General features: G+C 37.8%; 69 protein-coding genes, 1 tRNA gene and 1 other annotated feature (1 of these 71 running past the window's edge). Of the genes, 60 read left to right on the top strand and 10 right to left on the bottom strand.

Going from position 1 to position 57,671, the window contains the following annotated elements:
• The 4 genes from metK to H5R88_RS07415 form a co-directional block, all read left to right on the top strand.
• Positions 1-651: the 3' portion of a methionine adenosyltransferase gene (metK, locus tag H5R88_RS07430; protein WP_182577738.1), read on the top strand. 537 nt of this gene lie to the left of the window's left edge; the window shows 651 of its 1,188 coding nt (coding positions 538-1,188); its start codon lies off the left edge, out of view; the stop codon is at positions 649-651.
• A gap of 52 nt (positions 652-703) precedes the next feature.
• Positions 704-913: a binding site (T-box leader), on the top strand.
• 61 nt (positions 914-974) lie between these two features.
• Complete coding sequence (gene leuS, locus H5R88_RS07425) at positions 975-3,395, top strand: leucine--tRNA ligase (protein WP_182600667.1); 2,421 nt, start codon at positions 975-977, stop codon at positions 3,393-3,395.
• A 59-nt stretch (positions 3,396-3,454) separates the two neighbouring features.
• Positions 3,455-3,718: a type II toxin-antitoxin system HicB family antitoxin gene (locus H5R88_RS07420; RefSeq protein ID WP_182600666.1), complete on the top strand. Its 264-nt coding sequence runs from the start codon at positions 3,455-3,457 to the stop codon at positions 3,716-3,718.
• Positions 3,719-3,831: 113 nt separating this feature from the next.
• Positions 3,832-5,481 carry a putative polysaccharide biosynthesis protein gene (locus H5R88_RS07415; RefSeq protein WP_182577741.1) on the top strand — a complete coding sequence of 550 codons (1,650 nt, stop codon included), beginning with the start codon at positions 3,832-3,834 and terminating at the stop codon, positions 5,479-5,481.
• Positions 5,482-5,544: 63 nt separating this feature from the next.
• Here H5R88_RS07415 and H5R88_RS07410 read toward each other — a convergent pair whose 3' ends face one another.
• Entirely contained in the window at positions 5,545-6,405 is an 861-nt protein-coding gene (locus tag H5R88_RS07410) for an NAD(P)H-hydrate dehydratase (protein ID WP_182600665.1), read from the bottom strand.
• Between the two features lie 88 nt (positions 6,406-6,493).
• On the opposite strand from H5R88_RS07410, the gene pepV reads away from it, so the two are divergent.
• The 3 genes from pepV (at position 6,494) to H5R88_RS07395 (ending at position 9,601) form a co-directional block, all read left to right on the top strand.
• Positions 6,494-7,897, top strand: a complete 1,404-nt coding sequence (gene pepV, locus H5R88_RS07405; RefSeq protein ID WP_182600664.1) for a dipeptidase PepV — start codon at positions 6,494-6,496, stop codon at positions 7,895-7,897.
• 25 nt (positions 7,898-7,922) lie between these two features.
• Positions 7,923-8,435: a universal stress protein gene (locus tag H5R88_RS07400; protein WP_182600663.1), complete on the top strand. Its 513-nt coding sequence runs from the start codon at positions 7,923-7,925 to the stop codon at positions 8,433-8,435.
• 89 nt (positions 8,436-8,524) lie between these two features.
• On the top strand, positions 8,525-9,601 hold the full coding sequence (locus H5R88_RS07395; protein ID WP_182600662.1) for a glycoside hydrolase family 73 protein: 1,077 nt from the start codon (positions 8,525-8,527) through the stop codon (positions 9,599-9,601).
• A gap of 160 nt (positions 9,602-9,761) precedes the next feature.
• On the opposite strand, the gene H5R88_RS07390 is transcribed toward H5R88_RS07395, so the two are convergent.
• Positions 9,762-10,394, bottom strand: a complete 633-nt coding sequence (locus H5R88_RS07390; protein ID WP_182577746.1) for a deoxynucleoside kinase — start codon at positions 10,392-10,394, stop codon at positions 9,762-9,764.
• A 215-nt stretch (positions 10,395-10,609) separates the two neighbouring features.
• Here H5R88_RS07390 and H5R88_RS07385 point away from each other — a divergent pair, with 215 nt between their 5' ends.
• The 7 genes from H5R88_RS07385 (at position 10,610) to H5R88_RS07355 (ending at position 15,107) form a co-directional block, all read left to right on the top strand.
• Complete coding sequence (locus tag H5R88_RS07385; RefSeq protein ID WP_182577747.1) at positions 10,610-11,218, top strand: hypothetical protein; 609 nt, start codon at positions 10,610-10,612, stop codon at positions 11,216-11,218.
• Positions 11,219-11,299: 81 nt separating this feature from the next.
• Positions 11,300-12,316: a ribose utilization transcriptional repressor RbsR gene (gene rbsR, locus H5R88_RS07380; protein WP_182577748.1), complete on the top strand. Its 1,017-nt coding sequence runs from the start codon at positions 11,300-11,302 to the stop codon at positions 12,314-12,316.
• A 57-nt stretch (positions 12,317-12,373) separates the two neighbouring features.
• A complete protein-coding gene (gene rbsK, locus H5R88_RS07375; RefSeq protein ID WP_182577749.1) occupies positions 12,374-13,297 on the top strand; it encodes a ribokinase in 924 nt (307 codons plus the stop codon).
• 123 nt (positions 13,298-13,420) lie between these two features.
• The gene (locus H5R88_RS07370; RefSeq protein ID WP_182577750.1) at positions 13,421-13,666 is read left to right on the top strand and encodes a hypothetical protein; all 246 of its coding nucleotides are present in this window, start codon (positions 13,421-13,423) and stop codon (positions 13,664-13,666) included.
• Positions 13,650-14,327, top strand: a complete 678-nt coding sequence (locus H5R88_RS07365; protein ID WP_182600661.1) for a CPBP family intramembrane glutamic endopeptidase — start codon at positions 13,650-13,652, stop codon at positions 14,325-14,327. Before H5R88_RS07370 ends, H5R88_RS07365 begins: the two co-directional genes overlap by 17 nt.
• A 335-nt stretch (positions 14,328-14,662) precedes the next feature.
• Positions 14,663-14,941, top strand: coding sequence for a heavy metal-binding domain-containing protein (locus H5R88_RS07360; RefSeq protein WP_182577752.1), 279 nt, complete (start codon positions 14,663-14,665; stop codon positions 14,939-14,941).
• 82 nt (positions 14,942-15,023) lie between these two features.
• Positions 15,024-15,107 (top strand) — tRNA-Leu (locus H5R88_RS07355).
• Positions 15,108-15,244: 137 nt separating this feature from the next.
• Here the strand turns inward: H5R88_RS07355 and H5R88_RS07350 are convergent.
• The 5 genes from H5R88_RS07350 to H5R88_RS07330 form a co-directional block, all read right to left on the bottom strand.
• Entirely contained in the window at positions 15,245-16,333 is a 1,089-nt protein-coding gene (locus H5R88_RS07350; protein WP_182600660.1) for a tyrosine-type recombinase/integrase, read from the bottom strand.
• Between the two features lie 107 nt (positions 16,334-16,440).
• Entirely contained in the window at positions 16,441-17,436 is a 996-nt protein-coding gene (locus H5R88_RS07345) for an Abi family protein (protein WP_182600659.1), read from the bottom strand.
• Positions 17,437-17,643: 207 nt separating this feature from the next.
• A complete protein-coding gene (locus H5R88_RS07340; RefSeq protein ID WP_182600658.1) occupies positions 17,644-18,804 on the bottom strand; it encodes an Abi family protein in 1,161 nt (386 codons plus the stop codon).
• A 188-nt stretch (positions 18,805-18,992) separates the two neighbouring features.
• On the bottom strand, positions 18,993-19,865 hold the full coding sequence (locus tag H5R88_RS07335) for an ImmA/IrrE family metallo-endopeptidase (RefSeq protein WP_182600657.1): 873 nt from the start codon (positions 19,863-19,865) through the stop codon (positions 18,993-18,995).
• Between the two features lie 11 nt (positions 19,866-19,876).
• Positions 19,877-20,224 carry a helix-turn-helix transcriptional regulator gene (locus tag H5R88_RS07330; protein WP_182600656.1) on the bottom strand — a complete coding sequence of 116 codons (348 nt, stop codon included), beginning with the start codon at positions 20,222-20,224 and terminating at the stop codon, positions 19,877-19,879.
• 215 nt (positions 20,225-20,439) lie between these two features.
• Here H5R88_RS07330 and H5R88_RS07325 point away from each other — a divergent pair, with 215 nt between their 5' ends.
• The 14 genes from H5R88_RS07325 to H5R88_RS07260 all read left to right on the top strand — a co-directional run bounded on the left by H5R88_RS07325 (position 20,440) and on the right by H5R88_RS07260 (position 28,628).
• Positions 20,440-20,643: a helix-turn-helix transcriptional regulator gene (locus H5R88_RS07325; protein ID WP_182600655.1), complete on the top strand. Its 204-nt coding sequence runs from the start codon at positions 20,440-20,442 to the stop codon at positions 20,641-20,643.
• The gene (locus H5R88_RS07320; RefSeq protein WP_182600654.1) at positions 20,644-21,423 is read left to right on the top strand and encodes a phage antirepressor; all 780 of its coding nucleotides are present in this window, start codon (positions 20,644-20,646) and stop codon (positions 21,421-21,423) included. It abuts the gene before it with no gap.
• A gap of 16 nt (positions 21,424-21,439) precedes the next feature.
• Positions 21,440-21,766 (top strand): hypothetical protein, encoded by a 327-nt coding sequence (locus H5R88_RS07315; protein WP_182600653.1) that lies wholly within the window; start codon positions 21,440-21,442, stop codon positions 21,764-21,766.
• Positions 21,767-21,920: 154 nt separating this feature from the next.
• Positions 21,921-22,088 (top strand): hypothetical protein, encoded by a 168-nt coding sequence (locus tag H5R88_RS07310; protein ID WP_182600652.1) that lies wholly within the window; start codon positions 21,921-21,923, stop codon positions 22,086-22,088.
• 22 nt (positions 22,089-22,110) lie between these two features.
• The gene (locus tag H5R88_RS07305) at positions 22,111-22,326 is read left to right on the top strand and encodes a hypothetical protein (protein ID WP_182600651.1); all 216 of its coding nucleotides are present in this window, start codon (positions 22,111-22,113) and stop codon (positions 22,324-22,326) included.
• On the top strand, positions 22,319-22,591 hold the full coding sequence (locus H5R88_RS07300) for a hypothetical protein (RefSeq protein WP_182600650.1): 273 nt from the start codon (positions 22,319-22,321) through the stop codon (positions 22,589-22,591). Before H5R88_RS07305 ends, H5R88_RS07300 begins: the two co-directional genes overlap by 8 nt.
• Complete coding sequence (locus tag H5R88_RS07295) at positions 22,591-23,070, top strand: siphovirus Gp157 family protein (protein ID WP_182600649.1); 480 nt, start codon at positions 22,591-22,593, stop codon at positions 23,068-23,070. The genes H5R88_RS07300 and H5R88_RS07295 overlap by 1 nt, the downstream gene beginning before the upstream one ends.
• Positions 23,070-24,440 (top strand): DEAD/DEAH box helicase, encoded by a 1,371-nt coding sequence (locus tag H5R88_RS07290; RefSeq protein ID WP_182600648.1) that lies wholly within the window; start codon positions 23,070-23,072, stop codon positions 24,438-24,440. The genes H5R88_RS07295 and H5R88_RS07290 overlap by 1 nt, the downstream gene beginning before the upstream one ends.
• 10 nt (positions 24,441-24,450) lie before the next feature.
• Entirely contained in the window at positions 24,451-25,215 is a 765-nt protein-coding gene (locus H5R88_RS07285) for an AAA family ATPase (protein WP_182600647.1), read from the top strand.
• Between the two features lie 6 nt (positions 25,216-25,221).
• On the top strand, positions 25,222-25,737 hold the full coding sequence (locus H5R88_RS07280; protein ID WP_003664305.1) for a DUF669 domain-containing protein: 516 nt from the start codon (positions 25,222-25,224) through the stop codon (positions 25,735-25,737).
• Positions 25,738-25,810: 73 nt separating this feature from the next.
• The gene (locus tag H5R88_RS07275) at positions 25,811-26,209 is read left to right on the top strand and encodes an NUMOD4 domain-containing protein (RefSeq protein WP_182600646.1); all 399 of its coding nucleotides are present in this window, start codon (positions 25,811-25,813) and stop codon (positions 26,207-26,209) included.
• Positions 26,193-26,984, top strand: coding sequence for a bifunctional DNA primase/polymerase (locus H5R88_RS07270; protein WP_182600645.1), 792 nt, complete (start codon positions 26,193-26,195; stop codon positions 26,982-26,984). Before H5R88_RS07275 ends, H5R88_RS07270 begins: the two co-directional genes overlap by 17 nt.
• Positions 26,974-28,200: a VapE domain-containing protein gene (locus H5R88_RS07265; RefSeq protein ID WP_231824827.1), complete on the top strand. Its 1,227-nt coding sequence runs from the start codon at positions 26,974-26,976 to the stop codon at positions 28,198-28,200. Before H5R88_RS07270 ends, H5R88_RS07265 begins: the two co-directional genes overlap by 11 nt.
• 245 nt (positions 28,201-28,445) lie before the next feature.
• The gene (locus tag H5R88_RS07260; RefSeq protein WP_152711930.1) at positions 28,446-28,628 is read left to right on the top strand and encodes a hypothetical protein; all 183 of its coding nucleotides are present in this window, start codon (positions 28,446-28,448) and stop codon (positions 28,626-28,628) included.
• Here the strand turns inward: H5R88_RS07260 and H5R88_RS07255 are convergent.
• Positions 28,584-29,351 carry a hypothetical protein gene (locus H5R88_RS07255; protein ID WP_182600644.1) on the bottom strand — a complete coding sequence of 256 codons (768 nt, stop codon included), beginning with the start codon at positions 29,349-29,351 and terminating at the stop codon, positions 28,584-28,586. The genes H5R88_RS07260 and H5R88_RS07255 overlap by 45 nt on opposite strands.
• 41 nt (positions 29,352-29,392) lie before the next feature.
• Here H5R88_RS07255 and H5R88_RS07250 point away from each other — a divergent pair, with 41 nt between their 5' ends.
• The 7 genes from H5R88_RS07250 to H5R88_RS09870 all read left to right on the top strand — a co-directional run bounded on the left by H5R88_RS07250 (position 29,393) and on the right by H5R88_RS09870 (position 32,017).
• A complete protein-coding gene (locus H5R88_RS07250) occupies positions 29,393-29,731 on the top strand; it encodes a VRR-NUC domain-containing protein (RefSeq protein ID WP_182600682.1) in 339 nt (112 codons plus the stop codon).
• Complete coding sequence (locus H5R88_RS07245) at positions 29,718-29,960, top strand: hypothetical protein (RefSeq protein ID WP_182600643.1); 243 nt, start codon at positions 29,718-29,720, stop codon at positions 29,958-29,960. The genes H5R88_RS07250 and H5R88_RS07245 overlap by 14 nt, the downstream gene beginning before the upstream one ends.
• On the top strand, positions 29,960-30,310 hold the full coding sequence (locus tag H5R88_RS07240; protein ID WP_182600642.1) for a DNA translocase FtsK: 351 nt from the start codon (positions 29,960-29,962) through the stop codon (positions 30,308-30,310). The genes H5R88_RS07245 and H5R88_RS07240 overlap by 1 nt, the downstream gene beginning before the upstream one ends.
• Complete coding sequence (locus H5R88_RS07235) at positions 30,310-30,486, top strand: hypothetical protein (protein WP_182600641.1); 177 nt, start codon at positions 30,310-30,312, stop codon at positions 30,484-30,486. The genes H5R88_RS07240 and H5R88_RS07235 overlap by 1 nt, the downstream gene beginning before the upstream one ends.
• A gap of 149 nt (positions 30,487-30,635) precedes the next feature.
• Positions 30,636-31,094: an ArpU family phage packaging/lysis transcriptional regulator gene (locus tag H5R88_RS07230; RefSeq protein ID WP_182600640.1), complete on the top strand. Its 459-nt coding sequence runs from the start codon at positions 30,636-30,638 to the stop codon at positions 31,092-31,094.
• Between the two features lie 156 nt (positions 31,095-31,250).
• On the top strand, positions 31,251-31,904 hold the full coding sequence (locus H5R88_RS07225) for a hypothetical protein (protein ID WP_182600639.1): 654 nt from the start codon (positions 31,251-31,253) through the stop codon (positions 31,902-31,904).
• An 11-nt stretch (positions 31,905-31,915) separates the two neighbouring features.
• On the top strand, positions 31,916-32,017 hold the full coding sequence (locus H5R88_RS09870; RefSeq protein WP_372457363.1) for a terminase small subunit: 102 nt from the start codon (positions 31,916-31,918) through the stop codon (positions 32,015-32,017).
• A 58-nt stretch (positions 32,018-32,075) separates the two neighbouring features.
• Here the strand turns inward: H5R88_RS09870 and H5R88_RS07215 are convergent, their stop codons facing one another.
• Together H5R88_RS07215 and H5R88_RS07210 are read right to left on the bottom strand one after the other, a co-directional pair.
• A complete protein-coding gene (locus tag H5R88_RS07215) occupies positions 32,076-32,462 on the bottom strand; it encodes a type II toxin-antitoxin system HicB family antitoxin (protein ID WP_182600638.1) in 387 nt (128 codons plus the stop codon).
• Positions 32,463-32,522: 60 nt separating this feature from the next.
• Positions 32,523-32,708, bottom strand: a complete 186-nt coding sequence (locus tag H5R88_RS07210) for a type II toxin-antitoxin system HicA family toxin (protein WP_231824826.1) — start codon at positions 32,706-32,708, stop codon at positions 32,523-32,525.
• 100 nt (positions 32,709-32,808) lie between these two features.
• Between H5R88_RS07210 and H5R88_RS07205 the strand changes: the two genes are divergently transcribed.
• The 25 genes from H5R88_RS07205 to H5R88_RS07085 form a co-directional block, all read left to right on the top strand.
• The gene (locus H5R88_RS07205; RefSeq protein WP_182600637.1) at positions 32,809-33,315 is read left to right on the top strand and encodes an HNH endonuclease; all 507 of its coding nucleotides are present in this window, start codon (positions 32,809-32,811) and stop codon (positions 33,313-33,315) included.
• A gap of 226 nt (positions 33,316-33,541) precedes the next feature.
• A complete protein-coding gene (locus H5R88_RS07200; protein WP_182600636.1) occupies positions 33,542-33,997 on the top strand; it encodes a phage terminase small subunit P27 family in 456 nt (151 codons plus the stop codon).
• A gap of 11 nt (positions 33,998-34,008) precedes the next feature.
• Positions 34,009-35,907, top strand: a complete 1,899-nt coding sequence (locus tag H5R88_RS07195) for a terminase large subunit (protein ID WP_182600635.1) — start codon at positions 34,009-34,011, stop codon at positions 35,905-35,907.
• Positions 35,897-36,079 carry a DUF1056 family protein gene (locus H5R88_RS07190; RefSeq protein ID WP_182600634.1) on the top strand — a complete coding sequence of 61 codons (183 nt, stop codon included), beginning with the start codon at positions 35,897-35,899 and terminating at the stop codon, positions 36,077-36,079. The genes H5R88_RS07195 and H5R88_RS07190 overlap by 11 nt, the downstream gene beginning before the upstream one ends.
• 17 nt (positions 36,080-36,096) lie before the next feature.
• A complete protein-coding gene (locus tag H5R88_RS07185; protein WP_182600633.1) occupies positions 36,097-37,269 on the top strand; it encodes a phage portal protein in 1,173 nt (390 codons plus the stop codon).
• Positions 37,250-37,981: a head maturation protease, ClpP-related gene (locus H5R88_RS07180; RefSeq protein WP_182600632.1), complete on the top strand. Its 732-nt coding sequence runs from the start codon at positions 37,250-37,252 to the stop codon at positions 37,979-37,981. The genes H5R88_RS07185 and H5R88_RS07180 overlap by 20 nt, the downstream gene beginning before the upstream one ends.
• On the top strand, positions 37,971-39,143 hold the full coding sequence (locus H5R88_RS07175) for a phage major capsid protein (RefSeq protein WP_182600631.1): 1,173 nt from the start codon (positions 37,971-37,973) through the stop codon (positions 39,141-39,143). The genes H5R88_RS07180 and H5R88_RS07175 overlap by 11 nt, the downstream gene beginning before the upstream one ends.
• A gap of 17 nt (positions 39,144-39,160) precedes the next feature.
• Positions 39,161-39,505 carry a head-tail connector protein gene (locus tag H5R88_RS07170; protein WP_182600630.1) on the top strand — a complete coding sequence of 115 codons (345 nt, stop codon included), beginning with the start codon at positions 39,161-39,163 and terminating at the stop codon, positions 39,503-39,505.
• A complete protein-coding gene (locus H5R88_RS07165) occupies positions 39,468-39,827 on the top strand; it encodes a phage head closure protein (protein ID WP_182600629.1) in 360 nt (119 codons plus the stop codon). The genes H5R88_RS07170 and H5R88_RS07165 overlap by 38 nt, the downstream gene beginning before the upstream one ends.
• Positions 39,827-40,276, top strand: coding sequence for an HK97 gp10 family phage protein (locus tag H5R88_RS07160; protein ID WP_231795294.1), 450 nt, complete (start codon positions 39,827-39,829; stop codon positions 40,274-40,276). Before H5R88_RS07165 ends, H5R88_RS07160 begins: the two co-directional genes overlap by 1 nt.
• Positions 40,251-40,640 carry a DUF806 family protein gene (locus H5R88_RS07155; protein WP_182600628.1) on the top strand — a complete coding sequence of 130 codons (390 nt, stop codon included), beginning with the start codon at positions 40,251-40,253 and terminating at the stop codon, positions 40,638-40,640. The genes H5R88_RS07160 and H5R88_RS07155 overlap by 26 nt, the downstream gene beginning before the upstream one ends.
• Positions 40,640-41,365, top strand: a complete 726-nt coding sequence (locus H5R88_RS07150) for a phage tail protein (protein ID WP_182600627.1) — start codon at positions 40,640-40,642, stop codon at positions 41,363-41,365. The genes H5R88_RS07155 and H5R88_RS07150 overlap by 1 nt, the downstream gene beginning before the upstream one ends.
• Before the next feature lie 64 nt (positions 41,366-41,429).
• A complete protein-coding gene (locus tag H5R88_RS07145; RefSeq protein ID WP_182600626.1) occupies positions 41,430-41,816 on the top strand; it encodes a phage tail tube assembly chaperone in 387 nt (128 codons plus the stop codon).
• A 515-nt stretch (positions 41,817-42,331) separates the two neighbouring features.
• On the top strand, positions 42,332-46,933 hold the full coding sequence (locus H5R88_RS07140; RefSeq protein ID WP_182600625.1) for a phage tail tape measure protein: 4,602 nt from the start codon (positions 42,332-42,334) through the stop codon (positions 46,931-46,933).
• 9 nt (positions 46,934-46,942) lie between these two features.
• The gene (locus tag H5R88_RS07135) at positions 46,943-47,818 is read left to right on the top strand and encodes a phage tail domain-containing protein (protein ID WP_231795292.1); all 876 of its coding nucleotides are present in this window, start codon (positions 46,943-46,945) and stop codon (positions 47,816-47,818) included.
• Between the two features lie 12 nt (positions 47,819-47,830).
• Positions 47,831-50,494 (top strand): phage tail protein, encoded by a 2,664-nt coding sequence (locus tag H5R88_RS07130; protein WP_182600624.1) that lies wholly within the window; start codon positions 47,831-47,833, stop codon positions 50,492-50,494.
• Between the two features lies 1 nt (position 50,495).
• Positions 50,496-53,906, top strand: a complete 3,411-nt coding sequence (locus tag H5R88_RS07125; protein ID WP_182600623.1) for a hypothetical protein — start codon at positions 50,496-50,498, stop codon at positions 53,904-53,906.
• A gap of 32 nt (positions 53,907-53,938) precedes the next feature.
• A complete protein-coding gene (locus H5R88_RS07120) occupies positions 53,939-54,109 on the top strand; it encodes a hypothetical protein (protein ID WP_182600622.1) in 171 nt (56 codons plus the stop codon).
• Between the two features lie 12 nt (positions 54,110-54,121).
• Entirely contained in the window at positions 54,122-54,373 is a 252-nt protein-coding gene (locus H5R88_RS07115; protein WP_182600621.1) for a hypothetical protein, read from the top strand.
• 12 nt (positions 54,374-54,385) lie between these two features.
• Positions 54,386-54,853, top strand: a complete 468-nt coding sequence (locus tag H5R88_RS07110; protein ID WP_182600620.1) for an alpha-amylase — start codon at positions 54,386-54,388, stop codon at positions 54,851-54,853.
• Between the two features lie 11 nt (positions 54,854-54,864).
• Positions 54,865-55,050: a hypothetical protein gene (locus H5R88_RS07105; RefSeq protein WP_182600619.1), complete on the top strand. Its 186-nt coding sequence runs from the start codon at positions 54,865-54,867 to the stop codon at positions 55,048-55,050.
• A 13-nt stretch (positions 55,051-55,063) separates the two neighbouring features.
• Positions 55,064-55,546 (top strand): hypothetical protein, encoded by a 483-nt coding sequence (locus tag H5R88_RS07100; protein ID WP_182600618.1) that lies wholly within the window; start codon positions 55,064-55,066, stop codon positions 55,544-55,546.
• Between the two features lie 273 nt (positions 55,547-55,819).
• On the top strand, positions 55,820-56,200 hold the full coding sequence (locus H5R88_RS07095) for a hypothetical protein (protein ID WP_182600617.1): 381 nt from the start codon (positions 55,820-55,822) through the stop codon (positions 56,198-56,200).
• A 160-nt stretch (positions 56,201-56,360) separates the two neighbouring features.
• Positions 56,361-56,792, top strand: coding sequence for a phage holin, LLH family (locus H5R88_RS07090; protein WP_182600616.1), 432 nt, complete (start codon positions 56,361-56,363; stop codon positions 56,790-56,792).
• Position 56,793: 1 nt separating this feature from the next.
• Positions 56,794-57,671 (top strand): GH25 family lysozyme (locus tag H5R88_RS07085; protein ID WP_182600615.1); only part of this gene is annotated, 878 nt, incomplete at its 3' end.

The following is a 57,671-nucleotide window of genomic DNA, read 5'->3' as shown; positions in this document are numbered from 1 at the left end:
ACTGTAGAATACGATGAGAATGACAAGCCATTACGTGTTGATACCGTTGTTTTAAGTACTCAGCATGATCCAGAAGTTTCCCTTGATCAAATTAAAAGGGATATTAAAGAACAAGTGATTGAAGCGGTAATTCCAGCTGAGTACCTTGATGACCAAACTAAGTACTTCATTAATCCAACAGGTCGGTTTGTAATCGGTGGGCCGCAAGGGGATGCCGGTTTAACTGGACGGAAGATTATTGTTGATACTTATGGTGGAGCTGCCCATCATGGTGGTGGAGCATTTTCTGGAAAGGATGCTACTAAGGTTGACCGTTCTGCTAGTTATGCCGCGCGCTACATTGCTAAAAATATTGTTGCAGCTGGCTATGCTAAGAAAGCAGAAATTCAGGTTGCTTATGCCATCGGTGTAGCAGAACCAGTATCGATCATGATTAATACTTATGGTACCGGTACTCGTTCAGAAGAAGAATTAATTGCAGCTGTTCGAAAAGTATTTGATTTACGTCCAGCTGGAATTATTGAAATGCTTGACTTAAAGCGGCCAATTTACAAACAAACCGCTGCTTATGGTCACTTTGGTCGAACTGATGTTGACTTACCATGGGAACACCTTGATAAAGTTGACGAATTAAAAGAAATTTTAGGCTAATAATTTAGTTGTACGCTTGCAATCATTAACGGTGGTTGTTAAAATAATCGTTAAATATTTGATCGTAATAGAAATAGTAGTTTTTGACGAGGTCAGCAGAGATCCTGTGGTGGTGGGAACAGGAGACTGGTCATTTACGAACTCATCTAAATTGTGATTATTACTGAATTTTAGTAGGTAATGACGTTTACCGCGTTAAGGTCCTAAGCGCCATGGATTCCATGGAAAACGGGTGGTACCGCGGAATTATTTCGTCTCGTAGAGTGATTTTCTACGGGGCTTTTTTATTACGATCACCAAAATTAGAATAAGGAGTAAAGAATATGGCTTACGATCATAAGGCAATTGAAAAAAAGTGGCAAAAGTTTTGGAAAAAGAATGAAACTTTCAAAGCTGACCTTAATAAGGACCAGAAGAAGTACTATGCATTAGACATGTTCCCATATCCATCTGGTCAAGGACTACACGTTGGTCACCCAGAAGGTTACACGGCTACGGATGTAATGTCACGGATGAAGCGGATGCAGGGATTTAATGTCTTACATCCAATGGGGTGGGATGCATTCGGTTTACCAGCTGAACAATATGCATTAAAGACTGGACATAACCCAAAGGACTTTACAAACAAAAATATTGACCATTTCCGTGACCAAATTCAATCACTTGGTTTCTCATATGACTGGGATCGAGAAGTAAATACGACTGATCCTAAATTTTACAAGTGGACTCAATGGATTTTTGAACAGCTCTACAAGAAGGGGCTTGCTTACGAAAGTGAAATTATGGTTAACTGGGCCCCTGATTTTATGGGTGGAACAGTGGTTGCTAACGAGGAAGTTGAAGATGGCAAGACTAAACGTGGTGGCTACCCCGTCTACCGTAAGCCAATGCGTCAATGGGTTTTAAAAATTACTGCTTATGCGGACCGATTGATTGATGACCTTGATCTCGTTGACTGGCCAGAAAGCGTTAAGGAAATGCAACGTAACTGGATCGGTCGTTCGGAAGGTGCTTCAGTATTTTTCCCAGTTGTGGGGGATGAAGATACTAAGATTGAAGTGTTTACGACGCGGGCAGATACGCTCTTTGGTGCTTCTTATGTTGTTCTTGCTCCTGAACAAGAATTAGTAGATCAATTGACGACACCGGAACACAAGGCAGAAGTTGAAAAGTACAAGGAAGAAGCATCACGGCGGTCTGACCTTGAACGGACTGATTTAAATAAGGATAAGACCGGTGTATTTACTGGTTCTTACGTCATTAATCCAGTTAACGGTGAAAAACTGCCAATCTGGATCAGTGATTACGTGCTTGCTTCATATGGCACTGGAGCAGTAATGGCTGTTCCTTCCGGGGATCAACGTGATTATGACTTTGCTACTAAGTTTGACTTGCCAATTAAGCCTGTTATTGAAGGAGCAGATGTGTCAGAAGGTGCTTTTGATGGTGACGGTAAGCACATTAATTCTGGCTTCCTTGATGGCTTGAACATTGCTGATGCAAAGCAGAAGATGATTGATTGGCTTGAAGAACACGATGCTGGTCATAAAAAGGTTAACTACCGTCTTCGTGACTGGATCTTCAGTCGGCAACGCTACTGGGGCGAACCAATTCCAGTTATCCACTGGGATGATGGGACAACCTCACTAGTTCCAGAAGACGAACTCCCACTTGAATTGCCAAAGACTGATAACATCGAACCATCAGGAACTGGTGAAAGTCCATTAGCAAATGTTGAAGATTGGGTTAATGTTTATGATGAAAACGGTCGCCACGGTCTTCGGGAGACTAACACCATGCCACAGTGGGCTGGTTCATCATGGTACTGGCTCCGGTACACTGATCCACATAATGATAAGGAATTTGCCTCAAAAGAAGCCCTTGATTACTGGTCACCAGTTGATCTCTATGTTGGTGGGGCTGAACACGCTGTTCTTCACTTGCTCTATGCTCGATTCTGGCATAAGGTTCTTTATGATCTCGGACTTGTCCCAACTAAAGAACCATTTATGAAGCTCGTTAACCAGGGAATGATTCTTGGTTCAAATCATGAAAAGATGTCGAAGTCCAAAGGTAATGTTGTTAACCCTGATGACATTGTTGACCAATATGGGGCTGATACTTTACGTCTTTACGAAATGTTCATGGGACCACTTGAAGAATCGGTACCTTGGGATGAAAAGGGACTTCATGGTGCTAATAAATGGGTTCAACGTGTATGGCGGTTGTTGATGGATGATAATAACCATCTTCGTGACCGAGTATCCACTTTCAATGATGGTAAGCTTACCAAGGTTTATAATCAAACCGTTAAGAAGGTTACTGAAGACTACGAACGGATGCACTTCAATACAGCTATTTCTCAATTGATGGTCTTTGTAAATGAAGCCTACAAGGTTGATGATTTACCAGTTGAATACATGAAAGGCTTTGTGAAGATGATTGCGCCAATCATGCCTCACGTGGCCGAAGAACTCTGGAGTCAATTCGGCGAGAGTGAGACAATCACTTATCAACCATGGCCAACTTACGATCCAAAGGCTTTAGTTGAAGATGAAGTTGAAATGATCGTCCAAGTTAATGGTAAGGTACGGGCTAAGATTAAGATGGCCAAGGATACTGACCGCAATGAAGCACAACAACTTGCTTTAGCAAACGAACATGTTAAGAAGTTTACTGATGGCAAGGATATTAAGAAAGTCATTGTTGTTCCTAACAAGATTGTTAACATTGTTGCAAAATAGTAAATTAATAAAGGGCAGGGAAGCTGTATTTTCCTGCTTTTTTGTTTAAGGAGAAAATTATGGAAATAGTAAGTTATCCGGCATTTTTCACTCCACAAAAAAATGAAATCCAAGTTGATTTTCCAGATTTGCCAGAAGCATTTACCCAGGGAAAAACAATGGATGAGGCAATGGATTTTGCTAAATTGGGCTTAGCAATTACCCTTAATGATAAACTTGGTCACTTTGAAAAAGCACCTGCCGCAAGTTCATTAGAGACCTTAAAGCAGCAACATCCGGATCAAATCATTAAAATGGTAACTGTTGATTTGGAACAATACTAAGTTAAAGAAATATTAAAAACGTTAAATCGAATTGCACCAGCTTTTTATTCACGATAAAATAATTAAGATTGTGTAAACTCGATTAAAATAAAAAGGTAGGATTGCAACAAATCATGGAAGAAAATAAAGTAAATGATTTGAGCAGCACCGCAGTTAAAAAAGATTCGCGAACAAAAATGATTACAGGATCAGCTTGGATGACAGCTGGTAGTATTACTTCGCGGATCTTAGGGGCGCTGTATATTATTCCGTGGGTTACATGGTTAGGAGCTTATAGTAATGAAGCGAATGCCTTATATGCTCAGGGTTACAATATTTATAATATGTTTTTAGTAATTGCAACGGCGGGTATTCCTTCTGCAATTTCTAAAATGGTCGCGCATTATAATGGAATAAACCAATATGGCGTTAGTCGTCGACTGTATCATTCTGGAATGTACGTTGCAATGGCAATGGGTGTAATTTGTACGACAGTGATGATGTTTGGGGCTCGTTTAATGGACAATGGAGATCCAAATATGATTCCCGTTATCCGCTCTTTAGCTTGGGCTATTTTGATTATTCCGGGGATGTCAATTACCCGTGGATTTTTACAAGGGTATAACTGGATGGCACCATCAGCAATTTCACAATTTGTTGAGCAGCTTTTCCGAGTTATTTATATGCTGGCGGCCACTTACTTCATTATGAAGATTCAAAATGGTAGTTGGGTTAGTGCTGTTTCCCAATCAACATTTGCGGCCTTTATCGGGGCAATTGGTGCAGTGATTGTCTTAGGAATTGCCTGGATACGTCACCAACGTGAAATGAATGACTTGGTGATACATGGGGAAGTGAACACTGAAGTTTCAACTCAAACATTAATTTTTAAGATTATTTATCAATCAATTCCGTTCATCATTATTGAATCGGGGGTAACGATTTTTCAATTAATTGACCAATATACTTTTAAGCGGATGATGCCATTAGTTGGTCACTTTACTAAATACCAGATGGATGTTACTTATGCCTTGTTTGCGTTCAATGCTAATAAGCTTTACATGATTGTTATTTCATTGGCTTCCGCATTAGCTGCAACGGTTATTCCGTTACTCGCGACAGCCCGAGCCCAGAACGATCAAGAGGATATGCGAAAACAGATTCAAAATGTTCTTTTGTTATTCTATTTCGTGATGATTCCAGCTGCTCTTGGATTGTCCGCGGTTGCTCAACAAATCTACACCGTCTTTTACCGTTATGATGCGGCAGGGGTTGTAGTACTGCAATTTGCGGCTTACATTTCGATTATGTTAGGCTTATATACTGTGGCCGCAGCAATGATGCAGGGAATTTCTGAGAATAAAAAAATGATGATGTTCTTAGCTATCGGAATTGTGATTAAATTTATCCTCCAGTTCCCATGTATTTGGATTTTTGAAGGATTAGGACCACTAGTTTCAACCGGGATTTCAATGTTTGTGATTAACTATTTAATCTTGCATTCCTTTAATATGGAATTCCACCTCCGTTTTGATAAGATGGCTCTCCCAACTAACCAGATTTTAGCTTACTCCTTAGTGATGTTTGCTGGGACGAAGATTGTAATGTTAATCATAAGTCATTTTGTTAGTCCATATGGGCGCTATACTGCTTTCTTCTCCTTGATTCCGGGAGTAATAGTCGGAGCAGGAATTTATCTCTATCTCTGCTTAAAGTCACGACTAGCTGATCAGCTATTGGGACCACGAGTAGCACGGTTACGAACAATTTTGCACATTAAATAATAATGCATACAAAAAGGTTCAGAGTGAGATTTTGCTCTGAACCTTTTTAATGTCCTTAAATCGTTAATTCAAAAATCCAATATGATGATCATCATCAAGCTTTTCCATCTTCTTCATGAAAGTTGGTAAAGCACGGCTAATCTGGTGGGGGAGGACGATATACTGGCTTTCGGCGATCTTTTCTGCAATCGCACTGTGCGCATAAACGGCAGCGAGGACAGCTTTATCTGCTTTATCATTAAATTCAGCGGTAAAGCCCCCAACCATTCCAGCAAGAGTGTCACCCATTCCACCAACTGCTTGGGCTGGAGTACCGATTGGCAATTGATATACTTGGTCATTAGTATAAATTTCCGTATGGTGCTTCTTTAAGACAACGGTAGCACCAAGTTTTTCTTGGGCTCTCTTGTTTTTATCTTCAGTTTGCTCCCCAATCTTGATTCCGGAAAGTCGTTGCCATTCCATTTCATGAGGAGTATAAATAATGTTCCCCTGTGGTTGTTCAAGCTTTTCCATTGCCATGAGGGTAATTGCAGATCCATCGATGATCACATTTTGTTTATCGGTTGTATGAGCAAAAATATTCTTCAAAATTCGTAAACTTGTTTCATCATTTCCAAGACCAGGCCCAACGACCACACTGGTAGCAGCTTGGGTAAGATCAGCGACTAATGCATCATCAGTAAAATCAGCGAACATTGCTTCTGGCAGTTGCGCATGGAGGGCACTAGCGTTGATTTCATCAGTGGCCGTTGTTACAAGCCCAGCACCAGCGCAGACGGCTGCGGTTGATGCCATGATGATTGCGCCACCAAAATTACGATTACCGCCAATAAGGGTAACTTTACCAAAAGTACCTTTGAAACTATTTTCAGGACGGGGAGTAATAACATCCTTTAAGATTTGGTCAGTAAGTTTTTTCACAGTTAAGACTCCTTATTATTTTATTTAATAGACAATTTAATGGTATCATTAAAATTAATCAAAGTAGAATATTTTGGAGGGATTAATATTGACTGATTGGATGAAAGCCGCAGAGGCACAAAAAGAAAACTATTTAAATGATCTTGTAGCATTAATGAAGATCCCCAGTGTCCGTGATGATTCGGCCGCAACCGATGAATACCCACTTGGCCCACGACCTGCTCAAGCGCTAAAGACATTTTTAGAGATGGCGGAACAAGATGGTTTTAAAGTAAAGAACATTGATAACGTTGTTGGGTATGCGGAATGGGGTGAAGGCGATGAAACACTTGCCATTTTAGCCCATCTTGACGTAATGCCTGCTGGTAAGGGTTGGGAAACAGATCCTTTTGATCCAGTTATCAAGGATGGTAACTTATATGGTCGTGGTGCTTCCGATGATAAGGGACCTGGTATGGCAGCTTACTATGCCTTGAAGTATTTGAAAGATCAAGGCGTAAAGTTTAACAAGAAAGTTCGCTTTATCGTTGGAACTGATGAAGAAAGTAACTGGACTGGAATGCATCGTTACTTTGAAGTTGAACCAGCCCCAACATTTGGCTTTTCACCAGATGCGGAATTTCCCGTAATTAACGGTGAAAAGGGTCAAGTATCACTCTTACTTGATGTACCTGCTGGTAACGGAGATGCTTCAACGCAACTAGTTAGTTTTGAATCTGGTTTACGTTTTAACATGGTACCGCGGGAAGCAGTTGCTCTCATTCGAACAGATAACCCTCAAGAAGTTACTAATGATTTTGGTCACTTTATCGAAGAAAACCCGGTTGAAGGTAATATTGAATCAACAGATAAAGGCCTTAAGATTACAGTTATCGGAAAGGCTGCTCATGGAATGGAACCTGAAAAGGGAATTAATGCAGCAACCTACCTTGCAAAGTTCTTAAATCAATATGATTTTGGCGGGGGAGCAAAGAGCTTCATTGAATTCTTAGCTGACTATCTTCATTTAGATACGCGGATGGATGGTTTTAATGGTGCTTACACTGATCCGGTAATGGGTGAATTAACCATGAATGCCGGAATCTTAAACTTTGATGCGGACAAGGGTGGTCACATTGACATGAACTTCCGCTTTCCTAAAGGCATGACCCCGGATAAGCTAGAGGATACTGTGAAGGCGATTGCCGATAAATTACAAATTAAAGTTACGCAAGGTCCATCGCAAGCTCCACATTATGTTGATCCAGATGATCCAATCGTTAAAACATTGATGCAGGCCTATATTGACCAGACTGGAGATACAGACGCAAAACCAGAGGTCGTTGGTGGAGGAACTTACGGTCGTTTGATGGAACGGGGCGTTGCATTTGGTGCTTTAATGCCACATACGCCAAATACAATGCATCAGGCTAATGAATATCAACCTATTAATGATTTAATCACATCGATGGCTATTTACATGGAAGCGATTAATAATCTCGTTACTGATTAAATTTGTGCTAAAATAAAGGCATAAGATGGAGGTGTCAAGAATGAGTTATCAAAATATTCTTGTTGGTGTTGATGGTTCAAAGCAAGCGGATATGGCTTTTGAGAAAGCGGTTGATACTGCTAAGACCAATGATGCTAAATTATACTTGTTAAGTATTATCAATGGTGAACGTTATCCAACTACTGGTCCTGGTGGATACGGCTTTGTTAGTCACAGCATTTATGATTCAGCAATTGAAACAATGCAAAAGAAATTAGCTGACTACAAGAAAAAAGCAGAAGCTGCTGGAATAAAAGATGTTGAAACGGATGTAAAAGTTGGTAATGCTAAGGTTGAACTTGCAGAACGTTATCCTAAAGAAAATGATATTGATTTAATCATTATTGGCGCAACCGGATTAAATGTTGTTGGACGGCTACTTGTTGGTTCAACGGCCGCTTATACTATTCGTGAAGCTCCATGTGACGTTACCGTTGTTAAGACAAACTTAAAGAATCAAAAGCTGGATATCAAGGAAACGACATATCCTGAAATGTAATGCCTAAAGACTAGGGGAAATTTCTTCTAGTCTTTTCTAGTTTAAAAATGCAAATTCATAATTTTCACGTATATATACTATAGGATATTATGAAGGAGTGTTTTATTGTGTTAAACCATCGTGCTATTACGAGTGCATTAATTGTTTTAACAAGCCTTAGTGGGCAGCCGATTAAAGCGGACGCTATTCAACAAGCACAATTTGATGCAAACGAAGACGTAAAGCGTGCAAAGCCGATTGATGAGGAGGCCTTAGTTAATCATGATGAAGAGTATGTTGATGCTTATTTAACAGAATATGAAAATGCCATTCAAGTAAGGGAAAATGACCAAAATAATGCTTTGACAGGTGTAAAAGAAAGACCTGAGCATGATAAAATTCAATCTTCAACTGAAATTTCTGCTGAACAAAGGCGACCGTTAGAAGAAAATAAGGAAGATGAGCAGACTTATCAACCTCAACAACCATCCGCAGTCCAAGCAAAGTTTATTAATCGAATAGCTCCAGCTGCTCAACAAATTGGTTGGGAACATGATTTGTATCCATCAATTATTATTGCACAAGCAGCTTTAGAGAGCGATTGGGGATGCAGTACATTAGGAAAAGCACCTAATAATAATCTTTTTGGTGTTAAGGGTTATTTTGCTTGTCAAACAGTTGCTCAACCCACGACTGAATATGACGAGCAAGGACATAAGTTTCAGGTTGTTAGTAATTTTCGACAGTATGCAAGTGAATATGAAGCATTAAGAGATTATGCTCAGACATTAGAAGCCCCACTTTATCAAGGAGTTCATCGTCAAAATACCAAAAATTATCGTGAAGCTACCCAAGCTCTTCGCGGACGATATGCAACGGATCCCGAGTATGATCGGAAGTTAAACCAGCTGATTGATACTTACCAACTTACTAAGTACGATGATCAAGTTAGCACCAGTAATGAAAAAGCTAATCTTCTTCCTATGACAGATAAGAAGGGTGAGAGTGAAACGATCCCAATTGTTGACAAACATTCCGTTCAAGCGAGAAAGAGCGATATTAATATTCCTCAATATGTTCCTTTGCTTGGGGGAGTGGGAACGGCCGGAATGATTGAAATTTTTCGTCGTTTGTTGAAGAAAAAGAAAAGAGTGGAAAATAACCCTCTCGACAAAGCGGTGGACTAAGCTAGAACGATGATTAGCATAGCACGGGCTGATCATCGTTCGTATTTAGGCCTGCGTCTTATGGCAACGCGAAGCTAGTTCCACGTTATCTTACAATTGTTCGTAAAAGCAGTTAAGGCTGAGAGAAAATAAAATTTTCTCCCAGCCTCTTATCAATTATTTATCTTAATGACTTTAACTGCTCGTCAATCATTGCTAAAACTGCATCAACATTTTTAGGATCTTCAAGGTCATAACGCTCCAAATCAATTTTCATTTTTGGACTAGCATCGTAATCCTTATACCATTGCTTGTAGGCACTCCACATCTTGTAATAGTAATCCTTTAACTCTGGATTAGTATCAATTTGCTCGTAGTCTCGCCCGCGCTTTTTAATTCGGTATAAGATGGTTTCAAAATCAGTTTCAGAATAAACCATTAGATCTGGTGCCCGCTTGGGTAACTGTTGTAGGTCACTCATCATATTGTCAAGAAGCTTTAAATATACTTCTAATTCAGTATCAGTGATGTTACCCTCGGCGTTATTTTCTCGTGTAAACAAGGCATCTTCGTAAATAGAACGGTCAAGCACGTTGTTATCATCGGTGAGTGCTTGCTTAATCATTGAGAAACGCTTGTTTAAAAAATAAATTTGGAGTAAAAAGCCGTACTGTTTTGGATTTTTATAATACAGTGGTAAAACTGGATTTTCTCCGACTGGTTCAAAAAATGCTTTTGTATGTAAGTGTTCGGCAATCTTCCCAGTTAAAGTTGTTTTACCGACACCAATCATCCCTGCTGTAATAATCACCATAATGGCCCCTCTTTACTTTTTTGTCACAAAAAATATCTTACTACAAAATATTGTGGAATGACACATCTAATTTTACAATATTTGGTGGTTTCCAGATTTAACTTATCATGGTAAAAGTTATCACATCTGCATTGTTAGCGATTATAATAAAAGTAGGGATGTGATTAAATTTTAAAAATCTAATCATGTGAAAAATTAATAGTAAGGAAGTAAAGATGAGAAGAGAAAGTGAAAGTGAGAATCGTGTTCAACTAACACTAGCCAAGCAACAAGGAACATTGATTGAAGTTCATAACTTACCAAATGATGATTATTTTAATGTCGGCTTTGTTGTTGCTCTTGACCCGGTATTTTGTTTGATGATCAGTATTGACTGGGATGGTAAAATTAACGGATTAATTGCTATTCGTATTAAGAGTATTCTTTATACGGAGCGTCATAGTGACTACTTAATGACGGTTTCTGAGAAGACTAAGGTTGCCCATGACCACAACTATTTTGATGTATGGGAAGTACAAAAATTTATCGATAACCATCCAGAAATTACCCAAGGGAACCTCTTATCGAATCTCCTCGATGATTCCTATGAAAACCGTCTCCCGGTTGTAATTGGTACTGAAAAGTATAAGGGAAGTGATGATTTTACAGGGATAATTACTGATCTCACGCCTATTAAGGTAACAATTCATTACTATAATGACCATGACCTATCTTCATTATGGGAATATGATATTTTGCGAGCTAAGATTGATTATCTCCGGGTTCGTGGTACCCAAATGGCAACCGGAAAGCAGATTTTTAATGATATTTTTAACGAAATGTAATTGCAATATGAGTTGAGATAGGTTAAATTAATTAAATATTATTAACTAGATAAAACTGTTTACTAAAGAGGTTGAACAGCCATGAAAAAGAAAATAACAATTCGTGATTTAGCAAAAGAAGCTGGTGTTTCTGTAACTACTGTTTCGCAAATTTTGAATAATAAAGGTGATCGGTTCAGTACGGCGACCCAGGAACGAGTTTTAGCGTTACGGGATAAATATAAATACGTCCCTGATTTCAATGCCCGGAACTTAATTTTAAAGAGTGCTAAGACAATTGGAGTACTAGTTCCTAATATTGCCAATCCGTTTTTTGGTACTTTTGTCGAGGGGGTGCAGAGTATTGCTCGTGAAGCAGAATTTATTCCGCTTGTCTTTAGTGCCAACCGTGACCCAAAGTTGGAAAAATATTATCTGTCACAGATGATTGAACGTTCTATTAGTGGATTAGTAATTGCTAGTGCAACGATGACTACTGAGACAATTAAAGAGGTCATTTCCTTTAATGAGATTCCTTATATCTTGTTTGATCAAAATCATACGCAAGAGGGTGATCGAGTACAAACGAACGATTACCTTGGTGGCCAAATTGCGGCTAAACACCTCGTTGAACTTGGTCACAAACATATTGCCGTTCTTACCTCTGATAATCCTACTGAAAACTTAAATCACCGAATGAATGGGTTTAAAAATATTATTAAAGAGAATAATCTAAGTTTAGCTCCTATTAACGATGTTATTCGGGCACCCTTGACGAAGGATGGCGGATATAAAGCAGCAAAAGATGTTTTAGCAACTGGTGCCTCTGCTGTTTTTGCGGCAAACGATGAGATGGCAATTGGCCTATTGCGAGGGTTACATGAATTAGACGTTAAGGTTCCCGAAGATATTTCTGTGATTGGTTATGATAACATCTACTGGGATGATTATGTTTATCCACGATTAACCACGGTGCAACAGCCCATTTTTGACCTCGGTGCTGGAGCTACTAAAATGCTCATTGAACAGATCAGTCATAGTAGTGCTGAAGCCCGTGTGCAAAACTTTCCAGTAAAATTAATTAAACGAGATAGTACAAGTTCCTATCGACCAAAATAATATGGTATGATGATGTTATCAATTTAGATGCCAATTGTTTAAGGAGGAAATAAACAAATGACAAATCATGTAACAATTGTAGGTAGTTTAAATGTTGATACAACGATGAAGGTTAAGCGGATGCCATTACCTGGGGAAACAATTGCCGCTTTAAGTAAAACTAATGCTGCCGGGGGAAAAGGTGCAAACCAAGCTGTTGCTGCTGCCCGTTCAGGTGCTGAAACAGCTTTTGTTGGTCAAGTCGGTGATGATGCTGGTGGTAAGATGATGATCAATGACCTTAAGAACAACAACGTCGGCACAACTGGGATCCATGTTGACGATCAAGCAGGTACTGGATCTGCAGCCATCTTACTTGATGAAAGTGGCCAAAACAGTATCTTAGTATACGGAGGAGCAAACCAACAATTAAGCGTGAAGGAAGTTGAAGATGCTCGCGATCAAATTGCTGCCGCCGATTTTGTCATTGCTCAATTTGAAACACCACAAGAAGCTACTTTACGGGCATTCCAAATTGCAAAGGAAAATGGTGTAAAGACAATCTTGAATCCTGCTCCTGCTCACGAAATTAATCCTGACTTATTGAAGTTAACTGACTTAATCATTCCAAATGAAACAGAAAGTGCTGCTTTAACAGGAATTATTATTACAGACGAAACTTCAATGCTTATGTCAGCCGCTAAGTTTGCTCAAATGGGTGTCCGTAATTTAATTATTACTGTTGGAGCAAAGGGTGCCTTCTACTGTACTCAAGATGGTTACAACTTCATTCCTGCCTTTAAGGTTAATGCTGTTGATACTACTGCCGCTGGTGATACATTCATTGGTGCTCTTTCATCCCAATTAAAGCCTGATATGAGCAACATCGAAAAGGCAATTGTTTACGCTCAACGGGCAAGTTCATTAGCTGTTCAAAAGCTTGGTGCATTACCATCAATTCCTACTTATGACGAAGTAGTTGCTGCATCAAAGAATAACTAGATTTAATTAAATACAGATAAAAATGGGAAGGCTGAGGAAAGCAAAACTTTTCTCAGCCTTTCTACCTTTTTCAGTAATCTTGCGCTTCACGTATCAATTTAGTAAACTGTTGAACAAATAATAATGGAGGTTTTCTTTGTGAAAGCAGAATTTATTCTTAAGGTGGTCATTCCGCCGTTTATCATCTTTGCGTTCTTAGTATGGTTGACTGCTGAAAATTATATTTCTGGTTGGGTGATGTATCTTCTCTGGGTAATTGGTTTCGTAGTTGCAAATATCATTGTGACAAAAATTTCTACCCGGTGGAGTATCCAACGAATGCGTGAGAAACGAGCAAAGGAAGAGAAAAATAATGATAAAAGTAATTAGACAGTGGACATCTAAGGTGATTTTAATTGCACTGATGCTAATTGCAATTGAAGTTCCCCCTATAGCAGTTAATTTTGCTTTACGTTATTCAAAAACTAATCAGCTTATCGTGGACGGATTTATGGCCTTATTCATCGGTTTAATGTTAGCGATTATTTGGTGGGCACACCGGACATATGAAGCTTATAACCAATTAGGGCAGCCGGCGGGAATAAAGGTTGGTTGGATTATCGGTGGGTACCTAGCGATTATTTTGGGAATGGATGTCCTTAGCTATCTCAATCAACTTATCTATCATCAAACTGAGACAGCAAACAATGCAGCCTTAGGAAGCATGCTTGGTCATAATGAAGTGATTACGATCGTATTTTGTTTTTCAGCAGTTGTCTTAAGTCCAATTGCTGAAGAATTTATTTTTCGTGGTACATTGACAAATATGTTTTTTAAGCGTGGTAACATCTGGCCTAAAGTTATTCTTTCAGGGACAGTATTCTCTACAGGTCATATGAGCACTAATCCCATTAGTTTCTTGATCTATGCTTATATGGGGATGGTCTTGGCCTATGTTTATTTGCGAACGGACGATATCCGAAACTCAATTGCAATTCATATGATTAATAATGCGATTGCGATGTATGTTCTCTTAGTTCAGGTTATCTAAAGTTAATTCTTGAGAACGCTTACAATAAATGATACAGTATAAGTGTGGAAAGATTAAAGTGGTGAGATCTCCTATATCAATTTAGCACCGATGAAATTAATAGTAGGCTAGAATCAACGTAAGTGTGACATGAAATTTTAAACTGAATATTTATGTAATAAGGTCACCAGGGTGCACTAGGTTGATGATATAAATGCAACTTTGCAGAAGTTAGAATCAAAAATGAATTAGTTCCTTAGCAAAGTAGCAGATTTTTCCGCAATAATAAAAGAGGCTGGAAATATTCTGGCCTCTTTGTTATTTTTAAATGGTAAAGATTTAAGGGAGGATTACAGATGTTTTTATCAACCGAGGGTTTTCCTCAAGCTCACCGCATTTTAGGGATTATTAATGCCACTAGTCATTTGGCGATGCCTACTGAAGCAATTGATTCGTTTGAGTCCATGGATCAATTATTTAGTGATGTTCAAGAAAAACTAAAACGGCGGGCCAGTGAAAAAGGTGCTGATGGTGTTGTTGGTGTTCGTTTTACTACGGATGTTGCTAATATGCAGGTTGCACCCAAATTTTTGGTTCTAACCGCATATGGAACGATGATTCAATTCGTTAAATAAGAGCGAATTAAGGATTACTAATAAAAATACTTGTAATTTCTGATGAGTTCGTTATACTTAATAATGTTACAAAATAGTTAGTGCCTCAGTGGCGGAATTGGCAGACGCGCAACGTTCAGGTCGTTGTATGGTTATCCATGTACAGGTTCGAATCCTGCCTGAGGCAATATAGAGAATTTGTGTAGTTTCGTGAAAAGCCCGTAACTCCTTTGATATTAAGGTGTTACGGGCTTTTTTTTGTATTTTTTGAAATGGTAAAAAATCGTATAAATTTGTAGGGTTGGCGCACAGATAACGCACAGGTTAAAGTAAGTCTAATGCCTGTAATATCTGTTTATCCGTTTTATCTTTATATTCATCGATCAAATAAGCATACACATTTGTGGTCGTGGAAATGTTACTATGTCCCAATCTTTTACTGATAGCGTATAGTTCTACTCCATTTGCTAATAGGAGAGCCACATGGCTATGTCTAAGGCTATGGAAGTGAAAGTTACGTCGATGAATATTAAGTTCGTCTAAGAGGCTTCTGAGCGTCTTATTTACTGCATTAGATGTGGGAATGGTCCCATATTGGTTTGTGAAGACCATCGTTGAGCTATTGTTTATTAAATGTTTAAGGCAGTCTAGTAGTTGATGGTTAACTTTAATGGTTCTGTTACTAGATTCGTTTTTAGTAGCTTTAAATGCTTTTTTACGCATATCCCATGACTTATTAATTGTGATAGTTTGATGGATCCAATCAATATCTTTCCAAGTTAGTGCTTGAATTTCTGATAACCGCATCCCAGTGTAAATTGCTGTGAGAATCATATAGCGACTAGTAAAACCAGGTCGATGGTCGATATCCTTAAGGGTTAGCCCTTTGAGACGTTTAATTTCACTGAGATTAAGATAGTCTACTTTGAGTGTGCGATCCTTATTAGCGTTCAAGGTAACACGTTGTGTAAAATCTTTAATCAGGTAATCATCTAAAATTGCTGACTTAACGCAAGCACGAATTATTGAATTAACTTTTTTAACAGTTGCAGGCGCATGGTCTTTACCATAGTCATTAATAAATTGTTGGTATTGACTACGCCTAATCTGTTTAATTGGTTGCTGTTTAAAGTATTTCTTTAGGGCGTTGCCAGTGAGTGTGTAGCGCGATAACGTAATATCAGCAAGGTTGTCCTGTTTATACGTTTCTACCCAGCGATCGTAATATTCACTTAAACTAATTTCTTTGTTAATGACTATCCCAGAGTTAAGTTGGTCTTCTTGTTTGATGGCCCATTGGCGAGCTAATGCTTTTGTCGAAAAACCACTCTTGGATTTTGAATGACGTTTTTCTCCATCACGCCAGGCTATTCTAGCAAACCAATTCCCGTTGCGTTTTCTTATTTCAGCCATACTTGTCCCTCCATTATTAAATTGTGTATAATGAAAGGGTTGATACCACACGCCAATGTTTTATCAACCCTTGGTCCACTGACAGTTGCAGCTGTCGGTGGGCTTTTTTAGTTGCAAAGAATTTCTTTATAATTTAACGGAAAGTGCATATCTTGTAATAGTGCCGAATAATTAACGGCATTAAAACTATCTTTATAATCGATAAGTAAGTTTTCAATATCATTAGTTAAGCGTTTAAAATTCTTTTTCGGAAGGACGGCCTTCATTGCAATTATAAGTTCAAAAACACCAGCTTGGCTCCTTAAAGCAACATTATTAACGTTAGCCGCAGATTTAATTTCTCCTAAATGAGGAGTACGATATACTACTTTTGAATAAGTGATTTCCCCATGTGCAACTGCATTTCGAAAAATATTGACCATTTGATTTATACCCATAATGGCATCAGGCGTAATTGCAGATTGATTAGAAGCATTATATGAAATACATTTAGTATGGCGAAAATCATTTGCAATTGCTAATTGAATATCTTCTGTACAATTTGTGTAAAAATAATTCAATTCACCAAAGGTTAAAAAGTTAACAAGAACCCAAAGAGGAACGTGACCGTGTCTGTTAACATAATGCTTTATAGCATTCTTACCACCGCGATCAGAATATTTTTTTATTGTACTTGACAGGGAACTTATAGTACCAACAACTGATGAAACGTGTTGAGCATCTCTAGAAAAATTATCTATTGCTAAATATGCATGTTCTTCTGGATGGTGTTCAGAAAAACGATAAGCTATTTCCGCACCTAACATAGTTTCATATTTAAGTAATGAGCGGTAAAGAATTGCTCGTAATTCAAAGTCAAAATCATATAAAGATCTAATTTCATCAAAAGAAGCATCGTCTTTATAAACTTCTGGATGAATAATTTCACCATTGGAATCTCTAGCTAAAAACATCCACTTATAACCGTTAATTAATGAATAGTATCCTATTTGCTCTAATGAACGTTTTGCCTTAGCATGAGCATCATCAAGCCCACGCTTTCTAAGAATTGATAATTGTTGATTTAATGTTTTAAATGGTTTTGAATTATTAGTATCTGCCAAAATATCACCTTCTAAAAAAACAAAAACCTCAGAACTATGCAAATGCACAGAACTGAGGTTTTGCTAGTCCAACACCTACTCCTAGGGCCCTTTGGACTTGATCTGTACATTCATTATCACAGATAATGATGAGTATGTCAATAGACATACTAAATTGTATTAATTTAAATAGCTTTTTACGTCATCAATTTAGTTGGACGAGTGAGATTAGTAAAATGATCTATCTTCAGGATAGAGTCCCAACTCAGTTAATTTACGTTGATTATTCTCTTGATATACTTTTTCTGTTGAGATGTGGCTAAGTCTTTCGATAAAATTCAGAGGAAGATTACAGCTCTTCAAGAATTTCTTAAAACTCAACTCCATTTTCGGATCCTTGGAATTGCGGTCTTTCCATGACATCAATTGATCTAATAAGTAAAGAGAATCATACTTATCAAGTAATATCATTAGCGAAACCATAAAAGCAAAAAGATCATTTTTCGACAAATTTTCTTTATAATATTCTTTGTCGGTGAAAACGTCTGTATTAGCAAAGTGCCTTAAAGGTTTTAGATTTAATGATCGTTTAACAGTGAAATGAATAAGTCTGTTGCCATGCGCTAAGGTGTTTCTAAAAACATGAATGATGTTTAACATTGCTTTGAATAAATCGATATAAAGATTGAAACGCTCACGGGTAATTCTGTTATATTCTTCGTCTGTTTTAATCTTATCAAGCTCTTCATAGCTTATTAGAGAATCTTTGAATTCATAAAGGTTATCAGCGTCCGTAAAATAATGATATTTGTGAATAGGCAAAAGTTGCGAAACAACATAGTCAGTTGATTTGGTTGGAAAAATCGAAAACCACATTCTGGCTTGCCCCAAAGATGTATTGCTTAATAATATCCAAGGTGGAATGCTATCATAATTTTTTCGATAGTATTGCGTTGGATTATTCGACGTATTAAACGCGATATCACATATTTCTCCCATAATACTAATTGCTTTATTACGTTTGTTTTTCTTATATTTTAATGGATCAAGATAATCAGCTTCGTATATTCCAAAATTTTGGGCTAGAGTATATGACATTGATTCTTTGAATCTTTGCTCAAAGTTAATAGTAAATCGAAAAAGAATGTTTCTAAGATCATCTTCCATTCTGTGAAATAAGTATAGATCCATGATACTAGTATCTTCTTGATACATATTGCGATCGGTATAAAACTCATGTTTATAACGATTTATCAGATTGTAGTATCCATGAGATTTTAATAATCCAATCGCTAATCGTTTACTACCCAAAGACAAATTCTTTTGCATTAAATTATCTACCATTTCAGAATATGTAGAAAATTTAGTTCTCTTTATTTTCTTGCTCAAACGAAAAACACCTCACAATGCGCACGCACTATGAGGTGTTTTCACGGTCTGCTTTATTAGCAGGCATTTCAGCTTATATACTCATAATACGTATTTTATTTAAATTGTCAACAATTAATTCTTTTAACGTCTTCAGTATTTGGACAAAAGAATTGTAATATATTATAAAATTCAGCAATTAGATTTATTTATAGAAATATAGTGTTATCAAAAGCATCAATTCTTGTATGTGGATTATGAATATTACCACCATTAGAAAGTAAAATTAATCCCTTAATCTCCCTTATTCCGTCTTGTCCTTGATTCCTAATCTTAAAGGTACAATCTTTTGCGAATGAATATGCAAAAAGTTGAGAATGTTCTAAATAATTTAATAGACGATTATGCAATGCCCCTTTACTCATTCCAAACATAGACCTCATCTCATCAAAGGTATAATTTGATTTGATTGCATCCTCTAATGCTAGTTTATTGGCGAACAGTTCAGAAGCAATTATATTTGCGCCGGTTTCAATGGGACGTAATTCTCTAGGATAGGGGTCGCCGTAAGTTTTACATTTATTAATTTTTGCTACTAGTCCTAAATATTTATTGTTAGATTCTGCTAAATAGATATGACTCAGTTCATGTAAAATAGTAAAAATAAGCCTGGGAAAATAGTTTATTGAATAATTTATTAACATTGCATGTTTTTGTTCTTGATTAACAGTTAATCCATCTACGTTATCAGAAAATTGTGGATTTACAAAATTAAGTTGACTTGCTTTGATGTGCATCTTTTTAAGCGCCATAAGTGCATTAAAAGAAACCAAGTCCGTAGAAGGAGCGGAGTTAGCATATCTATTGAATGGGTCGGCTGTCTTATTTTCAAATATTGAAAATCTTATATCGTAACAGTTAAAGAAAAAGTTGATAACATGTTTGTATCGGACTTCGGAAATTGGTATTGAATAATAATTCGATACTTTGTTGAGAATATCTAGTGCTATTTCTTGGTTTTGGTAATATGTTTGATGATCAACATTTTCAAATTCAAAGACTTCTGAAGAACTATCGCTCATACATTGTTCACCTACTTAAGAAGATTCTTGGCTGCCTGCATTAATTCATTGAAAGATTCTGTAAATTTTTCTTTATCTTGGTTGTTCATGCCATCTGTTGTCTTACGAAACATTGTTACCAATTCTTGTTCAGACTTATCGAGCCTAATAGATTTGTCTGACACATCATCATAGATTGAACTGAGTGGCACACTAAAAAAGTCTGCTACCTTTTGGGCACTTTTGGTTGAAGGCGTACTTTTGTCCCATTGAGAGATAATACCATTACTTAAATTTAGTTTTCGCTCTAATTCAGCAACACTTTTTATATCAGGCCTTTTAGATTTCCATAGCTTTATAACATTATCTTTAACACTCATTATTTTTCTCCTTAGAACAAAATCTATAAAAAAGTATTGACTTATAGAGAACGCTCTAATATACTAAAGATGTTCTTAAGTTTACCCTAAAAAGAACAAAGATTAAAGAACGTTAATAGGAAAAAGAATATAGAAAAATCAAACTTTTTTATTTCTTATATAATAGAACGTTTTCTAAGAAAAGTCAACAATTAATATTAGAAAGGAGACTAACCATGACGGTTTATACAGCAGTCAAAACTATTGCTAAGTCGCAAGGCAAATCAATTTATCGAATTGAAAGAGATCTTGGTTTTGGAAACGGAATGATTTCAAAGTGGAATAAATCTATTCCGCGCGCCGACAAACTTCAGGCAGTAGCTGACTACTTAGGAACTACACCACAGTATTTATTGCGTTTAGCAAAGGAGGAAGAATAAATGCAACCACAATTATTTAATTTCAACGGACAACAAGTTCGTACAGTAACTATTAATGATGAACCTTATTTTGTAGGTAAGGATGTGGCAACGATTCTTGGATATAAGAGTCCTAGCGTAGCTATTAGTAAGAACGTACCCGACAAATACAAAGGGGTTACCGAAATGGAAACCCCTGGCGGAAAGCAAAAATTAGTAATTATTTCAGAAGCCGGTCTTTATAAGTTAGCCTTCAAGTCTCATGTCCCACAGGCCGAGCGTTTTACAGATTGGATTGCAAGTGAAGTCTTACCAGCTATCCGAAAGCACGGCGCTTATATGACAGATCAGAAAGCATTTGATGTTGTTCACAATTCCGATGGTTTAGCTGATTTACTTCAGCAAGCTGCTAATCAATTAAAGGAAAAAGATGTTCAGATTGCCAAGATGAAACCTAAAGCATTGTTTGCAGATGCAGTTTCTACGGCAAAGACAAATATCTTAATTGGTGAAATGGCAAAGATCCTAAAGGCTAATGGTATTGATCATATTACCGTTAACAATAAACAGGTAACTATGGGACAAAATCATTTCTTTCAATGGTTACGAGAAAATGGTTACTTAATCAAACGTAAAGGCACTGACTACAACGCGCCTACTCAAATGGCGATGAATAAAAAGCTATTTAAAGTTAAGGAAAGTACTTCAATCAATGCAGATGGAACCACCCGAATTAATAAGACCACTAAAGTAACAGGAATTGGTCAACAATACTTTACTAATTTGTTTTTAGCGGCATAAAAGGTGGGTGTTAATAATGCGAGCATTATTAGATGAACAAGATTATCAAGTAATTACTAATGAGGTTCTCAGACGTATTAAGGAATGTTACAACTTAGTGCCCAAACGGACTTCTCAAATTGATAAGTGGATTGGAATTCAACAATTTACTAATCAACTTCCAATCAAAAAGGACAAGGAATGGGTCAGAATGTTTATCCTCACACTTCCAGTCTTTAAGAAGTGGGTTATTAATTTGAATGCAGGTCAAGGCCGACCAACCAGAGTCAATCTAACTAAAGCATTGCCCTGGATTATGGATCATCAAGACGAAATTGATTGGAACCAATCATTACCGCGTTAGGAGGTGGTTAAGTGACATTTTTAATTGGATTACCAATATTGATTATTGCGATGTGTTTGTTGTATGCGTTGGTATATAGCTTACTGTATGAGCGAAATAAACCATTGCTATTGAAACCGAAATATAGGAAGAAGCATTGAAAGGAGGTGAGGGGATGAGTAAATTAGTTGCATTAATTGTAGGAGCATGGACCATGTATTGTTCAATGATTGGCTCTTATGATGGAGCGATGGCGATCCTAGCAGTTTATCTTCTGCTAGTAGTTCTTGATCCACTAAATAAAAAAGGTACGACCGCCGCAAACAGTCGTACCCAGAAATAAATAATCTACGAGGTAATTATATATGAATGAGTTCAATTTATCAAAATTAAATAATGAAGTTAGTGACAAATGTGTATTTGTGTCGAATTTGGCTGTTCGCTATCAAAGCGCTGCTACTCCCGAAGAACGAATGGCAATGGCTATCAAAATGGAGAATGCGGCAACTATGTTAAGAATTGCAGCAGAACGCCTAGCTACTGAAACTAAAGATGTTTATGGAGGTAAAGACAATGACTAATGAAGAAAAGATTAAAGCAATTAAGACAATGCTTGGCCCTGAATATGAAGAGGTAGCAATTTTTGCCGCAAAGCCAGCTGAAAAACGTGATGATCGGACGATTGCATTGACAGAAGGTGATGATGGAGCCATAGCAGCAATGATAGTTAACTATCTTGATACCAATCCAGTAGCGACTTCAATAATTAAGAACGTTATTAGTTCATTAGAAACTGATCCATTTGCTGATGTGCTTGGAAAATTACTCCTTGGAGGTAACGATTAATGAATTTATTTGAATTAAACGACAATTATAAAACACTTGCTAGCCGGGATGACTTAGATCCAACTATCCTAAAGGATACCCTTGAGTCGATCAAGGATGACCGAAAGACTAAGTTAGATAACCTTGCTTCCTGGGCGGACCAATTGAAGTCTGAAATTGACTTTATGGAAGATAAACAACGGTCTTGGAAAGATGAGATCATCTACCGCAAGAATAAACTAAATTGGATTAAGAAGTACATTACTGATGTCCTTGACGATGCTGGAATTAAGTGGATGACAACCGAAAATCACTTGCTTAGTGCTCGGAACTTTAAAGCCTCAACCATTATTGATAGTGATAAGAAACTTCCAGATAAGTTCAAAATTACCGAGACGACTACTAAGCCAGATAAGCAGGCCATTTACCAAGCACTCAAAGCTGGAGAAGAAGTACCAGGAGCACATTTAAAAGCTAACCGTAATACGGTGATTAAATAATGTTTGAACTTCGTGATTATCAGCAAGAAACGATTGATAACATCATGAATTCTATAAGTGCTGGGCACCGTTCTATCATGGTTCAGCAACCACCACGAACGGGGAAGACAGTTATCATGGCCGAGATTGCTAGACGAGCAACAGCAAAGGGTAACCGTATCTTATTCGTGGTTCATCGGCAAGAAATTGTCCAGCAGGTTATCAAGACTTTCAAAGCTAATGATGTAAATATGAATTTAGCTAAAATCGGCATGGTTCAAACGATTACCCGACACGTTAATAATTTGGACCCACCGGCGATAATTTTTGTTGATGAGGCCCATCACGTCCTGGCTAAATCATATCGCAGAATTCTTGATGCTTTTTCGAAAACTTATAAGTTACTGTTTACCGCTACTCCTTATCGATTAGGTGGTCAAGGCTTTACTGATGTTGCTGCTGATTTAATCGTTGGTAAATCAGTTTCCTGGTTAATTGACCATCACTTTTTAGCACCAGTTGATTATTACGCTCCTTCTTATATTGATACTGCCAAGCTAAAAGTAAAACGAACTGGTGAATATGACACTGATTCAATCAAAGAAGCCATGAAGCCTAAAATCTACGGAAATGCGGTTAAACACTATTTGAAACTTGCTAAGGGAATGCAAGCAATCGCCTATACCTATAACGTTGATAGTGCAATTAAGTTAGCTAATGCATTTAATGGCTATGGGATAACTGCAAGGGCCGTCTCCGGAAAAACTCCCAAAGAGGAGCGGAATCAAATTATCGAAGACTACCGACAAGGGAAAATCCAAATTGTAACTAATGCGGAGTTGTTTACAGAGGGTCTAGACTTACCGAATGTTGATTGTGTGATTATGTTACGACCAACTCAATCATTATCGTTGTACCTACAATTTGCAATGCGCTCAATGAATCCACGCAAAGGTAAGACTGCAATAATTATTGATCACGTGGGGAATGTTGAGCGATTCGGATTACCTACCGATGAACGACAATGGACATTGGAAGGTAGCGGTAAAAATAAGCAACAATCAGGAACAACAATTAAACCTGTATCGGTATGCCCAATATGTTTTGCTTCGTTCTATCGTACAAGTGATATTTGTCCTTATTGCGGGGCATCGTTAGGAGAAGAAAAAGAAATTGAAGTCGTTGATAATGTTCAACTTAAAAAAGTTACCAAGTCACGGCTAGCGATTATCAAAAAAATTCAATCGTCAGCAATTATGAATAATGTTGCTGGCAAGCGTCCAAACGAATTGAAAAATCTGAAAGAAATACAAGCCTATGCCAAATTAAAAGGTTACAAACCAGGCTGGGCTTACCACTACGCTAAACAGCGTGGATTTATTAAGAAGTGAGGTTGATATTATGAGTATTTTGCCACTAAATAAGCCACAGAAGGCACGGCGAGTTCCAAGAAATTACTTTATCTACGGAGATACAATGTCCGGAAAGTCATATCTAGCTGAACGTTTTCCAAGTCCATTATTTCTTAACACCGATGGTAATAGTGAGATGAACACCGCACCAAGTATTCAATTAAAGAATGTCCGAAAGAGCGATGGAAGCTTGAAAGAGTCAGTGATTGATCAACTAGACAAGATTATTCTTGCTCTTGGCACTGAAAATCATGGTTATAAAACAGTGGTCATTGATGTGATTGACGATGTTGTCACATTAATCGAACAAGCTATCTGTTATGACAATGGCGTAGAAACGCTGGGGGATGTTCCTTATGGAAAAGGTTATGCACAATTTAATACCGTCTTTCAAGCATTTGTTACTGAACTAAAAGCACTACCACTTAATACGGTTTATATTAGTCGGTTAATGATGCTAACTGATGAATCTTCTGGTCACACCGAAGACCGACCATCCCTAAAGCAGAAATACTACAACGTGGTTAACGGGAATTGTGATTTAGTGATTGAAACTAAACGCTATGGTGACCGTTATATCCGGATGGTTAAAGATCGACGAATTCATTATGTCAAGGATGATATTACTGATCCAACGATCTTACGGGTACTTGAACATGTTAATGGTGTCTTTGATAAGCCAAAGCAGACTACTACAAAAGAACAGAATGAGATTGTTAACAAAATTAAAAAGCAGAATGTAAAGGAAGGTTAATGAATTATGAGTTTACGAGATGCAATGAATAAAGCTACAGAAGGTTTTGATCCAAAGAATGATTCAGTTAATAAATTTAAGGGACTGGAAAGCGGTAAGTATACCGTTGTAGTTGCAAAAGTAGAAAACCATGAAACTCCCTGGAATGCTGAACAGCTTAACTTTGAATTAGAAGTTGTCGATGGAGAATCAGCCGGCCAAAAAGAATTCTTACAGATTGGATTAGATGAATTAACTTCTAAAGGTAACCCTAATCCAATGTTAGAAACTAATTTACGATTGGTTTCTAAGTTAGCAGCAATTCTAGGTGTTGAAATTCCTGATGAAGTTTGGGATGACGATACTTTAATTTACGAGAACTTGGCTAAAGCATTTGCACCGGCAGTAGGAAAGACTATGATTATGGATTTGAAAGTTCGACCAAACAAGAAGAACCCTCAATACCCATACCGCAATTATGACTTTGATGAAGCAGAACAACCGGAGACTCCGGAAGTCACAGATGATGAGATGCCATTCTAAGTAAATATTTGAGTCAGTGAACTTATAACACCGTATGGCTGGGAGGCCATTAAATTAATAAGGGGGTTGGACCATGAAAGAAAGGTGGAAAACTATCAATGGATTTCCTGGATATATGGTTTCGGATAAAGGACGCGTTAAATCTCTCGAAAAGAAAATTATTCAGAGCAATGGTCACCCTATGACTTTCCCCGAGAAGATACTAAAACAAACGGCCAATGATCAAGGCTATCTTTATGTAACTTTGTGCATGAACCATACGCATAAAGCATTCAAAGTTCATAGGTTGGTACTTTTGACTTTTGGTGAAAAGGTTATGGGTAAAAATATTGTGCACCACAAAGATCACAACAGAAATAATAACAACTTGACTAATTTAATGTGGGTGACACAGAAAGAAAACGTTTCTTTTAATAGTCAATGTTTTTTGCGCGATAAAAGCGGGAGATTTACAAATGAAAAATTTAGTTAATTATGCCTTGGCTTATCAAGCTAAAGGATTAAGTGTCCTCCCCATTGCTGGTAAACAACCACTGATTAAATTTGCTGATAAACCGGCATTAACAGCAGAACAAATCAAAGCTGTATGGAAAAAACATCCCTATGCTCAGATTGCTTTAAGAACGGATAAATTCTTCGTGGTAGATATTGACCGCAACCACGCTGATGGTATTGATGGTTTTGAGTCAATTAAGCAATTACCAGCGGAGTATTTTCCGGAAACCTTAGCCCAAACTACTAAACACGGTGGCCGACAATTATTTTATCTGAAACGGCCAGATATGCGGGTTAATCAATTAATTGGTTACCAACCAGGAATCGATATTAAGGCTCATCAGAATAATTATATTGTTGTTGCGCCATCGGAAGGTTACCAATGGTTAAATAAAAATCCAATCGTTACTGCTCCTAAATCATTAGTAGTGAATATTAATCAAATGCGGGCAAGTAACCGGCGTAACACTCCAAATGATTTTGTAATTAAGCCTCGTGAACGGAATTCGACTACTGACTTATTAGAAACAATTGCTAATGGTTTAGGCGATAAAGGAATGCGAAATAAAACTTTGGCCGGCATGATTGGCGCACTACTATTTCGAGGTGTTGAGGCTAAGGCCGCTTATCAATTAGCGATGATTTGTAATGAGAACACGCCTGATCCACTACCAGAAGAAGAAGTGAACCGGACTTTCCAATCAATGCTAAGACGTGACTTGAGAAACGGGGGTGAAATGCGTGGCGGATAATGTGATTCGTAAACCGATTGAATTTGAATTAAATACACAAGGCAATCCCAAAACTAACAGCCTTAAAAACGTTGGCTTAATTCTTAATGGTGATCCGTTGTTGCACGGCACCTTTCGATACAACGAGTTTGCCTATTCAATCGATGTGGTAAAAGATATCCCACAACTTTTTATTGAGAAAGGTCAGCTTGATGATAGTTACATGGCAATCATGCTTCGTTACATTGAAGACGAATATGCGGTAATGTTTCAAGAAAAATTACTGAATATGGCAATCACAGTTGAAGCAAGGCAACATCCCTATAATCCAGTAAAAGAGTATATGGAGAAGTGCTATAAAAATTGGGACCACAAAGAACGAATTAAAGATTTCCTAGCAGTCTATTTAGGAGTGCCCAGTGGCGAAGTAACAACACTGCAGACAAAATTATTTTTAGTCGGAGCGGTGATGAAAGTCTATAAGCCAGAAAGTAAATTTGATTGGGTGTTTGATTTAGTTGGTGGTCAAGGTGTAGGGAAGACCACACTCTTGAAAAAGTTAGCGCATGGCTGGTATACAGATCAATTCACCGATTTCAAAGATAAAGATAACTTTGCTAACATGCTCCGAGCTTTGATTGTTAACGATGATGAAATGACCGCTACTAATAATTCTGACTTTGAGAATTTGAAGAAGTTTATTTCAGCCGAAGAGTTAGAGTTCCGGCCACCATATGGACGACATACAATCCGCCGGCCAAAGAATTTTGTTATGGCACGGACTACTAACGAATCAACTTATCTAAAAGATAAAACTGGTGAACGGCGATTCTTACCTAACATGGCTGATAAGTCTAGGGCAATCGCTAATCCGGTAACTGATCTTGATGATGCTATGGTTGACCATCTTTGGGGCGAAGCTGTTGATCTCTACAAGAAAGGTTTCTCTTTCATGTTGACGAAGGAGCAGCAGAAGCTCATTGAAGATAATCGAAAGATGTTTATGTATATTGATGAAACTGAAAATCAAATTGAACGAGTTCTCAGTACTTGGGACGATAATTGGATTGAGAGTTCAGAAATTGCTCATGAATTGGGTGAAGATAACTTGGTTAAAAATCGATCTTTAGCAAAGAAGATTAAGTATGTGATGGATAACCGGTATGATTGGAAAGCAGGACAAAAACGCAAAGGTGGAGTTGTTCATCGTGGTTATCGAAAATTGAATACACTGTAGCATGATTGAATACACTAAAATCAATCTAGTGTATTCACTTAAATGCTGTTATATCAACGTTTTTCGTTGATTGAATACACTACTACACCTTTTTAATAATAAAAAATAAATATATATAAATACTATATATGCTTATAAAAAGTTGAAAGTTAGTGTATTCATGTATTCAAGATGTTAACCCCTTGAGCGAGTATGTATTAAGACGTATATATTACTGTATTCGTAGTGTATTCAAGGAGGAAAATATGAATGAATTTTATTTAAAACAACAAAAAGATGCACATAATATTATGGCATCCTTGCTGACAGTCGATGAATTATTTAAAGGACAGTATCCAATTACAAAAACAGCCATAGACCAAAAAATTGGATTTTATACTGAGTTACTTAAAGAAATGACCAATGAGAGTTCCAAGAATGAAAGTTAGAATGGCAAACCACCATTTGTCTTTTATAGCATTGTATATTCCTTGAGGAGACCAGCCATAAATATCTGTCCATTTTGATTTAACTTTTAATTTATTATTAATTGCTTTTTCAAGAAAAATATTAAAGATGGTTAGCTTTCTAATTGTAGAAAGAGATATATCTGTATACTTTCCTTCATTTAATAATTTGGCTTCTTCTTTACCATTCTTAAATTCATAAGACAAGTCAATGTCATTATATTCCGCAAGTTTTTCCATTTTTGGATCATCGATGAAGTTAGGTCCATAAATATCAGACAATAAATGCGAAAGGTTAATTTGCTCTGAATTAGATACTGTTACTGGATTTTTTATATTTAATACTTTTGACTGATGCTGAATAGCTTCAAATCCAAATTTATCACTTTGCATATTCCAATTAATCCATTTTACATTTTTAACATTTTGGATAAGAAATTCATTGAAGGATTCAAGCATTTCCTTTTGAATTTTCAAAGTGTTTTTGGAAATATCTTGAGGATTAATATTTAAATCTTCAGCTGTTTTCTTAATAGAAAAGCTTGTTGAAACTTGTTTTTTTAGATTCATAACAGCAATTACGCTTATAGTATTTTCTTCTCGGAAATTTCCACAAGCATAATGAATTAAGTAATAATTCTGGGGATTATTTTCAATGTTACTTAAGGTTTCTAATGCTTGTTTTCTCACTTTATATCTACTCATTGGTATTATCTCCTAAAAATTAATAAATGAAGGTGATTTAAATTATATCAGAACATAAAATCCAAAACGATATTCGGGTTGCACTATCAAAACACAAGTGTACAGTGTTCCGAGTAAATGTTGGTTCGGTTAAAACACCGGACGGAAGATTTTTCTCGGCTGGTGTCCCTAGTGGTCACCCAGATTTATACGGATTTCGTTGGTCGGATCATCAAGTATTTTACATTGAAGTGAAGAACGAAAAAGGTAAGCCAAGAGCGGATCAAGTTAGATTTCATGAAATGTTAACTAAACGAGAAGTTATTCATGGAATCGCTAGGTCTGCTGGGGATGCAGTAAAGATTGTTGAGGAAGGATTGATTGGTTATGGTTTTAACTGAAAAGCAAAAGAATTGCAAACTTCATAATAAGTCTTTCACTGGGCAACCACTTGAAGAGGTGGTAACTGGAGAGGGGACCACACTACGACTTGAAGAAGACGCAAAAAATGAATGGATATTAAAAATTGATTATCCTGATGATGCAGGAAATTTAAGTGGATTGACCGAGAGCGTTGATATTGTTGCTTGTCCGTTTTGCGGAGCGCCATTGAACGAGGAGGAAAAGTAATGGTATTTAACAAGCAAGAACTAAGGAAAATTATTCAAGCACCTATTTCGATTGATATGAAGATTGATTTGATTGAACAACTTCACCATCAAGACGTTCAAAAAACTGTTAGTGAGACGCACCAATCAATTCTTGAAGCGATAGAGAAAGTACTTAGTTCTGAAAGAGTGAAAGGTAATACAATGCTTGACTCTAAACGTGTTGATCAATTCTTACCTGATGCATTAGCACTTGCAAAGAAACAAAAATTAACTATTTCATCTCTCCAACGTACTTTTAAGATCGGGTACAATCGGGCAAATCGATTATTAGCTCAATGTGATCGAGTAATAAACGAGGAGGAAGAGTAATGACATTTGAAGAAGCATTAAAGCATGAAGAAAACAATGTGCCAGTCATTTATAATGGCCGAAAGTATTATGTAATTGGTCATAACGAATTGACGGAGCAGTTTACAATTCGCGAGCTTAATGGCAACCCATACTTTACTGTTCCAGTTGATGCTCAACCGGAGGAATTATCATGATTTTATTTGCAATATTATTACTCGCTGTCTTTTTATTCGGTTTTCTTCTTGGTAAGAAAAATCCATAATAAAAAGGACCCACCGCACTTGATGTGTCCTCACTCAAAAATTTTAACCTTAATTATTATAGCAGATAGCGGGGGTACATCATGCAAACAGATTTGAACTTAGATATAGATTGTTTGAAAACTGCACGGAAGGTTACTGAGTTTCTTGAAAAGAAGCTGGATCGCTATCTAGCTTTATCCGGGAAACAACGATTTGATCTGAAGTCACCTGGAATGGACGGAATGCCTAAAGCACCTAGTTATGGTAACGGGAGCGAAAGTCGAATGCTAAACATTTGGTTAGCAGAAGAAGTAGTCGATTGTGTGGGCTGTGCTATGCGGAACATGACGAAGGAATCGCAACGGATATTGTTAAGCCGTTATTCAGATCAAATGTTGACATATAACATTGCCAGGGAATTAAGTATTAGTTCATCAACATATAGTCGAAAACAAGAGAAAGCATTGTGTGAATTTGCTGATCGATTTGAATTTCAATTAGTTAAACATGGTATTCATACTGAGATAGATGACTTACATGTTTATCCAGACGAGGAATGATAAATTGATGGGCAATTGTTGAATGAGCAATCCTTGGTAAAAATGTGATAATGATATTGTCGAATGATTCGATATTCATATAATAATCTCCTAAAAAAAGAAGTCTAGCTATTGTGGCTAGGCTTTTGTATTATGTTTAATTGAGGTGGCTATTATATGAATAAACTAATAAATAAATTTAAGCCCGATGTATCGTTATTGTCTTTTTTATTTGGTTCAGGAGTGTTAATTTCAATGTATAAATCCATAAGAAATAAGTTATTAAAAAGAAACCTAACTTCTGAAGATGCTAATCGAATAAATGAGAATTTAGGTGATTTTGTCGAAGCAATATATGGATATTTTGATGGTAAACCAAAGAAAGGGTTTGAAGGACTCTCAACTATAGAGGGAGTTGGAAGTAAGTTAGAAAATATTTTTGAACCAAGGGATGATAGAAAGTACCCATATTTTGATATTGCAAAAGAAAAAATAATTACTAATACTCTTCTTCCCGAAAGATCATATATTGGTAATTATATTGAAGCTATTATCAAAGAGACTGAATTCTTTAAAGATAAGCATGTTGTTCCAAGACAGTTTAATAAAAACGATAAAGTAACAAGTACGATAACTGATAGTAACGGCAATGATATAAGTTATTTGTTTAAGAATATTGGTAGTGGAAACATAGAGAATAGCGATAGGGATATTCAAAATAAAACCGAGGATGGGACTGAGACAGTTAACGAATATGCGGAAGAACTAAGAATAAATATTAAAAAACTAAAAAAATTAGTTAGAAGATATTTAGATAAACATAGACAATAATATTAAGCGAGGTGAGTAGTATTACTCAAAAATTAACACAGAAGCAACAACGGTTTGTCGATGAGTACATTATTTCGGGTAATGCTACTCAGGCTGAACACACTAGGAAATGATTAGCAAATAAAAAGCCGACAGGTCAACGCTTGCCGGCTTTTAAAGTACACAAAAATATTAAACACTAAGTTTTTCTTTTAGCGCAGTCGTCATTACTTCGCTAAAGTTAATACCATTTTCTTTACCTAATTCATTTAAGTAATTAGGAATGGTGATAGTCTTCTTAATTACTTTGTTATCATGCTTGCGCTTGTATTCTGAAACGTTAATGGTAACAAGAGTAACGGTTTCACCATCTTTAGCTTGAGGTAATTTGGTATTTGATTCAGGTAACTTATCTTCAAGGGAATAAGTACCGATGTAGTCTTTTGCCATTTCCATTGCATCTGCAATTGACTTACCTTCAGTCATTCCGTCAATGTCAGGAATTTCAACAAAGTAAGGGTAATCAGTATTATCTTCGCTTTTAGTAATGATGATTGGAAATACTTTGATTTCGTCCATAAATGTTCCTCCTTAAATTTGGTACACAAAAGCTAGGCTCGATCAGGAGCCTTACTTTTGTTACTTGAGGTTGAATTTTCTTATCAAAGCGTTGTAGAGCTTATCGCTAAACTTTGGGTGACGTGGTAGTTGAGTTTTGATCTTGCCATTTGACCAGATATCATGATTGCCACCGTGTCTAACGAAGTACCAACCATTATCTTTGAATTTCTTTTCAACCTTGCGACGTTGTACCAAATGATTCACTTCCCTTCAACACTTATTATAATAATACACGTATTTAATACGTATTTCAATATAACTATACATATTTAGCACGTATTTTTTAGAAAGGTGGTGTGGTGATATGCCAAGATACAGACGATGTAGACAACCTAACTGCCATGCAATGGTTCGGTTTCCTAATCATTATTGCTCTAAGCACTTTGAACATGAAGCAGAGTACTTAGCTAACAGACAACGATGGGCAAGGTCCCATAGTAAGAACTATCAACATAAGTACAATACTGTTAAACGATATAGAGATAAGGATAAGTCAGACCAGTATGAGTTCTATCGTACTAAACAATGGCAATCGTTACGACGAGAGGTACTGGACCGCGACCATTACATGTGCCAGTACTGTGGTCATCCTAACAGTAATACTGTCGATCATATTGTACCGATTGAGTACGATACATCCCTTAAAGACAATGTTGATAACCTTGCTGTGATTTGTCGAAGGTGTCACCGACTCAAGACTAATTGGGAGCATCGTTGGTACGGCACTGGCGTTGGCAATCAACGAAAGCAAGCCAGTGAATTACATGATATAGAAATAATTAGTAGATTAATGCGGACAGAAGTAAACTAGATGGTGTCTGTGCTAAGAAAAATGCAGTAGCTCTAAAATGCTCTCAGATGCTCCAAGAAGCGTTTTAACAAGTAAATGTATTATATCGGAACGGGGATTATTTTTTACCCCGCCCCCCTAAGCGAACTGAAAAAGAGCGCACACATTTCAATCTTCTTGCACGCAAGCGTTAATTTTCAAAAATTTACCCCAGGGGGGCTAAAAGGAACGAAAGGAGGCTCAAGGTGTGGTAAAAAAGGTCTATTATCAGCAGAATAACGGGCATTTGCCGCCCAAACCACCGCATTATTTGGGCACTCTGGCTAGCTCGTGTTGGCGTAAAATCGTGCCCTTTTTAGAAAGTACCGAACGGGTTCAGCGAATTGATGTTGGACTGGTTGAACAGTATTGTGCTAACTATGAAATCTATCGCAATGCATATCAAGATATTAATGAAAACGGGATTCAAGTGAAGATATTTCACTCATTACAGGATTCAACTGGTGCCATTGTCGGTAAGGACTTTGTGGGCTTTAGGAAGAACCCGGCGGTAGCAACAATGAAAGATGCAATTAATCAACTTAATTCAATTGGCATTCAACTCGGCTTATCACCGAAAAGCCGACAAGAATTAATGCAAATTGCTAGCCATAAAGAAAAGAAGTCAACAATTGAACAGTTAAAGGAAACTGGTTTTATATAGGAGACAAGTAAATGACGCAAAAGATTGATTTAACTCAGACCCACGATGTATTAGGTGCATATCATGGATGCAATTTTAATTTAATTCGTCATAAATACACCGACCAAGCTACTCAGTATGCCTTTGATGTGCTCGATGAAAAGATAGTGACGGGCTATTTAATCAAGCTTGCTGCCTTTCGCCATTTGCGAGACCTACAGAGGTCAGAAAATAATGATTTCTCTTATCATTATGATATTGATGAAGTTAATCGAATTTTGAAGTTTGCTTCTATCGCCCCTAACGTCGACACGGGAGAACCGACTAAACTAATGGACTGGCAAAAGTTCATTTTTGGTATGCTCTTTGGTTGGAGGGATGACCTTAATAAGAAGAGATTTACTCGTGTTGTCCTATCGGTGGCTCGTGGTCAAGGTAAAACCTATTTAATGGCAATCTATATGACCTATTCCTTTTTAATTGAGTCAATGGGGCTGTCTAATCAAGACTTCTTGGTTACAGCGGAAAATTACGATCAAACTGGTAAACTGTATGGATACATTGCTGATATGATTCGCAAAATTGTTAAAGAGCAACCGGTATTTGCTGAGCTGGCAAAAGAAGACGGATTAGTTATCCATGACCATTCAGGAATTACGATGCGCAAGTTTAACAACAATTTGCGTCCATTGTCATTTAATGCTGGAAAGTACGATTCATACCACTTCACAACGGCTGTATTTGATGAAATTGGTAATATTTCTAGCCGCGAAGGAACAAAGAAGATTGTTTCTGGACAAGTTAAGGTGCCAAATCATCAATATATTGAGATTTCTACCTCCTACCCCGATCCCTCTGTTCCGTTTCATGATGAGCAGAAAATGATTCAGCAGGCGATGGAACAGGATTTTAGCCGGGACGCAGACCGTACCTTAGGGTTAATCTGGGCACAAGATAGTTTAGATGAGACCTTTAAGGAAGAGACGTGGGCTAAGTCTAACCCATTACTGTACCTAAAAGAACAGCGTGAAGTACTTTTAGAAGGCTTGCGTGATAAACGCGATTCAGATATGTTGGCCGGAACAATTGACGACTTTCAGAATAAGAATCTTAATCTCTGGTTGCAAGAAGCTACTAATAGTTACCTCAAATTAGCAGATATTGAGCGTGCCAAGAAGAAATTTGATAACATCTACGGTCGTCCTGTATATATTGGCTTTGACTACTCAATGTTTAGTGATAATACAGCGATTGCCTTTGTCTTCCCGTATGAAGATGAGAATGGTAATCCTAGGTGGCATATCAAGCAGCATAGTTTTATCCCATTTGAAAAAGCTGGTTCAATCCAGGCAAAGGAAAAGCAGGACGGTATTGAATATCGAGAATTAGCCAAGAAAGGATATTGTACGATTACGTCACATCCGCAAGGACTAATTAATGAGGACCAAGTTTATAGCTGGATATTAAATTATGTATATAGCAATGATCTAAATGTGATGTTCTTTGGTTATGATGCTTGGGGTGCTACTACTGCAATTCTACAAATGGAGAATAATACCGAGTGGCCTCTTCAAACAATCCGTCAACGAACCAGCGAATTAAAGGATCCAACTAAGTTCCTGCAAAAAGGGCTGATTGAATCTACTATCACTCGTGACGATGACAAAATCATGGAAAAGGCATTGCTTAACGCTGAAATTATTGAAGATAAGATTGGTATTCAAGTAGATAAGGCAAAAGCAACCCTAAAGATTGATGTAGTTGATGCCATTATTGATGCGTTCTATCAGGCTATGTATCACTTTGAAGACTTTGGTATTGCTAACGATAAGAGCAAACAAGTTGAGTTAATGACCGAAGAAAAGGTTAAAGAATGGTTTGAAAGCGAGGAATCTGGATTGCTTGGAAGTGGTGAGGAAGATGATTATTAAATTTCTGTCTGCAATGTGGAAGATTATTGACCTGGTTTGTTACCTAGCAGCTCTTGCATTTATTATCTGGGGCTGTTTTTTAATTGGAAAGACGTTGGGAATCTTTAGCATTGGAATTTCGTTGATTTTGATTGGATTGGCTACGGAATATTATTCATCTCAATCCAACTAGGAAAGGAGGTGAACTAATTGCCAATATTTAAAATGCCAAAGACAAGCCCTGGCCTAGCAATTAATAGTGAGGAAGATATTATGAACTTTCTTAACTCACAAGACTCTTCAAAATACGTTAATGCTAGGGCAGCTCTTAAAAATTCCGATATTTATTCATTGATCTATCAACTGTCTGGGGATTTAGCTAATGCGCAATTGATTGCTGAATCGTCACGAACGCAAGGTATCTTAAATCACCCAACGTTGACTTCAAATTCTCATGCCTTTTGGCAGTCAATGTATGCTCAATTATTGCTTGGTGGAGAAGCATTTGCTTATCGTTGGCGAAATGCTAATGGTGTCGATAATCAGTGGGAATATTTACGACCATCGCAAGTAACGCCATTTCTACTGGAAGATGGATCAGGCTTGATTTATAACGTAACTTTTGATGAGCCAAACATTGGTTACGTCCAAGCTATTCCGCAAAGTAATATTATCCATATTAGATTGCTTTCGACTAATGGTGGTAAGACTGGAATTAGTCCGTTAGCCTCATTAGCCGATGAATTGGCTATTCGGGATAGTTCTAATCGTTTAACTTTATCTGCGTTAGCCCGTTCAATTATGGCTCCTGGGATTCTTTCTATTACTAAGAGCGGTTTGCTGAATGCCAAAATGAAGGCTAAACGTTCAAAAGAGTTTATGCGACAAATGAATGACTCCGATAACGGGCCAATTGTCCTAGATGATTTGGAAAAGTACACACCATTGGAAATCCAAGGAAATGTTGCTCAATTACTTAACCAGGCAAGCTGGACTGGCGCTCAAATCGCTAAGGTTTATGGAGTAAGCGACAGTGTGATTAACGGTCAAGGTGACCAGCAATCATCTATTGATATGATGAATTCTAACTACCTTCAGTCACTATCACGGTTTGCTAATGCGATCGTTGGCGAATTAAGTGATAAATTAGCAGGTAATATCGAAATGGACTTGCATTCAGTAGTTGACCCCACTGGAGACAATTACATTAAAAATATTTCTCAATTACAAAAGAATGGGACGTTAGGCGCAAATCAAGCTACTTGGCTGTTACAGCAAAAAGGTTACTTGCCGAATAATTTGCCAGAAAGAGAGCAGGCGGTAGAGATTGATTCTAAAGGCTCTATGAGAGGGGGTGAAGACGATGACGAAGATTCCAATTAAAGGAGAAATTGTAGATAACGATACTGCGACTGTATATGATTGGCTTGGTTATGATGCGGTTTCACCAAAAAAGGTTGAAACCATTTTAAGTGATTCAACCGGAGAGATTGAGTTAGATGTCGCATCGGGCGGTGGTGATGTATTTGCTGCCAGCGAAATCTATACGATGATTAAAAACTATCCTGGAAAAGTTACAGTTAATATTCAAGGATTAGCCGCCAGTGCTGCAAGTGTCATTTCAATGGCAGGGGATGTGATTAATATGTCTCCAACTGCACAAATGATGATTCATAAAGCATGGACGGTTACGATGGGGAACTCTGATGACTTGGAACACGATTCTAAGATGATGAACTCAACCGATCAGTCCATTGTTAATGCTTATGAAGCTAAAACAGGGCTGAACCGAGATGAAATCCTTAAAATGATGGCCGATGAGACTTGGATGACAGCTCAAGATGCTGTTGATAAAGGGTTTGCTGATGCAATTTTAACTGGTAGCAGTGAACAGGTAATGAATGCCACCTCTAAACCTCTACTTAATAAGCAAGCAGTAAATAAAATTAAGAATTTGATGGCTAAGGCTCGTCAAGCTAAGCCGGATGATGAAATGGAAACATTTCATCAAGATAACAAAGAGTCGGTTCCTAGTCTAAAAGACCAGAAATTGGCTATTTTATTTGGAAAGGATGATGAAAATAATGGAAATTAATAAGTTAAATGATGCCTGGGTTGCAAAAGGACAAGAAGTTTCCGATTTAGACGCTAAATTAAACGCTGCTGTATTAGATGACAGTTTTAATGCTGATGAATTTAAGGAAATGAAGGCAAAACGAGATAATTTAGTTGCGCAACGTGATGCCATTAAGAATCAACTTGATGAAGCACGGGCGTTAGAAGTCCAAAAGATGGACAAAAAGGACGTAAAACCCTTGGATAAGGATGAAAAGAATATCAAGGATAAGTTCGTTCGTGAATTTAAGGATATGGTTACCTCAGGCAAGACTGGAACTGGTAACGGTGGTTTAACTATTCCTGATGATGTTCAATACACAATTAACGAATTGATTCGTCAATTTGCTACTTTGCAAAACTTAGTTAATGTGGAATCAGTTTCTACTACTTCCGGCTCACGGACATACGAAAAGATTTCTGACATTACTCCAATGGCTGATCTTGACGATGAATCCGGTAAGATTGCTGATATGGATGATCCAGAATTGACTCTTATCAAGTATGCTATTCATCGTTATGCTGGTATTCAAACGGTAACTAACTCACTTTTGAAGGATACTGTTGAAAACATCATGGCTTGGTTATCTCGTTGGGTAGCCAAGAAAGTTGCTGTTACTCGTAACCTTAAGATTATTGATGCAATGGGTAAACCAGCTAAGAAGCCAACTATTGCTAAGTTCGATGACATTAAGGATTTAGAAAATAACACTTTGGACCCCGCAATTATGACATCCTCAAGCTTTGTTACTAACCAATCTGGTTACAATGTTCTTTCAAAGGTTAAGGATGCTCAAGGCCGTTACATGCTTCAACGTGATGTAACTCAACCGGATGTTTACCGCCTTGACGGTAAGATCATTACGGTAGTTGCTGATAAGTGGTTACCAGACATTAATGGCGCTCACCCAATTTACTTTGGGGACCTTAAGCAAGGAATTACCCTCTTTGACCGAGAACATATGTCATTACTTTCTACTAACGTTGGTGGTGGAGCATTTGAACAAGACTTGACTAAGGTGCGGGTAATTGACCGATTCGACGTTCAAGTAATTGATGATGGGGCTTGGGCAGCAGGTTCATTTAAGACGATTGCTAACCAAGCTGCTACTACTCCTGAAACTTCTGGAGCAACCGCTTAAGAAAGCAGGTGAGCTGATTGGTTATTGTCGATCAGATAAAACAGGCCCTATATTTAGATGGGGATGAAGATGATAGTCTAATTAAAAACTACATCACAGTTGCTGAGCAATTTGTAAAAAATGCTGTTGGTGGAAGTGACAAATTTTTCGAAGATAAGACTGTACAGCCACTCTATGATATGGCCGTACAGTCATTAGCGGCTACTTACTATCAGTACCGATTAGCATTGACAGACACGCAGCTATTTACTAATAATGCCACTGTTAACAGTATTATTGGTCAATTGCGTGGAGTGTACGAAACTTACGAGGGGGACAGTGCTAATGAGAATATCGATACCTCGATTAAACCATCTGATTGAGTTTGGCACTGTTGAAACGGTACCAACTGATACACTGGAAGGTTCAGAAGAAAAATGGGTTTCTAAGGTAAAAGTCCATTTTGCTTATTACCAACGGACGCAAACTCAACAAGTCCAGTTACTGGGGACTAAATTTCAAGATACTTTTGTGGTTGCTGTTCGCAGTAGTGCTCATATTGCTGACCAATTGAACGCAAAAATTGTGGGTGACCCTAATCTATATCGAATTATCACCATTTCACGTGATGATACGTCTACACCATATCAGCGAAAATTTGACTTGGTTACGCTTCAAGATGTGCGAAAGGTGGGTTCTGACTAGTGGCAGATTTTAGTAATTCGTTGGAAGAATTTGGCCGGAATACTGAAAGAATGATTATTCCGGATAAAACTACTAAGCAAAAAATGACTGCAGCCGGTGCAAAGGTACTGAGTGAAGCATTGCAAAAAGAAACCAGAGGAAAACACTATCAAGCTGGTCGAAAGATTGGTAAGGTTAAGCACTTAGCCGATTCAATTACTTACGAAGAGAAAGACGTTGATGGTGTGGATAATGGTAATTCCGTAGTAGGCTTCACTGGTAAAGATGAGAGTGGTATTAATCATGCTCGGATTGCACGTTTTTTAAACGATGGTACTAAATACATCACAGGCGATAGCTTTGTTGATCGTACTCGTCGAGTAAGCGTGTCCGCTATCTTTGCAGCACAACAAGCTGTTTATAATGGAACTGGAGGTGGCAGTCATGGAACTACCCACCACCCAAGCTAAATGGGTAATTGAATCAATGAAATTACCTTGGATTGATAAAATTGTAGTGGGGCAGATTCCGCGTGAATTGGCTGATACGCCAAATAAGACAATTTGTCGAATTAGTGAATATCTCAATGAACCAACGTACTATGCTAATGCCACTTTCAAAGGTTGGACGATTGGCGTTGAGGTTCAGATATTCTACAAACTTAATTCAGGTATTAGAGCATTGAATAACGAAATTGATTTAGCGCGAGAATTTGTGAAAAATAATTGGACTATTGAAAATTCAGAAGATCATATTCAAGACCCTGACACAAGACAAGTGATCAAGGTCTTTTATTTTTCAAAAGATTTAATTATAAAGGAGAGTGAAAACTAATGGCAGCAGGTATGTCATTTAAAGGTATTGACTTTGTTATGGCCGGGATTACTGATGACAAAGGTGTACTTATTAGTGATCCAGATAAGGGTGGATTAGGTTCTAAAGGAATTGCCCTTTGGGATGGAGATGGTGATGGTGCTACAACTGCTAACATCACTGGATTAGAAGAAGCTGGACAACAACAATATGCTAATAACAAAGTTAAACGAATTAATCACGGGGTTCCAACTCCTCAAGTTGCTTTAACGATGTTAGATATTCCGTATGAAGACGCTAGTAAGATGGTAGGCTATGAAAATATTAATGGTGGGCGAGTTCTTAGTAATGCAAAGCCACATGTAGCCTTGCTAATTGCCTCCCATGACTTTGATGGCAACTGGTTCTTTGATGCCTTTGCTAATGGGGAAGTAATTCTTCCTACACGTAATCATGGAACTAGTAACAAGAACGAAACTGATAGTAATGCAACATTTACTTATCAAAGTATGGCGCCTATTCCGAATAATGTTTTTGTGAATAATGATGGGTCACAACAGGCTTATAAAGCATATAACACTGGCGATAGTGCTTGGTCTTCTTATGAAACAATGCTGAAAGAAGTGTTCGGTGGCTATTCTGGAGAAAACCCAATGGCCAGCTACGTTCAGGCTAGTGGAACTAGCTCATTTGAAAATACTAATCAATCAGCTGTTAATAAATCGGCCACGCCAACAGGAAAATAAATATAATTGAGTCGCCAGAGAAATACACAATACTACGGGGCGGCTATTAGGAGGAATTAAACTTATGAAAATTGATACTACACCATTAGGAATTGGTAAACAGTCGATTGAAGTTAATGGATCATGGGGCGAGATTGACCAAGCCGACGAATTGATGATTTCTCTTTATTCTATTGATGCAGCTGGTGATAATATTGTTGCCGGTCTAAAGGCGGAACGTATGCTTATGAAACAAGCAATGGAATTCTTTAGAAATATTTTCCATCTGGATAAGAAGCAAACAGATCAAATTTACAATAAAGTTGATAGTCAAGTAATGAATCTCTATATTACTTATGTATGTGGTTTAATAAAGGGTGCCTCAGAACAATCCTTTGCTAAATTCAAAGAAAGTCTTAAAGGTGAGAATGAAACTGACCCAAAAGGAGAATTGGAGAAAGTAAACGAATAATAGAATCCTATAAACAGGAAATTGAAGATCGCAATTATCTCAAACAGAGACTATTATTTGAAGGAGTTACTCCATCAGAAATTAATAAAGAAAATTATTTAGAAGTTCTGAGGGTAATGAAAGCTCGCGCACGTGAAGACCGACCACTTAACGCCGAAGATGCTCACGCAAAGATGGCTCATTTACTTGGAAATTAAGTTATAATATTGAATGAAAGGGGGATGCAGAAAATGAAATCGGCTTGGAATAAGTTTTATAACAGTGATCGTTTCGGATTTGCTGTACTCATTGGTCTTTGGCTAGTTTTGTTTGTATCCGTCTACTTTTTTATGGAACATTTCCATTTATGGCTTCTTCTAGCGTTTGCGGTTGCTTTTTATGTGGTTATTAAGGCTATCACACTTTTGATAAAAGCGTTGTTTAGGCTGTTGTGAATATTAATTAATCCAAAATAATTGTAGTCGATCTTAGGGATCGGCTTTTTTGTACCGTTTTTAAGGAAGGAGGTGCCTAATTTGAAAGTACAAAATGAAATGTCTACTCGAATTTCGGTTGATGCTGTTAGTGCAATTGGGAGTATGTCTGCGTTTAGAAATGCAATTAAAGGAGCTAGTGATGCTTGGCGTGCTCAGGAAATAGCATTGCGTAATTCGGGCAATTATGCTGAAGCCGCTAAGCAAAGACTATCAGGATTAAATCAAGTTATTGATCTGCAAAAGGCAAAAATTGAAGAGCTGCGTCAGCGCCAAGATGGTTTAGATACTTCAAATAAAAAACAAGCTAATCAATTTTTGAAACTTGAAAAACAAATCCAACAAGTTAATAGGCAATTAGCTAGTTATGAAAGCCAAGCGGAACGTGCTAAAAATGCGGCACGATACCAAGTTTCAGGATTAGCTACTTTGCAACAGGCTTATCGTCAATCGCAATCAGCATCTTTGGCTTATGTCAATCGACTAAATGCTGAAGGCAAGACTGCGAGTGCTACTGTTGAAAAGTATCGTCAATTACGGTCTAGCTTGACGAATCTTGAAGCTCAATATAGGAAACAGGAATTCTTGCTACGGCAAGTTGCTAACGAAAGTGGAAAAGATTCTGAAGCTTATATTAAGCAACGTGAACAATTAGATAAAACAGCTACCGCCTTTGCTAAGACTCGCACTGAAATGAAGGGATTAGCTACTGAAAATGCAAAGCTACAACCAACAGGACTCAAACGGGTTGATTCTGCTGTGTTGAAGATTCATGATCACACTGCAAGTATGCGTTCGCGCATGGTAGCAGCCTTTGATTCCATGAAAGCTCACGCTGTTGGATTTGCAACTACATTAGGGGCGGTAGGAGCTGGAATGGTTTCATCTGCACAGAAAGCTTCTAGTCTTCAAGACACCTATACTAAAACACAAAACCTTTTAGTGACTGGTGGTGAAAAGGTTGCAGAGGTGACAAAAAATGTTAACAAAATGCAGTCTGAGGCTCAAAAAGAATCAGTTCAGTATGGTGTTAGTCAGCAAAAAATAGCAGATGCTTACCAAGAATTAACGAAGCGGGGTTATTCGTCTAGCCAATCTCTTGGTGCAATGAAGACGATGCTTCAAGCTTCAGTTGCATCAGGTGATGACTTAAACGATGTTGTGACAAGCTCAACAGCAGCCATGGAAGCATTTGGTTTAAGGGCTGATGGCACTGCTAAGATGCTTAAAAATACTAAAATGGCCGTTAATGAGATGGCCTATGCCGCTGATATGACGGCAACTGATTTTAAATCAATGAGTGTTGCGATGGAATATGCTGGTCCACAAGCTAAAACGTTGGGGTATACGGTTGGTGAAACTGCATCGGCAATTGGGATTTTGTCGAATAATGGTTTAGAAGCCGATAAAGCTGGTACAGGTCTTCGCCAAGTGATGAATAGTTTGATTAAACCAACACAAGGTGCCAATGAAGCTTTGAAAAAGATAGGATTATCTACTAAAGATTTCACCGACAAGTCAGGTAAGATGAAGTCGATAGATGATATATTTAAAGAATTAAATGACCATACTGCAAATTTAAGCAAGCAGGAAAAAGGAGCTATATTCAAAGCGTTATTTGGTTCGACTGGTGAATCTGCCGGTATTATATTGGCGAATAACTCCAAAGAACTCGGTAAACTTAATAAGCAGGTTGAAGAATCATATAAGGGCCAAGGGTACGTACAACAGTTAGCTAACAAAAATATGGGTTCAGCTAAAATGTCAATGAACCAGTTTAAGGAGGCAACTGATGCAGTACAAGTTACCATTGGACGAGCTTTATTACCTTCATTGAGAGATGCTTCTGTTGAAATGGCAAAGGCTTTTAATTCTAAAGACGGTCAACGAGATTTGAAGATGCTTGCTAATGTCATTGGAACTGTAGCAAACGCAACTGTAAGTTTCATGAAATTACTTAGCAAACATACAACAACTGTAAAAGTTTTTGGAGGAGCACTAATAGCTGCATTTGGTGCTGCTAAACTGTTAGATGCTATCGGTAAAACTCGCCGTCGGATCAACGACTTTCGAGCCGTTATTGGTAAGATTCCTAGAAAAAAGAAGACTACTATTACTGCAGATACTAGTAGTGCTAATCGTAATGTAAAAAACGTCAAACAAAATATCGAGCGTGTCCCAAAAAGTAAAAATACTAAAATTAATACTGAGACTAAACAGGCTCAGCGCAACATTACCAATGTTAATCAAGAAATGGCACGTGTACCTAAGAGTAAACAGAGCACTGTAACTGTAAATAGCCGTAGTGCAGTTAAGAATATCAAAGCTGTAGGTACGGCTTCTAAGACAAGTGCAACTATTTCAAAAATTAGTTTTGCGTCAATCGGTACGGCTGCCAAATCAGCTGGAACGACTATTTCAATGGCCTTTCGTGCTAATCCTCTTGGTATGCTTATTACAGGCATTCAGATAGCTATTTCAGCTTTTAAGCTTTTATATGCGCATAGTAAAACATTCCGTAAGTTCGTAAATGGGCTGACTAGTTCAGCTAAATCAGCAGGTAAAAAAATTGGCAATTGGTTTAGTTCAACTTTCAAAAAGGTTATTTCTGACCAACAGAAAGCGAATAAATCCCAACAAAAAGCCAACCAACAAAACCAACGAGCTTGGAATAATTATTTGAAGCAACACAGAAAAGCTGCTCAACAACATCAAAAAGAGGAAGAACGCCAGGCTCGAGTCAGTCAACAACGTCGTGCTCGTGCTGTTGCTAACTTCAATAAAGATGTTGCTCGTAAATCAAATAATATGTGGAAGCAACTTCAAAAAGATAGTAATAACGGAAGACGCAACGCTGAACAAACTTGGAATAAAATGAGTCGTACGATTGGCAACACTGCTTCAAGTCTATGGAAAAGCATGTCAAAGGGTGCTTCTGATGGGTGGCATAATGTTGAACATGCTGCGCAAGATGGTTCTAGCAAAGTAAGCCATTGGTATGATGATATGAGCAAGAATACTGGTCGAATAGTTCAAAATATTCGTCAACAGCATCCTAAGCTTTTCAATGATATGTATAAAGGTATTGAAGATAGTTCTCAAACTTGGCGTGATTTAGTGACAGGCCATTGGAGTCGGCTTGGTTCAGATACCCAGAATTTAACTAAAGATATGCACAGCGTTCAGCATGATCTTTTCTCCACCATGTATGATAAGTTGAATAATCTCACACATGGTGGACTGGATACTATGAAAAAATCATGGGATAACCACTTGAATGCTATCCATGATGCCACGGTCAATATTGGAGGGCATATACACCAAGCTTTTGATAACCTGATGAATGGATTAATTGATGTATTTGGGAATTTAGTTAACGGTATTGTTGATGGTATCAATTGGATTTTAAAACACGTAGGTGGTGATGGTAATCTCCAGCACGTTAACTTAAAGCATTTTGCTAATGGTTCTAATGGGCCTATTGACCGTCATCAGGTTGCTGTCTTAAATGATGCGCCTGATGAAAATTATCGAGAAATGGTCCATAAGCATAAGACTGGCGAAACCTTCCTCTTACCAGCTAAGCGGAACATCATGATGCCACTTGAACCTGGAGACGAAGTCCTTGATGGTAAAAAAGCGGCACAAATGATGAAACTGATGGGAACGCCGGTTCATCACGCCGATGGGGCAATTGGTGATTTCTTTAGTGGAATATTTGATAAATCCAAAGATGCTTTAGAAGACGCAACTGATTGGGTTGAAAAAGCGCTCAAGAATGTTGTTGGTTTTGGGAAATCACTGTTTAATCATTTTATCAAGTCAGTTACTCCTAAGCCTACTGATAGCCTTAACGGTGGCTTAAAAATTAGCTTGCCAGGATTTTTTGCTACACGGTTGAAAGATTGGTTGAAGAAGCAATTGGATAAATTAAATACCGATAATCCTGCTGGTACCGGTGTCGAACGCTGGCGTCCTGTTATCTTGCGGGCTTTTGACGCTTTGCATGTTGCACCTGCTGAGTGGAAGGTTAATAAATTATTGAAGCAAATTCAGACAGAATCTGGTGGCGATCCTCATGCTTTCCAACATGGATATGTAGATGCCAACACGGGTGGTAATGAAGCCCGTGGGTTGCTTCAATTTGCTGGCTCAACTTGGGCTGCTGATGCCTTACCTGGACACACCGATTGGCGAAATGGTTATAATCAAATCCTTGCTGCCATTAATGTTCTTGAACATGGTGGAGAAGGTGGCTGGGGTAACGTTGGTATGGGCCATGGTTGGGCTTACGGTGGAATGGTAACCCAACATGGCTTATATGAAGTTGCCGAAAACAATGATCCAGAAATGATTGTTCCGCTTGATCCAAATAAACGTGGTCGTGCGTATCAATTACTTACCCAAGTACTAGCGCGTTTCAAAGGAGAAGAGGGCATTGCTGAGGATTCTGACGTTAAGTCAAATCAGTATGTTCAAAGTCTAGAAAGAAAATTCGATTCTTTGTTAGCCCAAAATCAACAGATGATCAATTTGATCGACAAATTAATTGGCGTTACAGATGCGGCTAATAATCCAACTGCTCGCTATCGTCGAACGCAACGCGATATTAATATGGCGCGAGCACAATCTTTAACAAATTAGGAGGGAAAAATGTTGGCTGGTAAAGACCTAGATATTGATAAGATGAATATTTTATACCCAACTTTATTTATCAAACCTCCAGATGGGGACGAAATAGATGCTCGAGAGATAGTTAATGGATTAGATTTTCTTGGAGATGATTCAGACCCAGTATTAACGAATACCTATACCCAAGATGCTGGTACTGATGGCCAAGCTTATTCGTATTCACAAATAACAAACAATACCATTAATGCCCGTTTTTGGTTGTATTTTACCGACTGGTATGATTACAAATTGAAGAAGCATGAACTAGCACGTTTCTTTATGCAAAAAGGATTGTACCGAATTCGTACAGATGCCGAGCCAGGAATTGTTAAGTTTGTTCGTGCTGGTAGTTTTACAATTGAAACTCCCCAGGGCAGAAACAATCAACAATTTACAATTCCGTTCGAGAATCCATCAGGAGTAAAGTGGTCGTTTGCATATAGTGACCAGTTAATGAATTATGACCAGAATTTATGGCAATACGGAATGAATTTACCTAATGGGGTTAATTTAAGATATCATTTTGTGAATACTCATGAATTCGATATTTATAATGCTAGTGACATTGATATTGACCCACGCCAGAAATATCCTTTACAAATTATCGTAACTGGATTTAACGGTAAATTTGATATGGTTAATCAAACAACTGGTGACGAGATAGTGTATACCGAAGCTCTTGATCCATCAGATATATTAATGTGGGATAGTCTATCAGCATATAAGAACGGTCATGTAGTAAATGAAAATACTAATCTTGCTTGGATTCGCTTAAAGCGTGGATGGAATCACTTCAAAATATATGGTTATGATAAAGTTGACGTTCGTTTCCATTTTCGCTTTGTCTATCTTAATTAGGGGGTGTATTAGATGACAATATCTGTTTTAGAAGCATTAGAACAACATCGTTATGTGTACTTTGGTTTTGAATCACACCCTACAAAAAAGGATCCCTGGCAGGCAACGCCAATTATGGCTTATTCGGATAATCTAGTCAGTTGGGAAGTCATAACGCGTTTAAAACAATTAGAAGGCCTACGCGACGGATTCCTAATTAAGATAGAAGATCGATATTACATTATCGGGACTGGTGCCTTTTATGTGACAACAGATTTTTATAATTTTGAAAAACTTGACTACCTAAAAGGTGATCCTTCTTATAAAAATTTGTGGGCCCCTGAAATATTTAAGGATTTAGTTGGGAAGTATCACATTGTTTATTGTGCAGGGGATGCAGAAGCTGGGATCTTAAATGATTATATTGCTGACTTTGATCCGCAAACTAATAAGATTACAAATGAGAGACAAGTCATTTCGTTTATTGATGGAGCAATTGATAATAGTTACCGGATTGATCCTGATATTTGCTTGATTGATGGAGTTTATTTTTTGACTATTGGGGGAAATTATGTATTTAGTTCTAATAATTACTTAGGACCTTATCAGAAGTTCCCGGTTAATTTTGCTCCAACTCCTCAGAAGTATAGTAATCATTCTAGCGGTATTGCGGGATGGTTAGAAGGGCCAAACATGTTTATCGACGGTGACAGTGTTCGGCTATTTGCTGATCAAACGGATGGTAATGGGCTGGTTTTTCGTTCTGCTGTATTAGGTGATATGTTCGATTGGTCCAGGGCAGAAAAGACCCATGCGACATTTAAAATGCGGCACGGGTCTATTTTAGTTAATGAAAAAGTATCAGCTGCAGTGGATGGTAAAGTTGATTCAACGCCAAGATTCGATCCCAAAATGACAATTCAGGCATTGCATACAACTAAACCAGTTCCATTAACGTGTTATCTTAGTAATTCTTTTCAGTATCAATACGAAGACAATCAAACCAATCAGCTTCAATTTGTTGCCTATGATGACGGATCGCCATCATTTTCTTGTATTGCTAATGAATCAACCATTACTTTCAATAATGATCTCTTCATAATTAAGAGTGTGGAAGAGGATGATACTGGTTCAGAATTGTACACAGTAACAGCAATCCAGTATGTAAACAGTGAAATAGGGCGGGTAATGCAGCGGAATATTCGTAGCGGTGTTCTAACTTATACGATTAAAGATGTTCTGGACTTCTTCTTGAATGATCAAGTAGCTAATCCATTTGGCTTTGGATATCGTGTATTCGGTGACTTTGATAAGCAACAAATAGAGAACTTAGGAGGTTCTTCTGGAAAGGATATGATCCAAAAGATCATTGGTACTTGGCCTGGAACTATTGTTTATCCGCAAAATAAAATTCTGAATATCTACGCACCAGATGCCTTTCGTAGGAATTATGGGCGAAGACTGGTATATAAATATAATTCGTCAGACATGAAATTGATTGAAGATTCAACAAATATTGTCAATCAAGTACGAGCTGTCGGAGCTACTATTTCTACTGATGGAAATAGTACGGATGGAACAATCGGTGGTGCTTCTGAAAATATTTCTGAATCAACGACTACTATTATTAGTGGTCAAGATGATACAAGTTCATTCCAGGAGGATGCTAAGAAATATCTAGGTGTTCCTTATGTGTGGGGAGGTGCTGGAGGTGCTCGTGGTGGGAATCCTTTTAGTGGAATGGATTGTTCATCATATGTATCACAGGTTTATAAAGATTTTGGCATTTCTATCCCAGCACAAACAGTCGCAATGGAATCTAGTTTTTATGAAATTCCATACAGTGAGGTCAAAGCTGGAGACGTTGGCTTTTATGGTCCACATGGTGGAACACATCACATTTGTTTAATGCTGGATCACAATACAATGATCTATGAACCGCAACCCGGTGAATCGTGTAAAACCGCACCGGTGAGTTCATACAGTCCATCTTGGTTTGCAAGGAATGATAGTATGCAAGCTAAAATCAACACGAAAAAAGAGGAACAAGTACCGGTTGCTACTATTAGTTTTCATGACGACTATTCATCTTCAACAGCTAATACGCAAACATCGGAACAGTATTATTTTCAACCTTTTATTGTTCAAGATGATTTATCTATTGAGCGATGGGGATTGCATCCAGGAGCTGATGTTCAAGATGAGCGATTTAAAGACCCAGATGCAATGAAAACTTATGTACAGAAACAGTTAGTGTCTGACCCAGTAATAAGTGTAGAGGTGACTTATGATACTAATACAATTCCTATTCCAGGAGAGGAAGCTTATCTGACAATCCCTGAAAAAGGCACGTTAGTTTCGAATTCTGCCACAACTACACAGGCTTCTTATAATACAACTGTTACTGCTGTTGGGTTTACTTGGTATCCATTTGATCCGACACAAGGTACGGATATTACTTATGATAATTTGCAAGCCTCAATTCTACACGCTGGTACGCTTGATGCGAATTTAAGACGTGTTGAACAGTTAGCAAATGCTGCGTTAGATCGAATGCCACAAGTCTTTTATAGTAATCAAGATCCATCGGCTAACCAAAAAGTACGAAATGGTGCTATATGGATTAAACCAATTGTTGATCAAACTACTTCTTCAAATAATTCTGATAAAGATTTAACGATTGGAGGTGAGACATAAAATGGCAGAAAATAATCAGCTCTCAGACAAAACGAATAGTAATTCAACGGACACTTCATCAACTGATGCTTCCTCAGTAGTGATTGGTAATCATGAAAATGCTTTTGTCCCTCATAAAATTAGTAATCATGACAAATTGGTTCAAACCATGGTTATGGTTGACGGCGAATGGATTAACGTTAACGATACTAATGATCAAGCTAATATGAAGGAGGATATGCATAAAGTTAATAGGAAAGTTGTTGAAGCACAAAAGGGAATTGTTGAAGCAAAAAATACAGCCGATTCAGCGGTTAAATATGCTGATTCGGCTGTTAGTGCTTCTAAGGTTAATAGTGACGCAATAGTAGCTCAAAGCTCAGCGATTAGTGAAGCAAAAGCGGCGGCTGATGATGCAGCAAGTAAAGCTCAAGCTGTAAAAGAAAATGCAGCAAGTGAGACGGCAGCTATTAGAAATCAAGTTGTTAATGTTGCTAACAATGTTTCCTCTGTGAAGGCAGATGTTGCGAGTGCCACTAGTGACGTTGCTAATCTTAAAGCTGATGTTCAAGCTAATAGTGCTGCGATTATTAAGACTAATGACGCTGTTAAAATCCAATCTAAGAATTCATCAGATACAATCAATGAGTTGAAGATTGCTAATGGTCAAGTTGAATCAATTGCTAAGGATGCTAAGAATAACGCTACAATTGCTAAGCAAACAGCTGATGCCGCTACTATTGTGGCACAGGATGCAAAAAGTAATGCAGTGGTTGCTAAACAGACTGCTTCCAGTGCAACAATTGAGGCAACAAATGCAATTAGCACTGCATCAAAAGCAGAATTATCTGTTAATGGCTTAACTACTAGAGTTGATGGCATCGAAGGAGATACCAAAAAACTTAGTGGCCGAGTTACGTCTACTGAAACTATTTTGCAGCAAACGAAAGACCAGTTACTTCAAAAGGCTGATAAGTCAGTCGTTGACCAAGCTAATAATTTAATTAGTCAACTGTCATCTGAACAGAAGATAATGGCTGGGCAAATTGAGCAAAAAGCTAGCTCAACTGAACTTGATAATGCTCTAACTTCAATTAAAAAGAACACAACTGCCATTGATGAGAATAGCAAAGCGATCAAATTAAAGGCAGATGCAACGGAGGTAAATAACCTAAAAGGCACTGTCAATTCTCATTCTGCTTCAATTAATCTCTTTAGTGACCAGTTAAAGAGTATGGTTACCGAATCTAAAGTTAATGACATTATTAACGGGAAAGGTTTCGCTACGCAAAACACTGTACAGTCGCTGATTAATCAAAAAGCAGGAACAATTAATGAAAGTATCACTAATCTGGACGCTAAGTACAAGGCTAAGGATGGGGTAAACCTTGCTACTAAAACCGGTAACGTTAGCTTGTCGGGAGGTTATAATTCAAATAAAAACATTGGCTATATAAGCTTAGACGTAATAAATGATTTATGTGGCAAGTATATGACTGTTTCAGTTGATGTTGAGTGGAGTGGTTGGAAGAGTGGAAATCAAAATCGAGTAGGCTATGAATTACAAATCAATTATGATGATGGCTCAACAGAGTATGATGGTTGCTGGCTCACCCCTACTACTACTAATGGTAAACAAAGAGTAACTGCCACCTATAAAATCAAAGATCAACACGTCAAATCACTAGGTGAAGGCAATGCTTACATACAGATTAACTGTACCAGTGCAAAAGTTAGCCACCTCAAAATTGAACGGGGCACGGTTGCTACGCCATGGACACCTGCACCGAGTGACAATGCCACAGTTACCCAACTTCAATCTGTTACAGCTTCAATCGACGGCTTACAGTCAGCAGTTAAAAATAAAGTTGATCAATCTCAATATACCCAGCTTGCAGGAGTAGTTCAGACAAAAGTCAGCCAAAGTGACTTCAACCGTTTGAATAATCAAGTTAATGTGCAAACTTTAGATAGTGCAAATATTGATAACATGAAAACAACAGGTCATTACTTTGTACGTAATCTAACCGGCAATCCAATTGGTGGTTGGGTTTATGTAGATGTGACTGGTAATGCTAACGACAGAATTCGTCAAGATGTTTACCAGGATAGTGGCACAAAACATGCATTTCGTCGCTGGTTTGGTTCGTATTGGACGGGATGGTCCACCGGTGCAGAAGAGTCTGAGATTACACAATTACGCAGTGATATTAATTTGAGAGTTAAAAGTGGTGATCTCCTTAGTCAAATTAATATCGCAGCCGGTCATACTTTAATTCAATCTAACAAGATCTACTTTGATGCTGATTCCTTTGTTATGAGCCCAAATTCAAAAGCCTTTATTCCTAGTGCTTATATCACTAATATTAATGCAGATAAAATTACGACTGGAACTTTAGATGCAGCTAAATTCAATGTAAGGAATTTTAGCGCTGATAATATTATCGGTGGTACTTTAAGCGGAGTGGTTGTTAAAACAGGTGCTAATGATCGCTATTTTCAAACCTCAAAAGACAATATTTATTGGGTGCGTAAGGGTAGTATGTCTCTTGTTGGAAATGACACCTACCTAAATTCTGCTAATGGTCTAAATATTGCTGATGAGAATAATATTCAATTAACGACCTGGGGTGGAGCAACAGTTAATAAGGATGGCTCTATTACAAATCTTTCAGGTAACAGTGGACATCCTAAGATTATTATTGATCTAAAAGGAAAGTATAATCCTGATGACGCCTATGGATCAGCCTTCGGTGGTGGACCTGGAGACAGCGAAATAGTTCAATGGGTTGGCAACAAAGAATATACAGTCCTTACCCGTAATCAAGGCTTTACTGTCCACCTTAATGATGGCAACAATAAATCAACTTTTGCCATCCAAAAAGATAATAAGGTCGGTGTCTATGTCGGAGGTGGTGATGATGGTAACGAAATTAGAATTGCTGGAGCAGGTCCAATCAAACTTCAAGGAAGATATATTGACGATGGCTTTAATGACGGCATGACTCATACTCTGGGGAACCTTCAAGTAGATAACCTTCACGTCCGTAAGTGGCTAGGGGTTGATCAAAGCAAGAACGCCATCGTTAAGACTAGTCAAGGTCCTGTCACCATTAATGCGTATGAAACAGCAGAATACTACTTTGGTGATATTGGTGAAGGACAGACTGACTCCGATGGTGTTGCCTTTGTCGGCATTGAAGAATTATTTGGCGAGACGGTCAATACTACTATTCCTTATCAAGTATTTATTACGGCTTACGGCTCAGGTAATATTTGGGTCGATCAACGTAATCCTGATCGCTTTGTTGTTAAGTCTGATCGTCCTGATGTTAAGTTTGCTTGGGAAATCAAAGCCAAACGTAAGGGCTATGAGCATACCCGTTTACAAAATGTTGATGAAAAATTAAATCATATGGAAGCTACGAGTTAATCGTGGCTTTTTATTTTAGGAGAAACTTTATAATGGAAAACTTACAAGTTGAAGCAAGTGATGTTATTACAGAATACCGTGCGAAGAACAGTCAATTAGAATTTGATAATACTGTTTTACGTCTGCAAGTTAAGAAGTTGCAAAGCAAGATTAGTGAACTGACTGCGTCTAATAAGAATGATGTTAAGAAAGCAAATAAATAGGAGGAGATTATTATGTCAATGAATATTTATCGTAATCGTCTTAGTTATGACTTTGACTCACAAGGTAACACTATCGATGCAATGGTTGGCTTTAACGGGCTGAATGACCAGGGTGAAACAGCAATGGCTACCATCAAAGTCACTAAAGATATGCTTGGCGACGGTAAGACTTTTGACGATTTTTCAAATAAGCAAATCACGGAATTAGCTAAGCAGAAGTGGATGGAGTATATCCAACCAAAATCGACTTCAACACAGCAATAGGAGGGATAGTCTATGGATGACTTTCCACGAATAGATATATGGGACGAACCGAGTCCTTTCCAAAACTCACAAGCTTACGAGCAGAAGAATCATAACTGGGCTGTGCTCCGAAACTACGGTAATTATGTTAGTTCATACTTAAAAGGAATTACTGATGCTTGGGATGTTCGTTGGGCAGCGCAAATTAATAAGACCTCTCAGCCTAGCGAGGTTATTGACGCACGGATAGATATTTTAGGGCATGCGTACCCAACGTTAAAACAGCACTTGGATGCAATTGAAGTTAATTCGGTTGGAGCAGAAGTCGATACCCAACGCTATGGAGATCGAACAACTTCATGGGCCAACTTAAAAGTTCTTGATTTGTCATCAGCTAGCGTCGGCTTGTCTTACCGTTCTGTTGGTACTGTCAATGCTATACTTCCGCAGCTAGGATATGCTGAATGTTTCATTGATGATTTACAAACACAAACAGCTTAGGAGGCGATAGGATGGGGTTCTTACCAACGAGAGTAAAACTCTTCCAAAAAGATGAAAAGAAACGAAAACATCAAGTATTCCCCGAAACTGATCTAAATTCGATTGTTGGTTTTAATGATTATCGTGGTCAAGTGGCAGATATTGTAGATGATTTGCAAAAACAGATCCGGGAATTACAGCGAAAAGTTGATCGTTAGGAGGTAAAGTTTAATGGCAAGTAAAGTATATATTAAAGATAAAGATGGCAATGATTTACTAGTGGCCACTGATTGGTCAATTATTCAAAACAAGCCAAGTAACTTAGCAACTACTAATCAATTGCCTATGCTGGGGGCATGGCAACGTGATGGAATTATTTATAAAAACGGAGCATATGATTGGGATCATGTAAACAATGGCTATAACTGTGCTTATAGAATTGCAGATCTTGGCGGTTTTAAGATTGTGGAATTACGGTTAGCCTTTGGTGTAAATCGTGATATCACTGATGATATAGAGGTTATTGATTTGCCTGCTACTATTCGCCCGGATGGGAATGAAGAGTTATGGAGCGCAACCGGTACGCGTGGTATTTTCATCCATACTACGCCTGATGGGAATGTTCATGTTTATTGTCAGAAGTTTAGTGATGGTGACAAGTATACCCACGATGGGCTATTAACATATCATACGGTTTACTTCACGACTATTTAGGGGTGATTAGTAGTGGATAAATTACTAATAGCAAATTGGAACAATTCACTCGTTTTTAAGCCTTAATTGGAATGACTGGGGTAATCATGATTTAGCTTATTACAAGCAATATGTAATTTTTGATTCAATTACTAAAAACCAGTTTAAGGAAATCACAGGCGTGGATTACGGTGCCTAAATAATTGTTACAACATTGTCGCCTTAGAAATAAACAATACATAAATAAGCCTAACTCAAACGAGCGGGGCGGCTTTATAAGGAGGTATTGTATGAATGATTAACAATTTACGCCACAATTACTTGTGGCTCATATCAGCGTTAGAAACGTATGGACTAGCAGCTTATTTTATTAAAACTCATAGTACAGGCAACTTTACTCCACCACCAAATAGCGTGTTGGATATGCTAGACGATCCGCCTTTCATCTTTCTGTTGGGTGTGGTTGGTACAATTGCGCTAGTCTATTCAGTATGGAGCATTCAGCATTTTCACTATAAAACAATCATGACAGCTTCACTTACTTTTGTGTGGCTGTTATTTTTATGTGGATTTGTAATTCACGATCAAATGAAAGGGGTTCTGCTAAGTATCCCTAGTATGTATTCGTTCTTTGTATTATTTCGTATTGTTTTAACGGTAATTCTGAAAGGGTGAGGTGAGGTGAGCGATCAAGTACTAGCAACCTTAATCACGACTATTGGCTCGATTATCGTTGCTTGGATAACTGCCCACCAACGTAGTCAACCCACAGAAAATGACAGGTTAAGGGAGCAGAACAGAAAATTAAAAGAGGAAATAAAGGAGAGAAAACGTCATGAAAACACTAAATGATATTGTAAATTGGATCATTCAATCGGGGCTACTTGTGTGGCTCTTTTATTTTGGCTTCACAGTAGGAAAGCCATTCATTGAAAGCAAGATTAAACATGCTAAAACAGCTCAACAAAAGGAATTGTGGACGTTACTTCAACAAGTATCAATGACAGTAGTTAATTCGCTCGTTGGTAAAGATATGACTGGTCAAGCTAAGTTTGCTGAAGCTGTTACCCAAGTACAAACTTATCTTGAAAGCAAGGGTCTTAATGTGGATATGAAGCAAGTTCAATCAGCAGTTCAATCCGCTTATGAAAAGTCTACATTGACGCCAACCGTTGATCCGACATTACAAAAAGCACAATCAACTAAACCCGCTACCATTCCAGCCGGACAAGCACCAGCAATTGATCTGATGAAAGGGGAAAAATAATATGCGTAATCAATTTATCGATGTTTCAAGTTACCAACCAGATACTGTTGCCTTTTTTCAAGCCGCTAAAGCTCAAGGCGCATTAGGGGTTGTTGTTAAATTAACGGAAGGGTCGGAAGATGGTTCAGCTTATGTTAACCCACGTGCAGCTGCTCAAATTCGCAATGCCTTAGCAGTTGGCTTGCGTGTATCCTGTTACCACTTTGCTCGGTATACTTCAATTACTGATGCACAAAATGAAGCTCGATTCTTCGTTAAGATCGCTAAGCAATTTGGTATGTATGACGATACTTTGATGATTGATGATGCGGAAGTTCATTCGGCCACAGATTATCAATCAGCATCATTAGCCTTCCTCCAAGAAGTAGAAGCTCTTGGCTATAAGAACACTGGAATTTACTCCATGAAGTCCTTCTTTACCGGTGGCATTCTTAATTCGCACGGCTTTGGTTCACGTAAGATTTGGGTTGCTGGTTATGGTGTAACCTCATTAGGTATTGACAACGCAAATGCTTGGCAAACAACCGATCATGGTATTATGGGTATTGATACAAGCCTTGACTTTGATGGTGCCTTTACCACTGGTGCAACTGCTGGTACAGTACCTCAAATTAACGTTTCAGCGCCACAGCCAGTTCAACATGTTGGCCACCCAGCTACTGGAACCTATATTGTTCAGCCAGGCGATACATTGAGTGGAATTGCTGAAAAGTATGGGACCACTTGCCAGAACTTAGCAGCAATTAATAGCATTGGTGATCCTAACCACATTAACGTTGGTCAGGTGCTTAAAGTTACTGGTCAACCAACAAGCGAAAATACTTACTTCGTCCAAGCAGGTGATACACTAAGCGGGATTGCCATTAAATTTGGCACCAC

Origin of the sequence: Limosilactobacillus agrestis (assembly GCF_014145585.1) — a bacterium.
GTDB lineage: Bacteria > Bacillota > Bacilli > Lactobacillales > Lactobacillaceae > Limosilactobacillus > Limosilactobacillus agrestis.
This window is presented reverse-complemented; position numbering and strand designations above follow the sequence as displayed.

Bases quoted from the DNA above. Each gene is read 5' to 3' on its own strand.
- leuS (WP_182600667.1), top strand. From the start codon at position 975: ATGGCTTACGATCATAAGGCAATTGAAAAAAAGTGGCAAAAGTTTTGG.
- H5R88_RS07420 (WP_182600666.1), top strand. From the start codon at position 3,455: ATGGAAATAGTAAGTTATCCGGCATTTTTCACTCCACAAAAAAATGAA.
- H5R88_RS07415 (WP_182577741.1), top strand. From the start codon at position 3,832: ATGGAAGAAAATAAAGTAAATGATTTGAGCAGCACCGCAGTTAAAAAA.
- H5R88_RS07400 (WP_182600663.1), top strand. From the start codon at position 7,923: ATGGAGGTGTCAAGAATGAGTTATCAAAATATTCTTGTTGGTGTTGAT.
- H5R88_RS07395 (WP_182600662.1), top strand. From the start codon at position 8,525: ATGAAGGAGTGTTTTATTGTGTTAAACCATCGTGCTATTACGAGTGCA.
- H5R88_RS07390 (WP_182577746.1), bottom strand. From the start codon at position 10,394: ATGGTGATTATTACAGCAGGGATGATTGGTGTCGGTAAAACAACTTTA.
- H5R88_RS07385 (WP_182577747.1), top strand. From the start codon at position 10,610: ATGAGAAGAGAAAGTGAAAGTGAGAATCGTGTTCAACTAACACTAGCC.
- rbsR (WP_182577748.1), top strand. From the start codon at position 11,300: ATGAAAAAGAAAATAACAATTCGTGATTTAGCAAAAGAAGCTGGTGTT.
- rbsK (WP_182577749.1), top strand. From the start codon at position 12,374: ATGACAAATCATGTAACAATTGTAGGTAGTTTAAATGTTGATACAACG.
- H5R88_RS07370 (WP_182577750.1), top strand. From the start codon at position 13,421: ATGGAGGTTTTCTTTGTGAAAGCAGAATTTATTCTTAAGGTGGTCATT.
- H5R88_RS07365 (WP_182600661.1), top strand. From the start codon at position 13,650: ATGATAAAAGTAATTAGACAGTGGACATCTAAGGTGATTTTAATTGCA.
- H5R88_RS07360 (WP_182577752.1), top strand. From the start codon at position 14,663: ATGTTTTTATCAACCGAGGGTTTTCCTCAAGCTCACCGCATTTTAGGG.
- H5R88_RS07350 (WP_182600660.1), bottom strand. From the start codon at position 16,333: ATGGCTGAAATAAGAAAACGCAACGGGAATTGGTTTGCTAGAATAGCC.
- H5R88_RS07335 (WP_182600657.1), bottom strand. From the start codon at position 19,865: ATGAGCGATAGTTCTTCAGAAGTCTTTGAATTTGAAAATGTTGATCAT.
- H5R88_RS07330 (WP_182600656.1), bottom strand. From the start codon at position 20,224: ATGAGTGTTAAAGATAATGTTATAAAGCTATGGAAATCTAAAAGGCCT.
- H5R88_RS07325 (WP_182600655.1), top strand. From the start codon at position 20,440: ATGACGGTTTATACAGCAGTCAAAACTATTGCTAAGTCGCAAGGCAAA.
- H5R88_RS07320 (WP_182600654.1), top strand. From the start codon at position 20,644: ATGCAACCACAATTATTTAATTTCAACGGACAACAAGTTCGTACAGTA.
- H5R88_RS07315 (WP_182600653.1), top strand. From the start codon at position 21,440: ATGCGAGCATTATTAGATGAACAAGATTATCAAGTAATTACTAATGAG.
- H5R88_RS07310 (WP_182600652.1), top strand. From the start codon at position 21,921: ATGAGTAAATTAGTTGCATTAATTGTAGGAGCATGGACCATGTATTGT.
- H5R88_RS07305 (WP_182600651.1), top strand. From the start codon at position 22,111: ATGAATGAGTTCAATTTATCAAAATTAAATAATGAAGTTAGTGACAAA.
- H5R88_RS07300 (WP_182600650.1), top strand. From the start codon at position 22,319: ATGACTAATGAAGAAAAGATTAAAGCAATTAAGACAATGCTTGGCCCT.
- H5R88_RS07295 (WP_182600649.1), top strand. From the start codon at position 22,591: ATGAATTTATTTGAATTAAACGACAATTATAAAACACTTGCTAGCCGG.
- H5R88_RS07290 (WP_182600648.1), top strand. From the start codon at position 23,070: ATGTTTGAACTTCGTGATTATCAGCAAGAAACGATTGATAACATCATG.
- H5R88_RS07285 (WP_182600647.1), top strand. From the start codon at position 24,451: ATGAGTATTTTGCCACTAAATAAGCCACAGAAGGCACGGCGAGTTCCA.
- H5R88_RS07280 (WP_003664305.1), top strand. From the start codon at position 25,222: ATGAGTTTACGAGATGCAATGAATAAAGCTACAGAAGGTTTTGATCCA.
- H5R88_RS07275 (WP_182600646.1), top strand. From the start codon at position 25,811: ATGAAAGAAAGGTGGAAAACTATCAATGGATTTCCTGGATATATGGTT.
- H5R88_RS07270 (WP_182600645.1), top strand. From the start codon at position 26,193: ATGAAAAATTTAGTTAATTATGCCTTGGCTTATCAAGCTAAAGGATTA.
- H5R88_RS07260 (WP_152711930.1), top strand. From the start codon at position 28,446: ATGAATGAATTTTATTTAAAACAACAAAAAGATGCACATAATATTATG.
- H5R88_RS07255 (WP_182600644.1), bottom strand. From the start codon at position 29,351: ATGAGTAGATATAAAGTGAGAAAACAAGCATTAGAAACCTTAAGTAAC.
- H5R88_RS07245 (WP_182600643.1), top strand. From the start codon at position 29,718: ATGGTTTTAACTGAAAAGCAAAAGAATTGCAAACTTCATAATAAGTCT.
- H5R88_RS07240 (WP_182600642.1), top strand. From the start codon at position 29,960: ATGGTATTTAACAAGCAAGAACTAAGGAAAATTATTCAAGCACCTATT.
- H5R88_RS07235 (WP_182600641.1), top strand. From the start codon at position 30,310: ATGACATTTGAAGAAGCATTAAAGCATGAAGAAAACAATGTGCCAGTC.
- H5R88_RS07230 (WP_182600640.1), top strand. From the start codon at position 30,636: ATGCAAACAGATTTGAACTTAGATATAGATTGTTTGAAAACTGCACGG.
- H5R88_RS07225 (WP_182600639.1), top strand. From the start codon at position 31,251: ATGAATAAACTAATAAATAAATTTAAGCCCGATGTATCGTTATTGTCT.
- H5R88_RS07215 (WP_182600638.1), bottom strand. From the start codon at position 32,462: ATGGACGAAATCAAAGTATTTCCAATCATCATTACTAAAAGCGAAGAT.
- H5R88_RS07205 (WP_182600637.1), top strand. From the start codon at position 32,809: ATGCCAAGATACAGACGATGTAGACAACCTAACTGCCATGCAATGGTT.
- H5R88_RS07195 (WP_182600635.1), top strand. From the start codon at position 34,009: ATGACGCAAAAGATTGATTTAACTCAGACCCACGATGTATTAGGTGCA.
- H5R88_RS07190 (WP_182600634.1), top strand. From the start codon at position 35,897: ATGATTATTAAATTTCTGTCTGCAATGTGGAAGATTATTGACCTGGTT.
- H5R88_RS07180 (WP_182600632.1), top strand. From the start codon at position 37,250: ATGACGAAGATTCCAATTAAAGGAGAAATTGTAGATAACGATACTGCG.
- H5R88_RS07175 (WP_182600631.1), top strand. From the start codon at position 37,971: ATGGAAATTAATAAGTTAAATGATGCCTGGGTTGCAAAAGGACAAGAA.
- H5R88_RS07165 (WP_182600629.1), top strand. From the start codon at position 39,468: ATGAGAATATCGATACCTCGATTAAACCATCTGATTGAGTTTGGCACT.
- H5R88_RS07155 (WP_182600628.1), top strand. From the start codon at position 40,251: ATGGAACTACCCACCACCCAAGCTAAATGGGTAATTGAATCAATGAAA.
- H5R88_RS07150 (WP_182600627.1), top strand. From the start codon at position 40,640: ATGGCAGCAGGTATGTCATTTAAAGGTATTGACTTTGTTATGGCCGGG.
- H5R88_RS07145 (WP_182600626.1), top strand. From the start codon at position 41,430: ATGAAAATTGATACTACACCATTAGGAATTGGTAAACAGTCGATTGAA.
- H5R88_RS07135 (WP_231795292.1), top strand. From the start codon at position 46,943: ATGTTGGCTGGTAAAGACCTAGATATTGATAAGATGAATATTTTATAC.
- H5R88_RS07130 (WP_182600624.1), top strand. From the start codon at position 47,831: ATGACAATATCTGTTTTAGAAGCATTAGAACAACATCGTTATGTGTAC.
- H5R88_RS07125 (WP_182600623.1), top strand. From the start codon at position 50,496: ATGGCAGAAAATAATCAGCTCTCAGACAAAACGAATAGTAATTCAACG.
- H5R88_RS07120 (WP_182600622.1), top strand. From the start codon at position 53,939: ATGGAAAACTTACAAGTTGAAGCAAGTGATGTTATTACAGAATACCGT.
- H5R88_RS07115 (WP_182600621.1), top strand. From the start codon at position 54,122: ATGTCAATGAATATTTATCGTAATCGTCTTAGTTATGACTTTGACTCA.
- H5R88_RS07110 (WP_182600620.1), top strand. From the start codon at position 54,386: ATGGATGACTTTCCACGAATAGATATATGGGACGAACCGAGTCCTTTC.
- H5R88_RS07105 (WP_182600619.1), top strand. From the start codon at position 54,865: ATGGGGTTCTTACCAACGAGAGTAAAACTCTTCCAAAAAGATGAAAAG.
- H5R88_RS07100 (WP_182600618.1), top strand. From the start codon at position 55,064: ATGGCAAGTAAAGTATATATTAAAGATAAAGATGGCAATGATTTACTA.
- H5R88_RS07095 (WP_182600617.1), top strand. From the start codon at position 55,820: ATGATTAACAATTTACGCCACAATTACTTGTGGCTCATATCAGCGTTA.
- H5R88_RS07090 (WP_182600616.1), top strand. From the start codon at position 56,361: ATGAAAACACTAAATGATATTGTAAATTGGATCATTCAATCGGGGCTA.